The 50,265-nt window shown below is 70.7% G+C and carries 40 protein-coding genes (1 of these 40 cut by a window edge); 25 read left to right on the top strand and 15 right to left on the bottom strand.

What is annotated here, in order from left to right; translation table 11 throughout:
* The 3 genes from KF823_07085 to KF823_07075 form a co-directional block, all read right to left on the bottom strand.
* Window positions 1–1,022 (bottom strand): rRNA pseudouridine synthase (locus KF823_07085; protein MBX3725668.1); only part of this gene is annotated, 1,022 nt, incomplete at its 3' end.
* A 12-nt stretch (window positions 1,023–1,034) separates the two neighbouring features.
* Window positions 1,035–1,916, bottom strand: coding sequence for an SMC-Scp complex subunit ScpB (gene scpB / locus KF823_07080; protein MBX3725667.1), 882 nt, complete (start codon window positions 1,914–1,916; stop codon window positions 1,035–1,037).
* Window positions 1,898–2,809 carry a segregation/condensation protein A gene (locus KF823_07075; GenBank protein ID MBX3725666.1) on the bottom strand — a complete coding sequence of 304 codons (912 nt, stop codon included), beginning with the start codon at window positions 2,807–2,809 and terminating at the stop codon, window positions 1,898–1,900. Before KF823_07075 ends, scpB begins: the two co-directional genes overlap by 19 nt.
* 348 nt (window positions 2,810–3,157) lie before the next feature.
* Here KF823_07075 and KF823_07070 point away from each other — a divergent pair, with 348 nt between their 5' ends.
* From KF823_07070 to KF823_07045, 6 genes are all read left to right on the top strand, one after another.
* Window positions 3,158–3,457 (top strand): YciI family protein, encoded by a 300-nt coding sequence (locus KF823_07070; GenBank protein MBX3725665.1) that lies wholly within the window; start codon window positions 3,158–3,160, stop codon window positions 3,455–3,457.
* On the top strand, window positions 3,454–3,744 hold the full coding sequence (locus KF823_07065) for a BolA family transcriptional regulator (protein ID MBX3725664.1): 291 nt from the start codon (window positions 3,454–3,456) through the stop codon (window positions 3,742–3,744). Before KF823_07070 ends, KF823_07065 begins: the two co-directional genes overlap by 4 nt.
* Window positions 3,745–3,779: 35 nt before the next feature.
* Window positions 3,780–4,622, top strand: coding sequence for a peptidyl-prolyl cis-trans isomerase (locus tag KF823_07060; GenBank protein MBX3725663.1), 843 nt, complete (start codon window positions 3,780–3,782; stop codon window positions 4,620–4,622).
* A 301-nt stretch (window positions 4,623–4,923) separates the two neighbouring features.
* Window positions 4,924–8,424, top strand: coding sequence for a chromosome segregation protein SMC (smc, locus tag KF823_07055; GenBank protein MBX3725662.1), 3,501 nt, complete (start codon window positions 4,924–4,926; stop codon window positions 8,422–8,424).
* Between the two features lie 60 nt (window positions 8,425–8,484).
* Complete coding sequence (zipA, locus tag KF823_07050) at window positions 8,485–9,318, top strand: cell division protein ZipA (protein ID MBX3725661.1); 834 nt, start codon at window positions 8,485–8,487, stop codon at window positions 9,316–9,318.
* Between the two features lie 98 nt (window positions 9,319–9,416).
* Window positions 9,417–9,974, top strand: a complete 558-nt coding sequence (locus tag KF823_07045; protein MBX3725660.1) for a cytochrome b — start codon at window positions 9,417–9,419, stop codon at window positions 9,972–9,974.
* A 22-nt stretch (window positions 9,975–9,996) separates the two neighbouring features.
* Here the strand turns inward: KF823_07045 and ppk1 are convergent, their stop codons facing one another.
* The 4 genes from ppk1 to KF823_07025 all read right to left on the bottom strand — a co-directional run bounded on the left by ppk1 (window position 9,997) and on the right by KF823_07025 (window position 15,967).
* A complete protein-coding gene (ppk1, locus tag KF823_07040; GenBank protein ID MBX3725659.1) occupies window positions 9,997–12,084 on the bottom strand; it encodes a polyphosphate kinase 1 in 2,088 nt (695 codons plus the stop codon).
* Window positions 12,085–12,208: 124 nt separating this feature from the next.
* Window positions 12,209–13,546 carry a phosphate regulon sensor histidine kinase PhoR gene (gene phoR / locus KF823_07035; protein ID MBX3725658.1) on the bottom strand — a complete coding sequence of 446 codons (1,338 nt, stop codon included), beginning with the start codon at window positions 13,544–13,546 and terminating at the stop codon, window positions 12,209–12,211.
* Window positions 13,547–13,655: 109 nt separating this feature from the next.
* Window positions 13,656–14,345, bottom strand: a complete 690-nt coding sequence (phoB, locus tag KF823_07030) for a phosphate regulon transcriptional regulator PhoB (protein ID MBX3725657.1) — start codon at window positions 14,343–14,345, stop codon at window positions 13,656–13,658.
* A 104-nt stretch (window positions 14,346–14,449) separates the two neighbouring features.
* Entirely contained in the window at window positions 14,450–15,967 is a 1,518-nt protein-coding gene (locus KF823_07025) for a M48 family metallopeptidase (protein MBX3725656.1), read from the bottom strand.
* Window positions 15,968–16,073: 106 nt separating this feature from the next.
* Between KF823_07025 and KF823_07020 the strand changes: the two genes are divergently transcribed.
* The 4 genes from KF823_07020 (at window position 16,074) to KF823_07005 (ending at window position 18,262) form a co-directional block, all read left to right on the top strand.
* Window positions 16,074–16,394, top strand: coding sequence for a TusE/DsrC/DsvC family sulfur relay protein (locus KF823_07020; GenBank protein MBX3725655.1), 321 nt, complete (start codon window positions 16,074–16,076; stop codon window positions 16,392–16,394).
* Between the two features lie 91 nt (window positions 16,395–16,485).
* Window positions 16,486–16,746 carry a glutaredoxin 3 gene (grxC, locus tag KF823_07015; protein MBX3725654.1) on the top strand — a complete coding sequence of 87 codons (261 nt, stop codon included), beginning with the start codon at window positions 16,486–16,488 and terminating at the stop codon, window positions 16,744–16,746.
* The gene (locus KF823_07010) at window positions 16,743–17,120 is read left to right on the top strand and encodes a carboxymuconolactone decarboxylase family protein (GenBank protein ID MBX3725653.1); all 378 of its coding nucleotides are present in this window, start codon (window positions 16,743–16,745) and stop codon (window positions 17,118–17,120) included. The genes grxC and KF823_07010 overlap by 4 nt, the downstream gene beginning before the upstream one ends.
* 134 nt (window positions 17,121–17,254) lie before the next feature.
* A complete protein-coding gene (locus KF823_07005; protein MBX3725652.1) occupies window positions 17,255–18,262 on the top strand; it encodes an isocitrate dehydrogenase in 1,008 nt (335 codons plus the stop codon).
* Between the two features lie 111 nt (window positions 18,263–18,373).
* Here the strand turns inward: KF823_07005 and KF823_07000 are convergent, their stop codons facing one another.
* Complete coding sequence (locus KF823_07000; GenBank protein MBX3725651.1) at window positions 18,374–20,704, bottom strand: hypothetical protein; 2,331 nt, start codon at window positions 20,702–20,704, stop codon at window positions 18,374–18,376.
* Window positions 20,701–21,033 carry a hypothetical protein gene (locus KF823_06995; GenBank protein MBX3725650.1) on the bottom strand — a complete coding sequence of 111 codons (333 nt, stop codon included), beginning with the start codon at window positions 21,031–21,033 and terminating at the stop codon, window positions 20,701–20,703. The genes KF823_07000 and KF823_06995 overlap by 4 nt, the downstream gene beginning before the upstream one ends.
* Window positions 21,034–21,161: 128 nt before the next feature.
* Here KF823_06995 and dapB point away from each other — a divergent pair, with 128 nt between their 5' ends.
* The 10 genes from dapB to KF823_06945 all read left to right on the top strand — a co-directional run bounded on the left by dapB (window position 21,162) and on the right by KF823_06945 (window position 34,484).
* The gene (gene dapB / locus KF823_06990) at window positions 21,162–21,962 is read left to right on the top strand and encodes a 4-hydroxy-tetrahydrodipicolinate reductase (GenBank protein ID MBX3725649.1); all 801 of its coding nucleotides are present in this window, start codon (window positions 21,162–21,164) and stop codon (window positions 21,960–21,962) included.
* A 126-nt stretch (window positions 21,963–22,088) separates the two neighbouring features.
* A complete protein-coding gene (carA, locus tag KF823_06985) occupies window positions 22,089–23,249 on the top strand; it encodes a glutamine-hydrolyzing carbamoyl-phosphate synthase small subunit (protein MBX3725648.1) in 1,161 nt (386 codons plus the stop codon).
* Window positions 23,246–23,671, top strand: a complete 426-nt coding sequence (locus KF823_06980) for a four helix bundle protein (protein ID MBX3725647.1) — start codon at window positions 23,246–23,248, stop codon at window positions 23,669–23,671. Before carA ends, KF823_06980 begins: the two co-directional genes overlap by 4 nt.
* Window positions 23,672–23,673: 2 nt before the next feature.
* Window positions 23,674–26,898: a carbamoyl-phosphate synthase large subunit gene (gene carB, locus KF823_06975; protein ID MBX3725646.1), complete on the top strand. Its 3,225-nt coding sequence runs from the start codon at window positions 23,674–23,676 to the stop codon at window positions 26,896–26,898.
* Window positions 26,895–27,371 (top strand): transcription elongation factor GreA, encoded by a 477-nt coding sequence (greA, locus tag KF823_06970; protein ID MBX3725645.1) that lies wholly within the window; start codon window positions 26,895–26,897, stop codon window positions 27,369–27,371. The genes carB and greA overlap by 4 nt, the downstream gene beginning before the upstream one ends.
* 16 nt (window positions 27,372–27,387) lie before the next feature.
* Window positions 27,388–28,284, top strand: coding sequence for a phosphoglycerate mutase (locus KF823_06965; GenBank protein MBX3725644.1), 897 nt, complete (start codon window positions 27,388–27,390; stop codon window positions 28,282–28,284).
* A gap of 170 nt (window positions 28,285–28,454) precedes the next feature.
* A protein-coding gene (gene prfB, locus KF823_06960) for a peptide chain release factor 2 (GenBank protein ID MBX3725643.1) occupies window positions 28,455–29,571 on the top strand; the annotation gives its coding sequence in 2 pieces (ribosomal slippage) (window positions 28,455–28,526 and window positions 28,528–29,571; 1,116 coding nt in all).
* Window positions 29,572–29,582: 11 nt separating this feature from the next.
* Complete coding sequence (gene lysS / locus KF823_06955) at window positions 29,583–31,124, top strand: lysine--tRNA ligase (GenBank protein ID MBX3725642.1); 1,542 nt, start codon at window positions 29,583–29,585, stop codon at window positions 31,122–31,124.
* A 70-nt stretch (window positions 31,125–31,194) separates the two neighbouring features.
* Entirely contained in the window at window positions 31,195–32,292 is a 1,098-nt protein-coding gene (locus KF823_06950) for a two-component system response regulator (GenBank protein ID MBX3725641.1), read from the top strand.
* Window positions 32,293–32,336: 44 nt separating this feature from the next.
* A complete protein-coding gene (locus KF823_06945) occupies window positions 32,337–34,484 on the top strand; it encodes a response regulator (GenBank protein MBX3725640.1) in 2,148 nt (715 codons plus the stop codon).
* Between the two features lie 51 nt (window positions 34,485–34,535).
* Here KF823_06945 and KF823_06940 read toward each other — a convergent pair whose 3' ends face one another.
* Complete coding sequence (locus KF823_06940) at window positions 34,536–35,474, bottom strand: crotonase/enoyl-CoA hydratase family protein (protein ID MBX3725639.1); 939 nt, start codon at window positions 35,472–35,474, stop codon at window positions 34,536–34,538.
* A 267-nt stretch (window positions 35,475–35,741) separates the two neighbouring features.
* On the opposite strand from KF823_06940, the gene KF823_06935 reads away from it, so the two are divergent.
* Window positions 35,742–36,389 carry a response regulator transcription factor gene (locus KF823_06935; protein ID MBX3725638.1) on the top strand — a complete coding sequence of 216 codons (648 nt, stop codon included), beginning with the start codon at window positions 35,742–35,744 and terminating at the stop codon, window positions 36,387–36,389.
* A 340-nt stretch (window positions 36,390–36,729) separates the two neighbouring features.
* Here KF823_06935 and KF823_06930 read toward each other — a convergent pair whose 3' ends face one another.
* A complete protein-coding gene (locus KF823_06930; GenBank protein MBX3725637.1) occupies window positions 36,730–39,627 on the bottom strand; it encodes an Rne/Rng family ribonuclease in 2,898 nt (965 codons plus the stop codon).
* 329 nt (window positions 39,628–39,956) lie between these two features.
* On the opposite strand from KF823_06930, the gene KF823_06925 reads away from it, so the two are divergent.
* The 4 genes from KF823_06925 to KF823_06910 all read left to right on the top strand — a co-directional run bounded on the left by KF823_06925 (window position 39,957) and on the right by KF823_06910 (window position 46,760).
* Window positions 39,957–41,003, top strand: a complete 1,047-nt coding sequence (locus KF823_06925) for an RluA family pseudouridine synthase (GenBank protein ID MBX3725636.1) — start codon at window positions 39,957–39,959, stop codon at window positions 41,001–41,003.
* Window positions 41,004–41,386: 383 nt separating this feature from the next.
* On the top strand, window positions 41,387–42,037 hold the full coding sequence (locus tag KF823_06920) for a hypothetical protein (GenBank protein MBX3725635.1): 651 nt from the start codon (window positions 41,387–41,389) through the stop codon (window positions 42,035–42,037).
* 148 nt (window positions 42,038–42,185) lie between these two features.
* Entirely contained in the window at window positions 42,186–42,914 is a 729-nt protein-coding gene (locus KF823_06915) for a sigma-70 family RNA polymerase sigma factor (protein MBX3725634.1), read from the top strand.
* A gap of 837 nt (window positions 42,915–43,751) precedes the next feature.
* Entirely contained in the window at window positions 43,752–46,760 is a 3,009-nt protein-coding gene (locus KF823_06910; GenBank protein ID MBX3725633.1) for a hypothetical protein, read from the top strand.
* Between the two features lie 363 nt (window positions 46,761–47,123).
* Here KF823_06910 and KF823_06905 read toward each other — a convergent pair whose 3' ends face one another.
* The 4 genes from KF823_06905 to rsxB all read right to left on the bottom strand — a co-directional run.
* Window positions 47,124–48,488 carry a helix-turn-helix domain-containing protein gene (locus KF823_06905; GenBank protein ID MBX3725632.1) on the bottom strand — a complete coding sequence of 455 codons (1,365 nt, stop codon included), beginning with the start codon at window positions 48,486–48,488 and terminating at the stop codon, window positions 47,124–47,126.
* 86 nt (window positions 48,489–48,574) lie between these two features.
* Window positions 48,575–49,549, bottom strand: a complete 975-nt coding sequence (locus tag KF823_06900) for a CPBP family intramembrane metalloprotease (GenBank protein ID MBX3725631.1) — start codon at window positions 49,547–49,549, stop codon at window positions 48,575–48,577.
* Entirely contained in the window at window positions 49,524–49,871 is a 348-nt protein-coding gene (locus KF823_06895; GenBank protein MBX3725630.1) for a 4a-hydroxytetrahydrobiopterin dehydratase, read from the bottom strand. Before KF823_06895 ends, KF823_06900 begins: the two co-directional genes overlap by 26 nt.
* A gap of 68 nt (window positions 49,872–49,939) precedes the next feature.
* On the bottom strand, window positions 49,940–50,265 hold the 3' portion of the coding sequence (gene rsxB, locus KF823_06890) for an electron transport complex subunit RsxB (protein ID MBX3725629.1). The gene runs 220 nt beyond the window's last position; 326 of the gene's 546 nt are visible here — the last part of the coding sequence; the start codon falls outside the window, past its right edge — the gene reads right to left on this strand; the stop codon is at window positions 49,940–49,942.

Raw genomic sequence — 50,265 nt, 5'->3', positions numbered from 1 at the left:
GCGCGCTTGCGGGCCGGGCCAGCCTTCGCGCCAGGCTTGCCGCGGCGGCCCCGGCGGCCGAGGGTGTCGTCCATCAAGGGGCGGTCGAAGGCACGCAGTTCGCGGGCCTCCTCGTGGTTGGTACCGGTCCAGGCGCGCTGCTGCCGTGGCTCGGGACGGAACTCGTTGCCGCGCACCGGGGCCCGGCGCTGCCCCACCACCGGCTCCAGAGTCAGCGACTGCGGTGCATCGCCCAGGCCGACGCTGTGGCGCAGGGCCTGGACCTGCTCGGCGTCCAGGGCGCGGTGATGGCCGCGGCGCAGCTCCCTCGGCAGCTCGACCAGCCCGTAACGGATGCGCTTGAGGCGGCTGACGGTGAGGCCGAGCGCCTCGAACAGCCTGCGCACCTCCCGGTTGCGTCCCTCGCGCAGGGTCACCCGCAGCCAGGCGTGCTTCTCGTCGCGGTGGATCTCGACCACCTCGTCGAACGCCGCCGGCCCGTCCTCGAGCTCGACACCGGCGCGCAGCTGGCGCAGGTGGTCGTCGGTCAGGGCCCCGAAGATCCGGCACACATATTCGCGCTCGACCTCGCGGCTCGGATGCATCAGGGCGTTGGCGAGCTCGCCGTCGGTGGTCAGCAGCAGCAGCCCTGTGGTGTTGATGTCCAACCGGCCGACGCTGACCCAGCGCGCGCCCTTCAGGCGGGGCAGCTTCTCGAACACCGTCGGACGCCCTTCGGGATCGTCGTTGCTGGTGACCAGGCCTTCGGGCTTGTTGAACATCAGCACCCGGGTCTCGTCGGGGGTGCAGGGCGTGGCCACGAAGCGCCGGGCGTCCAGTTCGACGCGATCGCCGTTCTGGATCTGGGCGCCGACCTGTGCGACCTCGCCATTGACCCTGACCTCGCCGGCGGCGATCCGCTCCTCGAGGCTGCGGCGCGAGCCGAGTCCGGCGTTGGCGAGCACCTTGTGCAGGCGCTCCTGGATCTGGGGTTCGCCTTCGGTCTTGCGGCGCAGGGACAGTACTTTGCGTTCAGTGGTCATCGTGTCTGGGCGTCAGGCGCTGCCGGCCGGGCCGGCGTCTCGGGTTTCGGCATGGGTGCTGCGGGCGGGTCCTGCCGGCGGGGCGGGATCGGCGTCATCGCCGTCGGCATCGGCGCCATCGTCGGTTTCGGGCAAAGGCTCGGCATCGGCGCCGTCCTCGGCTTCCGGATCAGCTTCGGCGTTCGCATCCGCATCCGCGTCGGTGTCGGTGTCGGTGTCCGGGCGGGCGTCAGCGCCGGCGGCGGACGCGTCGTTCGTGGTGTCGTCCCGGAAGCCGTCGTCCGGGCCTTGGTCGGCGCCGGAACCTGCGCCGCTTTCTGGCGATGGCGACACCGGAAGATCGAAACCCAGCTCGGGCTCGATCGTGTCGAGATCGCGCAGCGCCGACAAAGGCGGCAGTTCGTCCAGACTGCGCAGCTGGAAGTAGTCAAGGAAGGCCCGGCTGGTGCCGTACAGGGCCGGTCTGCCGGGCACGTCGCGGTGGCCGACGACACGCACCCATTCGCGCTCCTCGAGCGTGCGCAGGATGCTGGTCGCCACCGCGACGCCGCGGATCTGCTCGATCTCGCCGCGGGTGATCGGCTGCCGGTAGGCGATCAGGGCCAGGGTCTCCAGCAGGGCGCGCGAGTAACGCGTCTGCCGCTCGGTCCAGAGCGCCGCGATCTGCGGGAACACCTCGGCCTTGACCTGGAAGCGGAAGCCCGATCCGACCTCGGCCAGTTCGATGCCGCGGCCCGCACAGTCGTCGGCGAGGGCGAGCAGGGCCTTGCCGACCTGGTCCAGGGTCGGGCGCACGGACTCGTCGAACAGTTCGGCGAGCTGCACCGGCGTCATCGGCGCCGGAGCGGCAAGCAGCGCGGCTTCCAGGAGGGGTTTCAGGCGCTCTGCGTCCATTGCGTGTCGTCGGATGTGGGGGCTTCGGCGCGGGCGCCGGGCGGGTAGGCGGCATCGGATTCGCCGCCGGCGCGCAACCAGATCGGCGCGAGCGGCTGTTCCTGGACGATCTCGATCAGCTGTTCCTTGGCCAGTTCCAGCAGCGCCATGAAGGTCACCACCACGCCGCGCCGGCCTTCGGCGGCGTTGAACAGATTTTCGAAACGGACGAATGCGCCGCCCGCCAGCCGTTGCAGCATGTCGGTCATGCGCTGGCGCACCGACAGGGCATCACGCTGGATCTCGTGGCGGGTCAGCAGTTCGGCGCGCTTGAGCACGTCCTTGAGCGCCAGCAGCAGTTCGCGCAGTTCGACGGGCGGTGGCAGCCGCACCACGGTGCGCTCGCCCGGATCGATGCGAACCGGCATGAAATCGCGTTCCTGGCGGGGCAGGGCATCGAGATCCTGCGCGGCCTTGCGGAAGCGCTCGTACTCCTGCAGCCGGCGGACCAGCTCGGCGCGCGGGTCGTCCTCCTCGGCGGCCTCCACAGGCGGTCTGGGCAGCAGCAGGCGCGATTTGATCTCGGCCAGGATCGCGGCCATCACCAGATACTCGGCCGCCAGCTCGAGCTTCAGCTCATGCATCAGGCCGATGTAGTCCATGTACTGCCGGGTGATCTCGGCAACCGGGATGTCCAGGATGTCGAGGTTCTGCCGTCGGATCAGGTACAGCAGCAGGTCCAGGGGACCTTCGAAGGCCTCGAGGATCACCTCCAGCGCGTCCGGCGGGATGTACAGGTCCTCGGGCATCTTCAGGAAGGGCTGCCCCTGGACGACGGCCAACGGCATCTCCCGTTGCTGCGGCGGTGCGGCCGCGCTCGGCGCCTGGTCGGTCTGGGGCAGCTCGGAGCTCATCGGGGGCAGGGGCCTTCCGGATACGCTGTGGCCGTCCGCGCCGGGCCGCGAGGGCACGGTGCGCGACAGGGCCTGGACTGGGGGGCGCCAACACGCTGGCGCCGGTCGCTGGAGGCGACGCCGTCCGGTGGACGGGACGGAAGACGGGGACCCCGGGAGGTCGAGGTCGACGTTTCGCGGCCAAGACTAGGGCGCACACGGAGGCTTGTCAAAGGCTGGCCCGGCCGGGATGGCTGCCTCTGAGCAGGCCCACCCGCGTCGGACACGGTCGTTCCAGGCCCGCCTGGATGACGCCCGCCTCGCCGCTGTGGAATCATCCCGGCATCGCACGGCGGACGAACCTCACGCATGTGGTACCTGATCCTTGGCCGCGACCGCCCCGGCTCGTTGGCGGCGCGACTGGCGGCGCGACCCGCGCACCTGGCCCGACTGGAGGCGCTGCGCGAGGCCGGCCGCCTGCTGCTCGCCGGGCCGCTTCCTGCGATCGACGCCGAGGATCCCGGCGTGGCCGGCTTCACGGGCAGCCTGATCGTCGCCGAGTTCGAGGATCTCGCGGCGGCGCGCGTCTTCGCGCAGGCCGATCCCTATGTTTCCGCTGGGGTGTATGCGGATGTCGAGGTCTCGCCGTTCCGGCGGGCGCTGCCGTGAGCCGGGCCGAATCGATCGAGGCCTGCCTCAGGGCGGCGTCCCCGGTGCAGGAGCTGGCCATCGAGGACCAGTCGCACCGCCACCGCGGACATGCCGGCGCCGCCGACGGGCGGGGCCATTTCCGGGTCCGGCTGGTATCGTCGGCGTTCGCCGGCCAGCCTGCCCTGGCACGTCACCGCGCCGTCCATGCGGCGCTGGCCGACCTGTTGCGGACCGACATCCACGCCCTGGCCCTGGACCTGCGCGCGCCCGACGAGGCGGCTGCGGGGAACCGAGGCCGGCCCTGATGGTCCGATCCAGCCGCTCCTGCAAGGCTCACCGAATGTTCCCGTACCTGCCCGTCCTGCTTGCCCTCCTGGTTGCCTCGTCCCTGGCCGGTTGCCGGGCGGGGCCCGTCGAACCGCCGGCTGCGGCTGCCGGGCCGGCGGCGCCCCTGGCCATCGCCGCGAGCGGTGAGGTGGTCGCCCGGGTCGACGGCGTGGCGATCGACCGGCGCTGGGTGGAAGCCCTGGCGCGGGGCCGGCGCCTTGATCCCGCCGATCCGGCCCAGCAGGCGCAGCTGCTCGACGAGCTGGTCGAATACGTGGTCCTGGTGGAGGCCGGCCGGCGCGATCCGGCGCTGGAGGATGCCCAGGCGCGCATCGAGGTCGAGCTCAATGCCCTGTCCGCACGCGCCAGCGCGGTGATGGCGCGCATTGCCGCGATCGAGGACCCGGCCGAATCGGCGTTGCGGGAGGAGTACGACAACCAGCGCCGCATCAACGGCAGCCAGGAGTATCAGGTCAGCCATCTGCTGTTCGCGGACGAGGCGGTGGCGCGCGAGGCGGCGACGGCGCTGGCGGCCGGCCAGTCCTTCCAGGCGCTCGGTGCGGGCTTCGCCGACCGGATCCGGCCACCGGTCGAGATCGGCTGGCTGAAGCTGGGCCAGCTGCCCGAGGGTCTGGCCGACGTGCTGCGCGACCTGCAGCCGGGCAGCACCTCGGCTGAGCCGGTGCAGACCCCGTACGGCTGGCACCTGGTTCATCTGCAGGATGTCCGGCCGTTCGAGCCGCCGCCGTTCGAACAGGTGCGCGAGGGCATCCGGCGGATGCTGATCGCCCAGGCCAGCCGTGCCCGCGTCGATGCCTTGAAGGCCGCGGCCCGGATCGAGCTGCCCGGGCACTGACCACCGGCCTCCGGCCCCCGGCGCCGCAGGGTCGGCGCCGGCCCGGCACCCGGACGCGCCGAACCTGCCCTCGGACCGGGGCGTGTCAGAGCATTGAAAATCAATGGCCTGAGCGGTCCGCCCGGCCTGGTCCAGGCGGTACCTGCGATTTGCCGGCGCTGCGCCGGTTGCGTCCTGCGGCCGGGCGCATCCGGGGCGCCCCTGCTATCCTCGCGCGCCCGGCCGACGCCCGCCGAGCGCCGCCGGCGCCGGCCCGCCCGGCGCAGCCGATGGCGTCCCCTTTCCAGTCGATCCCCAGCCCATGCGCCTGTCCACCATCAAGTTGGCCGGATTCAAGTCCTTCGTCGATCCGACCACCTTGCACCTGCCCACCAACCTGACCGGCATCGTCGGTCCCAACGGTTGCGGCAAGTCCAACATCATCGACGCGATCCGCTGGGTGATGGGTGAGAGCGCCGCCAGCAGGCTGCGCGGCGATCAGCTCACCGATGTCATTTTCTCCGGCTCCAGCGCACGCAAGCCGGTCGGCACGGCCACCGTCGAACTGGTGTTCGACAACGCCGATGGCGTGCTGGTGGGGGAGTACGCCGGCTTTGCGGAGATCTCGGTGAAGCGCAGCGTCTCGCGCGACGGCACCTCGGCCTACTTCCTGAACGGCACCCGCTGTCGCCGACGCGACATCACCGACCTGTTCCTGGGCACCGGACTCGGCCCGCGCAGCTACGCGATCATCGAGCAGGGCATGATCTCCGAGATCGTCGAGGCTGCGCCCGAGCAGCTCCGAGTCCACCTCGAAGAGGCGGCCGGCATCTCCAAGTACAAGGAGCGCAGGCGCGAGACCGAGAACCGCATCCGGCACACGCGCGAGAACCTCGAGCGCCTGGACGACCTGCGCGAGGAAATCGGCAAGCAGATCGAGCACCTGCGACGGCAGGCCCGGGCCGCCGAACGCTGGACCGAGCTGAAGGGCGAGCTGGCCCGGCGCCAGGCAGAACTGCACGCGCTGGAGCTGGGCCGCCTGGAGGCCGAGCTGGCGCGCGATGCCGCGGCGCTCTCGGAGCGGGAAACGGCGCTGGAGCGGACCGTGGCCGGACAGCGCGCCTGCGAAGCGGCGCTCGAGGCCCTGCACGAGCGCCAGGTCCAGGCCGGCGGCCGCTTCAACCAGGTGCAGGCGGAGAGCTACCGGATCGCCGGCGAGATCACCCGGATCGAGCAGACGCTTGCGCACCAGAAGGACCTGGCGGAGCGGCTTGCCCGACAGCATGTCGAGACCGAGCAGGCGCTCGCCGAGGTCGAGGGCCACATCGGCGCTGACCGCGGCCAGATCGAGGAACTGGGCGCCGCCATCGCCGACGCCGAGCCTCGCCTGGTGCAGGCACGCGGCCGCGCCGAGTCGGGCAGCCAGGCGCTGCAGGCTGCCGAGTCCGCGCTCGCCGACTGGCAGGCGCGCCAGGACCGCCATGCCCGCGAGAGCCACGAGACCTCACGGGCCGCGGAAGTGGAGCGGGCCCGCATCGAACTCCTGGACCGCCAGTGCCTGGACGCGGACCGTCGGCTCGCCGTCCTCGCGCAGGAACGGCAGGGCAACGACGCCGAGGCCCTGGCCAGCGCCCTGACCGAGATGGAGGAGCGCGAGACGTCGTTGCGCAAGGCGGTTGAGGAAGCAACGGCTCTGCTCGAGGCGCGCCGCCAGGCGCTGGCCGCCGCGGAGCGCGAGGAGCAGGCGCTGCAGCAGCAACTGGCCGACCTGCGCAAGCAGGAGCAGGCCGAGCGCGGCCGGCTTGCCTCGCTGGAGGCCCTGCAGGGCGCCGCCCTGGGCGACGACCAGCCGGCCAGGCGCAGCGTGTTGGAGCGCCTCGGACTGGCCGGGGCGCCTCGGCTGGGCGAAACCCTGCGGGTGGACCCGGGCTGGGAGGCCTCGGTGGAGACCGTGCTGGCCGGCTGGCTGGATGCCGCGGTCCAGGACGACCCCGGCGCGTTGCTGGAGGCGATCGCCGCGGAGCCCGGGCAGGGTCTGACCGTGGTCGATGCCCGACCGGCCGCCGCCCGGCGGCCCGGCACCCTCGCCGGCCATGCCGGTGGCCCTGCGGCGGCGATGGCCCTGCTCGGCAAGGTCCATGTCGCTGCCGACCGCGCCCAGGCCGCCCGCCTGTTGCCGACGCTTGCGGCCGACGAATCGGTGATCACCGCCGACGGCGTCTGGCAGGGCCATGGCTTCGTGCGCACCGTGCGTGGCGACGGCGCCCAGGCCGGCGTGCTGGCCCGGGAAAACGAACTGGCCGGCGTGCGCGCCGCCCTGGAGGCCACCGCCACGGCACTGGCCGACCTGCACGGCAGGTCGCTGCAGGCCCGCGACGACAAGCGCGCCGCAGAAATCGAGCGCGACGACGCCCAGCGCGGCCTGTACCAGGCGCATCGGGCACTCAGCGAGATCGGCGGTGCGCTGAGCGGCCAGCGTGGCCGGCTCGAGGGCGCACGCAAGCGCATCGCCGAGCTTTCCGAGGAGCACGCAATCCTCACCGCCCGCCTCGCGCAGGACCAGGAGGATGTCCGGGCCGGTCGGGCGCGGCTCGAGCAGGCGCTTGCACGGATGGCCGATCACGAGTCCGCCCGCGTCCTCCTCGAGGGGGAGAAGCGTGGTCTGCTCGAGGCCCGCGAGCAGGCGCGCCAGGCCGCGGATGCCGCCCGTTCCGAGCTGCATGCGGTCGATCGCGAACTGGAGGCGCGACGGTCGGCGCTCACCTCCCTGGAGCAGGCGCTGGCCCGGCTGCAGGGACAGCGCGGCCAGCTGGTCGAGCGCGTGCAGTCCCTGGGCACGCAGATCGAGCAGGCGCGCTCGCCCCACGAGGAGCTGGCGGCCGCCCGCCAGGCGGCCCTGGAGCAGCGCATCCTGGTCGACCGCGATCTGGTCGCCGCGCGCGAGGCGGTGGAGGCCTGCGAGGCCGAGTTCCGACGCCAGGAACACGCCCGGCACAGCCTCGAGCGGGAGGCCACCGAACTGCGCGACCGCATCGCCACCGCCCGGATGCAGGCCCAGGCGCTGCAACTGCGCGCCCAGCGGCTGGTCGAGGAGGTCGAGCAAGCCGGCTTCGACCGCGCTGCGCTGCTGGCCGGCCTGGAGCCGGATGCCGATCCGGCCGGCTGGATCCAGGCCATCGACGACCTGGAGCAGAAGATCCGGCGCCTGGAGCCGGTCAACCTTGCGGCGATCACCGAGTACGAGGAGCAGAGCAAGCGCAAGGAGTACCTCGATGCCCAGAACGCCGACCTGACCAGCGCGCTGGAGACCCTCGAGAACGCCATCCGCCGCATCGACCGCGAAACCCGCAGCCGCTTCAAGGACACCTTCGACCGCGTCAATGCCGGCATCCAGGTGCTGTTCCCCCGCCTGTTCGGTGGCGGTCACGCCTACCTGGAGCTGACCGGCGACGACCTGCTGACCACCGGCGTCGCGATCATGGCCAGGCCGCCCGGCAAGCGGGTCTCCAGCATCTCCTTGCTGTCCGGTGGCGAAAAGGCGCTCACCGCGGCGGCCCTGGTGTTCGCGATCTTCCGCCTCAATCCGGCGCCGTTCTGCCTGCTCGACGAGGTCGATGCGCCGCTCGACGAGGCCAATGTCGGCCGGTTCTGCGAGCTGGTCAGGGAGATGAGCGAGGGCGTGCAGTTCCTTGCCGTCACCCACAACAAGGTGACCATGGAGTCGATGCGGCAGCTGTGCGGCGTGACCATGCGCGAGCCCGGCGTGTCGCGGCTGGTCAGCGTCGACCTGGCCGAGGCCGCAGAGCTCGCCGGTGCGGCCTGACCGGCTCGTGCGGCGCCCGCGCGGACCTGCGATCATGCGGCGGTCGATACAGGTGGGGCCATGAACGACAAGCTGATGCTTAGCCTGATCATCCTGGCAGTGGGCTTTCTGGTCGTGCTGCCGTTGATCTACTGGTTCGGAACCCGGTCGCCGAAGGCGCGTCCCAAGGGCGCCGAGCCGTCGCGGTCCGGCCGCAATGGCCGGGTCGAACCGTTGCTGGGCGCGGCAGCGGCTGGCGAGTCGCAGTCCGACCCCCTGCAGGGCATGGATCCGGACCTGCGCGACCAGCTCGCCGAACTCGGTCAGCTGTTGTCCGGCGAACGTGCCGATCCGGAACAGGGCGAACTGCTCGATGCGTCCGCGACCGGGGTCGAGCCGCACGTGGACGGTGCCGACGAAGCGCCTGTACAGGCCTCCGGGCCGCGTCCGGGCAGCCGGCCGAACCGGCCGTTCGATCGGATCGTCAGCCTGTTCGTGCATGCCCGCGACGGCGGCGTCCTGCGCGGCGACGACCTGGTGGTGGTCGCCGACAAGGTCGGCCTGGTGTACGGCGACATGGGCATCTTCCACCGCCTTGTCGACGGTCGCGAGCAGGACGGACCGTTGTTCAGCATGGCCAACATCGCCAAGCCGGGCAGCTTCGACCTGCGCGACCTGGCCCGGCTGACCAGCCCGGGGCTGACCTTCTTCATGACGCTGCCGGGGCCGATGCCGGCGCTGGACGCCTGGAACTCGATGCTGCCGGTGGCGCAGCGGGTCGCCCAATTGCTCGACGCCGAGCTGCTCGACGAGTCCCGCAACCCGCTGGTCGAACAGACCGTGGCCTACATCCGCAGCGAGATGCGCCAGTACGACCGGGACGCCGAGCGCAACCAGATCCGCACGCGCTGGTAGCGGGACGGCGGCGAAGCGCCCTGAGCCTGATTCGCGTTCCGGCACCGGCGCCGGAAGCGGGCGGAAAATCCGCGCTGTCGCCGCTCCCGGACCCCCCCGTGACCGCCAGCCCCGGCCGGAACCGCTACCAACCGCTGCGCATCGCCCTGCACTGGCTGACCCTGCTGCTGGTGGTCGCGGCGTTCGTCTGCATCGAGCTGCGCGAGCTGTATCCGCGCGGCAGCGACCCCCGCGAGGCGCTCAAGGCCTGGCATTTCACCCTGGGCCTGAGTGTGCTGGCGATCACCGGGGTCCGGCTGGCGGCGCGCTGGGCAAGCCCCGCGCCGCCGATCGTGCCGGCGCCGCCACGCTGGCAGCACCTGGCGGCAGGCGCCGTGCACCTGCTGCTGTACGGGTGGCTGCTGATCATGCCGGTGCTGGGCTGGCTGCTGCTGAGCGCTTCCGGCAAACCGGTGCTGTTCTGGGGCCTGGAGCTGCCCGGCCTTGTGGCGCCCGACGAGGCGCTGAAGAATCGCGTCAAGGACCTCCACGAGAGCCTGGCGAACGTCGGCTACCTGCTGGTGGGCATCCACGCAGCCGCGGCGCTGGCGCACCACTTCTGGTTTCGGGACGACACCCTCCGGAGGATGCTGCCGGGCGGTCGCCGCCGCAGCTGAGCGGCCGCCGACGGCAGCGTACCTACAGCACCTGGGCCAGCAGGTGGGACTGGGCCGAGTGCGGCATCGACTCCCCCGGCGCGAGGCGGAGATAGCCTCCGTCGGCCTGAAGCAGCCAAGCCTGGCTGTTGTCGGACAGGTAGTTGTCCAGGCACTCGGCGACCACCCGCGCCGCCAGCGCCGGATCGAGGATCGGAAAACAGGCCTCGATGCGGCGCAGCAGGTTGCGCTCCATCCAGTCGGCGCTGGACCCGAACACCTCCGGGTCGCCCGCGTTGGCGAACCAGTAGACCCGCGAGTGCTCCAGGAAACGGCCGACCAGAGAGCGCACGCTGATGTTCTCGGAGATGCCGGGCAGGCCGGGGCGCAGCGCGCAGGCGCCCCGCACGATCAGCTCGATCGGCACGCCGGCCTGCGAGGCCGCGTACAGCGCCTCGATGATGGCCGGTTCGGTCAGCGCGTTCATCTTGGCTCGGATGCCGGCGGGTCGGCCAGCACGGGCATTGGCGGCCTCGCGGGTGATCTTCGCCAGCATCGCCTTGTGCAGGGTGAACGGCGACTGCAGCAGCCGCTTCATGCGGATCACCGAGCCCAGGCCGGAGAGCTGCTGGAACAGCTTGCTGGCGTCCTCCGCGAGGTCCGGGTCGCAGGTCAGCAGGCCGATGTCGGTGTAGGCCTTGGCGGTACCGGGATGGTAGTTGCCGGTGCCCAGGTGCAGGTAGCGGCGCAGCCCCTCGGCCTCGCGGCGGACGATCAGCATCACCTTGGCATGGGTCTTGAAGCCGACCACGCCGTAGACCACCTGCACGCCGGCTTCCTGCAGGCGGTTGGCCAGGGCGATGTTGGCCTCCTCGTCGAAGCGCGCGCGCAGCTCGATCACCACGGTGACCTCCTTGCCGTTGCGCGCCGCTTCGACCAGGTTCTGGACGATCGGCGAATCGACACCGGCCCGGTACAGGGTCTGCTTGATGGCCAGCACGTGCGGATCGTGGGCGGCCTCGCGGAGCAGCTCGACGACGGTCGCGAAGCTGTCGAACGGATGGTGAAGCAGGGTGTCGGCGCGGGCGATGTCGTCGAACAGACTGCCGTCGTCGCCGGGATCGACCGCGATCCGGGGCTGGAACTTGGGGTACTTGAGCTCGGGCCGGCTGACCATGTCGTAGACGGCGGCCATGCGGTTGAGGTTGACCGGGCCGTCGCAGCGGTACACGGCCTGCTCGTCCAGTTCGAAATGCCCGGTCAGGAAACTGGCGATCTCGCGCGGGCAGGACTGGGCGATCTCCAGGCGCACCGCGCGCGCGTAGCCGCGCTCGCGCAGTTCGTCCTTGAGCGCGTGGGCGAGGTTCTCGGCATCGTCCTCGTCGACGAACAGCTCGCCGTTCCGGGTCACCCGGAACTGGTAGGAGCCCCTGACCTGCAGGCCGGGGAACAGCTCGTCCATGAACTCGGCAAGCACCGCGGCCAGGGTGACGAAGATGTTCTCGCCGCCGGCGATGGCGGCCGGCAGCCGGAACACGCGCGGCAGCGAGCGGGGTGCGCGGACCAGGGCCATGCCGGCGGGACGCCCGAAGGCGTCCTTGCCCTTCAGGGACACCGCAAAATTGAGGCTCTTGTTGAGGATCCGGGGAAAGGGGTGGGCCGGGTCCAGGCCCAGCGGCGAGAGCACCGGCAGGATCTCGGCCCGGAAGTAGTCGTTCAGCCAGCGACGCTGGCGGGCGTTCCAGACGTCGCGCCCCAGCACCTTGATTTCGTGGGCGGCCAGTTCCGGCAGCAGCACCTCGTTCCAGAGCCGGTACTGGGCCTCGACGAGTTCCAGCGCGCGTTCGCGGATCCTGCCCAGCAATTCGTCCGGCGCCAGCCCGTCGGGACCGACCGCGGGGACGCCGAGCGCCTTCTGCTCCAGAACGGTGGCGGCCCGGATCTCGAAGAACTCGTCGAGATTGGTGCAGGTGATGCAAAGGAAACGCAACCGCTCCAGCAGGGGCACCGACGGGTCCTGGGCCTGCGCCAGCACGCGGCGATGGAATTCCAGCAGGGAAAGCTCCCGGTTGATGTAGAGCGCAGGGTCGCGAAGGTCGATGGCGACTTCCTGGGCGCGGTGCTGGTTCATGGCGTCAGGCGCTTCCGTACGTCGGCTGGGCGGGTTCCCGGGCCGGCCATTGTTCCACGGCTGCCGCGGGCTGGGCGGTCGTTGCCGGTGCCCGGTACCGGCGCCGGGAGGCGACGTTCAGCGTTCATGCGGCCGCGCCGGCGCCATCGGCGCCTTCCGCCGCCGGCAGCGACCGGATCCGCTCCGTCCCGAACACGCAGGCGAAGCGGCTGCCCTTGCCGGGCTCGCTGCTGATCTCGAGCCGCGCCTGGTGCAGGGCGAGCACGTGCTTGACGATGGCCAGCCCCAGGCCGGTGCCCCCGGAATCGCGGGAGCGGCTGTTGGAGACGCGGTAGAAGCGTTCGGTGAGGCGGGGGATGTGCTGCGCGGCGATACCCTGACCGGTGTCGACGACCTCCAGCGCGGCGCCACCGTCGGGGTGGCGGCGCCAGGCGATCCCGATACGGCCGTCCGCCGGCGTGTAGCGGACTGCGTTGCTGACCAGGTTCGAGAACGCGCTGTGCAGTTCCTTGGTCGAGCCGATCAGGTCGGCGGCAAGGGCGTTGTCCACGACGATCCGGTGTCGTCCCTGGCTGAGCGCTTCGGCCTCGCGGCGCAGGGTCCGGAGCATGCCGTCCATGGCCACGTGGTCGTCCTCGATGGCGCTGCCCGCCTCCAGCCTTGACAGCGTCAGCAGGTCCTCGACGATCTGCGCCATGCGCAGCGACTGCGTGCGCATCTCCACCAGCATCGGCGCCAGCGCCGGCGCATCCTCCGGGTCCAGCAGGTCGAGGTAGCCGTGCAGCACGGTGAGCGGCGTGCGCAACTCGTGGGAGACATTGGCCACGAAATCGCGCCTGACCTGCTCGAGGCGCATCAGCTGGCTGATGTCGCGGATGATCAGCAGTTGCCGGCCGGCGTGGCCGTAGCGGATCAGCCGGAAGCTCAGGCGGCGCGAGGCGTCGTCGGGTGCGGGGACGTCGAACAGCGGTTCCGCGGCGCCTCCGGCCAGCCAGTCGGCGACCTTCGGCGAGCGCAGCAGGTGGGTGACGCCGACGCCGATGTCGCGCGGATGACTGAGCCCGGCGAGCCGGGTGGCGGCCGGATTAAACCAGAGGATCCGAAGGTCCTCGTTGAGGTAGATAAGGGCATCCGGCAAGGCCTCGGCGCCCTCCCTGAAGGTCGCCAGCAGGGCCAGCAGGCGACGCTGGCGCCTGCGCTGGTCGCGCTGGCGTCGTCGCAGCAGGGCGTGCAGCTCGTACCAGAGCCCGTACTGTTCCGACCTTGGCTGCTGGCGCCTGGAAAGCAGCCACGCGTGCAGCCGGTGCAGCTTCGCCAGGGTGTAGCCCAGCACCAGGGCCAGGGCGACCGCCAGGGCGGCCAGCGGCTGGCCGAGCAGGGCGCCGGCAAGGGTCGCCAGTCCGAGCAGCGCCCCGATCCGCCAGAGCAGCCGGGTCCAGACGCGATCGATGCGTTCGTGCATGGCAGGCAGGTTAGCCCGGATTGCGCGGTGGGTGTCTGAGCCGGCGCGGCCGGGGGGGGGCGTGGACCGGGCGCCCTGGCCCGGCCGGACCCGTTCCCCGGGGCGGTGCTCAGAAGGCGGTGGAGAACCGGTAGCCGGCGCCGCGCACGGTCTGCACCATGCCGTCGAGACGGTGCGGCTCCAGGGTCTTGCGCAGACGCCGGATGTGCACGTCGACGGTGCGTTCCTCGACGTAGACGTTGCCGCCCCAGACGTGGTCGAGCAACTGGCCGCGCGAGTAGACGCGCTCGGGATGGGTCATGAAGAAGTGCAGGAGCCGATACTCGGTGGGACCGATCTGCACCGGCTTGTCGGCGGCGAACACCCGGTGCGCGGCACCGTCGATGCGCAGGTCGCCGAGCTCCACCGAGCCCTGCTCGTCCTCGGCGTGGCTGCGACGCATCACCGCCTTGATCCGGGCAACCAGCTCGCGGGCCGAGAACGGCTTGACCACGTAGTCGTCGACGCCGGATTCCAGGCCGCTGACCCGGTCATTCTCCTCGCCGCGGGCGGTCAGCATGATGATCGGCACGTCGCGGGTCAGGTCCTCCCTGCGCAGCCGCCGGGCGAGGTCCAGCCCGCTCTGGCCGGGCAGCATCCAGTCGAGCAGGATCAGGTCGGGCACCTTTTCCATGATCGCCTCCTGGGCCGCCCGGGCATCGCCGGCATGGACGGCCTCCAGGCCGGCCTTGCGCAGCGCGAACGCCACCATGTCGCGGATGGCTGGTTCGTCTTCGACGATCAGGATGCGCTTCTGCATGGATTCATGCCGTGACGTGCGGGGAACGCGGCGGCATTATTGCGTCGGTTGTATGACAGCCCGGTGACATGCCCGGCTGCGGCGCCGGGTGCGCCGCGCCGTCCTCATCCGGTACCGCGGATCCCCCGCCGGCGCACCTCCAGCACGATCGGCGTCAGCTCGGTGATCCGCGCCTCGATCCTGGCGCGCTGGTAGTAGTCCAGGTCGTCGCGGCGTTGCAGGCGTTCGAACTGCACCATGGAATCCTCGAAGCGTCCGTTGTAGGCGGCCGACAGGGCATGGGCCTCGGCCGCCCTGATCTGCTCGCCGGCGAGCTCGTAGGCCCGCCCGATCAAAGCGTAGAGCTGGGCGTGGTCGGTGTCGCGGTCGATCAGCGGCCGGAGCAGGCGGGCAGCGATCCTGGCCTGGTCGGCGTCGCCGTTGCGCAGCAGCAGCTCAGCGTAAGGCGCCAGCACGGCGGCGCGGCCGGGGTGGCGCTCGTCCAGGGACCGGTAGCGCGCCAGTGCCGCCGGCTCGCGCCCGGTGCGGCCCTCGATGTCGGCCGCAAGCAGCGAGAAGGCCAGCGTGTCGGGGTGGTCGTCGAGCAGCGCCTGGGCGAGCTCCTCGGCTTCGCGCCAGGACTCCAGCCGGGCCAGCACCAGGGCCAGTCCGTAGCGCTGGAAGGGGTCTTCGGGCGCCCGCGCCACCCGCTCGCGGTAGCGTAGCAGCTGGTTCTCGCCACGGGGCGCCAGCAGCACGCGCATGCGTTCGCGGAACAGCTCGAACCGGTTGTCCAGCGAGCGCTGCCCGGCAGGATCCGGGGGCAGGATCCGCTCGTTGCGCCGCGCCGCCTCATCGGCCCGGGCCTTCGCCTCCGCGATCCGGCTCGATTCGAACGGATGGGTGCGCAGGATCTCCGGCGGCGACAGACCGTAGTTGCGTGCCTGGCGACCCATCCGGCCGAACACGTCGGCCATGCCCAGCGGATCGAAACCCGCCTGGGCAAGCGTCTGGATGCCGATCCTGTCGGCCTCGTATTCGTTGCTGCGCGTGTAGTTGATCTGCAACTGCTGCATCAGGCCCATGCCGCTGACGATCGCGGCCTGTGCTGCTTCGCCGGCCTGTGCGCCGCCGGCCTGGCTGGCGGCGACCAGTGCCGCCAGCATGCCGATCATGATCGGGATCGATGCCTTGCTGGCCGATTCGTAGCCGCGCAGCGCGTGGTTCTGCGTGATGTGGGCGATTTCGTGCGCGATCACCGCGGCGAGTTCGTCTTCCGACTCGGTCATCATGACCAGGCCGGCGTAGGTGCCGATGTAGCCACCGGGCGCTGCGAACGCATTGACCGTGCCGTCCCGGATCAGAAAGAACCGGAAGTGGTGGTCGGGGCGATTGGCGTGGGCGACCAGCCGGAAGCCCAGGGCCTCGATGTACTCGTCCAGCAGGGGGTCGTCGAACAGCAGGCCGGCCTGGCGGAACGAGCCGAGCATCTGCCGGCCGAACCGGCGCATCTCCTGCGGAGAGGCGATCGCCTCGGCGGAAGAGCCCAGGTCGGGGAGGTTGACGCTGGCCTGGCCGCGGACGGCGCCGGCGCCGCCGACGGCGGCGAGCAGGCCTACAATGAGCACGATGACGATTCGCACGACAGGATCATAACCGGTGGCCGGGCCTGCACCGACCAGGGCGAGGGAGCCGGGTTCCGCGCGGTTCGCAGCGGTTCATGCGGGCGCCGGCGCCGGGGTGCTCGAGATGGCGGGGCGCCGGGTGGCCGTCGATGCCGCGGGACACCTGCTCGACCCGGCGGGGTGGGACGCCGGTCTGGCCCGCGCCATGGCGGCCGCCGACGGCATCGAGTTGTCGCCCGCCCACTGGCAGGTCATCGATTTCCTGCGCGACTGGCACGGCCGGCACGGCAAGAGCCCGCCGATGCGGGTGCTGGTCCGGGAGCTGGCCCTGTCGCTGGGTGCCGAACGCGCCGAGAGCCGGGTCCTGTACCGGTTGTTTCCGCAGGGGCCGGCCAAGCAGGCGGCCCGCTACGCCGGACTGCCGAGGCCGACCAGCTGCATCTGATCGGGCCGGCCGGCCGGCGGCCGCGGACCGGCAGGAACCCCGGTGCTGCCGGTATGCTGTGCGGCCCTGGTACGACCGCCGATCGTCCGCCATGCCGACCGCCCTGCTCTACACCTCCGCCATCTGCCCGTACTGCGTGGCCGCCAAGAACCTCCTGCGCAGCAAGGGGATCGGCTACGAGGAGGTGCGCGTGGACCTCGACGCCGAGCGCCGCCGCGAAATGGTGGAGCGGAGCCAGCGCACCAGCGTGCCGCAGATCTTTTTCGGCGACATCCACATCGGAGGTTTCGACGACCTGGTCGCCGCCGACCGCAGCGGCGCGCTCGCGCGGATCCTCGAGGGCCAGCCGTGAGCGGCCGTCCCGAGGCTTTCGCGGCGTTCCGTAAGCGCCTGAACGAGCGGATCCTGGAGCACGACAACCAGGTCGTGCGCCGGTTTTTCGCGCTCGACACACAGACCTACCGCGAAGGTGCGCTGGACGTCCGCACCAAGGAGATGCTGGGCCTGGTGGCCTCGCTGGTGCTGCGCTGCGACGACTGCATCGCCTACCACATCGGCAAGTGCCGGGAGGCCGGGGTCGACCGCGACGCCTTCTTCGAGGTCTTCTCGGTCGGCCTGGTGGTGGGTGGCAGCATCGTCATCCCTCACCTGCGCCGTGCCGTCGACTACCTGGACACCCTGGAACAGGCCGACGTCGCCACGGCAGCCGGCGCGCCGGACGGTTGACTCCACGCGTCGGGCGCGCTGGGCCGGGCCAGCGGCTTGCGCCATAATGCGCGGCTTGGCCCCGGGCCGGTGGCCGGCCCGCCCCGGGCCCGCCCCTGGCCGACCGTGGTCGCCGCCCCTTCCCGGAGAATCCCATGTCGCACACCATCGCCGTCATCAAGGGTGACGGAATCGGCCCCGAGATCATGGACGCCACCCTGCACGTGCTCGACGCGCTGGGGTGCGGCCTCGAGTACGAGTTCGTCGAGGCGGGCATGTCGGCCCTGGAATCCCAGGGCAGCCTGCTGCCCGCCGCGACGCTGGAGGCGATCGGCCGGCACCGGGTGGCGCTGAAGGGACCGTTGACCACGCCGGTCGGCGAGGGCTTCAGCTCGATCAACGTCGAGCTGCGCAAGCGTTTCGATCTGTATGCCAACGTCCGTCCCGCCATCACCTTCCCGGGCACGCGGGCGCGCTACGAAGGCATCGACATCATCACCGTCCGGGAGAACACCGAAGGGGCCTACGGCGCCGAAGGACAGGTGCTGTCGCCGGACGGCCAGTCGGCGCAGTCGCTGATCAGGGTGACCCGTCGAGGTTCCGAGCGCATCGTGCGCTACGCGTTCGAGCTGGCCCGATCGACCGGCCGGCGCAAGGTGACCGTGGTCCACAAGGCCAACATCATGAAGACCACGTCCGGGCTGTTCCTGAACGTGGCGCGCGAGATCGCCCGGGAGTATCCGCAGATCGAGTGCCGCGAGATGATCGTCGACAACACCTGCATGCAGCTGGTGATGGATCCGGAGCAGTTCGACGTGATCGTCACCACCAACCTGTTCGGGGACATCATCTCCGACCTGTGCGCTGGCCTGGTCGGCGGACTCGGCCTGGCGCCGGGCGCGAACATCGGCGCCGAGGCGGCGATCTTCGAGGCCGTGCATGGTTCGGCGCCGGACATCGCCGGCAAGGGCGTCGCCAATCCCTGCGCCCTGCTGCTGGCCGCGGCGATGATGCTGGACCATCTGGGGCAACCTGGACAGGGCGCGCGCCTGCGCACGGCGATCCGCGAGGTGCTCGCGGCCGGGGAGGGCGTCACCCCCGATCTTGGTGGCCAGGGCAGCACCGGCAGTTTCGCCACGGCGCTCGCGGCGCGTCTGGCCTGAACACCTTTCCGCGCCCTGGGCAGCCGGCATCCGGCCTGCTGCCCCACCGACCGCACCTGCCGGTTCGGGCAGGGCGGCGATGGGTGCTGTCGGTCGGGGCCGGCCTGGCCCTCAGTCGCCCGCGGGGGCCGAGCCGCCCAGGCGGGTCAGGGGCAGGCTGCCCCGGATGAACTCGCTGTTGCCGGCGCCCTGGAACCGGGCCGTGAACTGGGCGCTGCCGCTGCCGTCGCTGCCAGCATCGATGCGCAGTTCGCCGATCTGCACGGGCGTTGTGCCACCGGCTGGCATCGGACACGTCCGGCAATAGCCCTGTATCTGGAACAGCGGCTGCGTCTGTCCAGGCTGGAAGTCGTTGGTCTGCGCCGCCGCCCAGCGCGGACGCCCTTCGCTGTCCGGGAAATAGAGGATGGTGAACAGACCGTGGCCGGCCGGACTCAGGAAGTTCAGGGTGGTCAACCCCCATCCACGATCCTGGAGGGCGGCTGCCGCCCAGTGCCCGGTGCGGTCGCCGACGGGACGGTCGGCCTCGGCCACGATCTGGGTGAGGCACCAGCGCAGGGGGGGCGTGGTTCCGATCTGGAAGGTCATCAGGGCGAGCGGACCGTTGCGGCCGGTGCCGTCGTTGCAGGCGGGCGCCCGCTCCGCCTGGTCGGCATTGAAGTCGATCCGCATCTGCCCTCGGACCGAGCTATCGGCGACCTGGGACGGCGGCGGCCCGAACAGATACCGGGTCCGCCACAGGCTGTTGCCGTTCGCGTCGTTGCCGGGGCGGAACACGCCGTCGACGATCCGGCCGATGGTCAGATACCACTCGGGGAGTCCGTTGGCGTCGAAGGTGTACAGCGTGAGCAGGTAGGTGTCCGGATTGCCCTCGACCCGGTAGATGTCGAGGCCATGCCCGTTGCGGGCGGGATCGAACCACTGGCCACCGAACGGCATCGGATGCACGCGGGCCGGCCGTGGCGTGTCGCTCCACCCCACCGCGCCGAGCACCTCGCCTGCCAGCCCGAGATCCCGGATCCCGTTGCGGATGTTCGGCCCCATCAGGCTGGGGGTCATGTCCGGATCGAGGTGGGAGACCGATGAGCCCGGCTGCAGGTCCGTCGGGGTATACACCGGCGGGAGGTTGAGCGGATAGGGCTGCAGACGCAGGTTGTTCTGCGGCGAGGTCACCGCCTGCGCCTCGAACCAGCGCAGGTTGAAGCGGGAGATCATGGCCTGGATGCGTTGCGCCAGTGTCAGGCGGTTGAACTCGGTGACGGTGTTGCCGTCGACCCAGGCGAGCTGATCGCTGAACGCGTCGTTGTGTCCCGGCTCGTCGAGCGTACCGTCCGGGAAGCGGACCCGCAGCTTTTCGCCGATCGGGCCCTGTGCCGGATCGAAATTGATGAGCGCGAGGAAGCCCAGGCCATGCGTCACCTCGTGCATCGCGGTACCGATGAAGTCCAGGTTTCCGCCCGGCCCGGGGGCGGCGTCGAGGCCATAGTGGAATCTTCTGCTGCCCAGCACTGTGTTGCCGTCGACAGCGGTGTTGAACTGGACATAGATGTCGAAGTCGTCGCAACCCCTGAAAGTGGTGCGACAGGCATCGGTGCCGCTGAGCTGCGCGGTGGCCGCCGACGTGTACCAGGTGTAGCTGCTGGGTAGCGACGGCTGCTGCCAGCGCCAGCGGTTCTGTTGTCCCGTGGCGGCGAACAGGCCCTCGTCGCGGAACACCCACTCCGGCCCGGCGGATGCCAGTACCGCATCCGACGCGGTGCCGCCGAGATCCTTCCAGCAGGCCAGGATCCGTACGGGCGCCGTGCCGCGCAGCTGCTCGCCCAACAGGGTGGCCGCCCGGTTGAAGGCGATCAGGCGCTGCTGCCCCAGCGTGGTACCCAAGTTGCCGGCCACCGGCGTTGCCGGCGTCGGATCGGTCCAGGGGGCGGCGGTGGCGCCGTTGGCGGCGCAGGCGTCCTCGTCGTTGAAGACGGTCTGGAACTGCACGGGACCAGGCTCGGTGTCGAGCAGGGACACGCGCAGCGTCAGCGCGACCTGCTGGTTCGACACATTCAGGGCCGAGACGTACCAGCGTCCCGCACGCAGAGGGATCGGCTGCGCGCGCGTCACGGTGATCCTGTGGTCTCCCCCTCTGCTGAACGACCGATAGTGGGCGTGCTCCATCAGCCAGTCGAGCCCGCCGAAGGTCCCGGCATTACCCTCGAAAGGGAAGGGTGAGCCGTAGCGTGTCATCAGGTCGACATTGCCGCTGCCGATCGGGCGGAGCTCGATGATCAGCTGGCGGGACTGTTCCGGGACTTCCACCCAGGTGTTGGTCAGCAGGCTGTTGGGCGACATCTCCAGGGAGTAGGTGGCGCCGGGCTGGAGCACGATCTGCGCCGATGCGGACAGGGCGAACAGCAGGCCGACCGCGGCGAACAAGGACCTCGCGAGGTGATTCATCGCTGCTGCTCCTCGCCATGCTCGCGTTGCCGCGGCGCCCTGAAGTCGTGGCCGCCGCTCTGCCGGCAGCCGTAGACCGGGGTGCCGTCGGCGGCGATCGAGACGGTCCGCTCGAAGCGGATGCCTGGCCGGGCGAGGGGCTGGTCCGCTTCCGAGACGGAGCGCGCGGGCGCCGCAATCTCGGCGGGCAGCGGAAGGATGCCCTGCTGCAGGGAAACCGCGTGCGGGTCGGCAGCGCCGGCTGCGGATATGCCTGCGCCGAGCAGTGCGAGCGACCACAGCGGGACAGCCCTGTGGCGCGAGCTCGGGTGGAGCCTGTTGATTGCCATGTGGAAGTATGCCCCCTTGGCTACGTTGCCAGTAAGTGTAGCGTCGGACGGGACCAGAGTGAGGATTTGCCTTGTGCCGTTCCTGCCGGGCCGTGACAATGATCCGGTTCGACGCAGGAGCGACCGATATGCCAGTCGATGCGCATGAGGCCGGAGTGGCTGTCGGCCTGCATGGTGCGGGGGGGCGCATGGGCCTTGCCCTGCTGGCGCAGGCTGCGGCCAGCGGCGATCCGGTGGTCGCCGCCTGGACGGGAGGCCGCACCGGTCGCCTGGGTCAGCCGGCCGGACCGGATTGGCCGGCATTGGCCCTGACCCGGCTCGGGGAGGGTGGCCGGCCCTCGGTGGTGATCGATTTCAGCCATGCGCAGGCTTTCGATCCGATGCTGGCCTGGTGCGTCGATCGCGCCGTGGCGCTGGTGTCCGGGACGACCGGCCTTGACGAACGCCAGGTGGCGGCGATGGATCGCGCAGCGCAGTCCATCCCCGTGCTCTGGGCGGCCAATTTTTCGCTGGGAATCGTGGTGCTGGAACGACTGGTACGGGAGGCTGCTGCTCGCCTGCCGGCGTGGTCCGCCAGCATTTCCGAGGCCCACCATGCCGGCAAGCGGGATGCGCCCTCGGGTACGGCCCTGATCCTGGCCAGGGCGATCGCGCGGGCGCGCGGACGGGTGCTCGACGAGGCCGCGGTGAGGGCCGACCCGGGCCGCGGCGATGCCGGGATCGGCTTCGCGGTGATCCGCGCCGGCGACATCGTCGGCGACCATCAGGTGGTGCTCGCAGGGCCAGGGGAGCGGATCGAGCTCGGTCACCGCGCGGGCGACCGGGCGGTGTTCGCCCGCGGCGCTCTGCACGCCGCACGCTGGCTGGTCGGCCAGCCGCCCGGCCGCTACGAGCTGGCCGACGCCCTGCCGCCCCGGCCGGAATCCTGAATGCCAGTGCGGCAACGGGTGACAGCCCCCGGCAGCCGCCCTACAATCCCTCCACCCTTGACCAACGCCCACGGACCTCCCGACGGAGGGCCGCGTACCGACTCGCACCCGAAACAAGGCGAAGCCGTGACCCACCCAGCCCTCCTGGTTCTCGCCGACGGCTCCGTGTTCCGGGGGCGCGCCATCGGTGCCGCCGGACCGGCGGTCGGCGAGGTCGTCTTCAACACGGCGATGAGCGGCTACCAGGAGATCCTCACCGATCCCTCCTACGCCCGGCAGATCGTCACCCTGACCTTCCCGCAGATCGGCAATGTCGGCTGCAACCCGGACGATGCCGAGTCGACGTCGGCCCACGCTGCAGGCCTGGTGATCCGCGACGCCGCCCGCGTCGCGAGCAATTGGCGATCCCGGGAAAGCCTCCAGGCGTGGCTGACGAGGCAGGGCGTCGTGGCGATCGCCGATATCGACACCCGGCGCCTGACCCGGATCCTGCGCACGACGGGCGCGCAGTCCGGCTGCATCGTGACCGGCGCCGAAGTCGAGGACGTCGAGTCCGCCCTGGCGCAGGCGCGCGCATTTCCCGGTCTGGCCGGGATGGATCTGGCGCGCGAGGTCAGCACTGGCGCTGCCTACCCCTGGCTCGAAGGCAGCTTCGATCTGGACCGCGGCGCTGCACGCCGGGGAGAAGGCCGCTACAACGTGGTCGCCTACGATTTCGGCGTCAAGCACAACATCCTGAGGTTGCTGGTGGATCGGGGCTGCCGGGTCACCGTGGTGCCGGCGACGACCGCGGCGGCGGACGTGCTCGCCCTGGCGCCGGATGGCGTGTTCCTCTCCAACGGTCCCGGCGATCCGGCGCCCTGCGACTACGCGATCGCCGCCATCCGGCGGTTCCTGGACGCGCGCGTGCCGCTGTTCGGGATCTGCCTGGGTCACCAGCTCCTGGGGCTGGCCGCCGGTGCCGGCACGCTCAAGATGAAGTTCGGCCACCACGGCGCCAACCACCCGGTCCAGGATCTCGACACCGGCAAGGTGATGATTTCCAGCCAGAACCACGGCTTCGCGATCGACGAGTCCAGCCTGCCGGCAAACGTCCGGGTCACCCACCGCTCCCTTTTCGACGGCTCAAACCAGGGCATCGCCCTTACCGACGCCCCGGCGTTCTCCTTCCAGGGCCATCCCGAGGCCAGCCCGGGGCCGCGCGATGTTGAGGGGTTGTTTGATCGGTTCGTTTCGATGATGCGGGACCGGGGACCGGGGACCGGGGACCGGGGGGGGCGGACTTGAGCGCCTCGCATTTCCGGGAGCTCGAGGTCTGGAAGGCCGCAATGGAGCTCGCCAAGTCGACCTACGAGATTTCCGCCCGATTTCCCGCCGAGGAGCGGTACGGGCTGACCCGGCAGCTTCTGCGTGCCGCTGTTTCGATCCCGTCGAACATAGCCGAGGGCAACGCACGACAATCTCGGGCCGACTACGCGCGATTCGTTTCCATCGCGTCCGGGTCCACCGCCGAACTGCTCACTCAACTGCAGCTCGCCGTGGAGTTGGGATTGGCTGAGGACGGCCAGGTCGAGCCGGTGCGCGACCTCGCGGAATCCGTGGGCAGGATGCTCTACCGGCTGCATAAAGCCCTGCTCAGGCAGGTGCCGCCCCGGTCCCCGGTCCCCGGTCCCCGGTCCCCCGATCCAGAATTCCTCGAGGGCGTTTGACCATGCCACGCCGTACCGACATCCGCACCATCCTGGTCATCGGCGCCGGGCCGATCGTGATCGGCCAGGCCTGCGAGTTCGACTACTCCGGCGCCCAGGCCTGCAAGGCGCTGCGCGCGGAAGGCTTCCGGGTGATCCTGGTCAACTCGAATCCGGCGACCATCATGACCGACCCGGACACGGCGGATGCCGTGTACATCGAACCGATCAACACCCGGATCGTCGAGCGGATCATCGAGAAGGAACGGCCGGACGCGCTGCTGCCGACCATGGGCGGCCAGACCGCACTGAACTGCGCCCTGGCGCTGGCCGACGCCGGCGTGCTGGACAAGTACGGTGTTGAAATGATCGGCGCCTCGCGCGAGGCGATCCGCATGGCCGAGGACCGCGAGCTGTTCCGCCAGGCGATGGCGCAGATCGGCCTGGAGTGCCCGAAGGCGCGCGTCGCGCGCAGCTTCGACGAGGCCGTGGCGATCCAGGCCGAGGTCGGCTATCCCACCATCATCCGGCCCAGTTTCACCCTGGGCGGTACCGGCGGCGGCATCGCCTACAACCGCGAGGAATTCGAGGAGATCGTCAGGCGCGGCCTGGACCTGTCACCGGTCGGTGAGGTGCTGGTCGAGGAGTCGGTGCTGGGCTGGAAGGAGTTCGAGATGGAGGTGGTCCGCGACCGTGCGGACAACTGCATCATCGTCTGTTCGATCGAGAACCTCGACCCGATGGGCGTGCACACCGGCGACTCGATCACCGTGGCGCCGGCGCTGACCCTGACCGACAAGGAGTACCAGCGCCTGCGCGACGCCTCGATCGCCGTGCTTCGCAAGATCGGCGTCGACACCGGCGGCTCGAACGTGCAGTTCGGCGTCAATGCCCAGACCGGCCGCGTGGTCGTCATCGAGATGAATCCGCGGGTCTCGCGGTCGTCCGCGCTGGCCTCCAAGGCGACCGGATTCCCGATCGCCAAGGTCGCCGCCAAGCTGGCGGTCGGCTACACCCTGGACGAGCTGCGCAACGAGATCACCGGGGGCGCCACGCCGGCCTCGTTCGAGCCCAGCATCGACTACGTGGTGACCAAGATCCCGCGTTTCGCATTCGAGAAGTTCCCCGCGGCCGATGCCCGTCTGACCACCCAGATGAAGTCGGTCGGCGAGGTCATGGCGATCGGCCGCTGCTTCCAGGAATCGCTGCAGAAGGCGCTGCGCGGGCTGGAGATCGGCGTCGATGGGCTGACGCCGCGCGGCGGGCCCTTCGACGAGGCCGGCCTGGTCGAGCTGCGCAGGCAAATGCGCGAGCCGGGCGCCGACCGGCTGTTCCATGTCGCCGACGCCTTCCGTGCCGGCCTGCCGTCCGACGAGATCCACGACCTGACCCGGATCGACCCCTGGTTCCTCGCCGAGATCGAGGACCTGGTGCGCACCGAGAAGGACATCGCCCTGGGTGGCGTGGCCGCCCTCGACGCCGGCCGCCTGCGCGCGCTCAAGCGCCAGGGCTTCTCCGACAGCCGTCTGGCCCGCCTGACCGGCACCGACGAGGCGGCGATCCGCCAGCTGCGTCGCGCCTACGGCGTGCGTCCCGTCTACAAGCGCGTCGACACCTGCGCGGCGGAGTTCGCCACCACCACTGCCTACCTGTACTCCTGCTACGACGAGGAGTGCGAGGCGGAGCCTTCCGATCGCCGCAAGATCATGGTCCTTGGCGGCGGCCCGAACCGGATCGGCCAGGGCATCGAGTTCGACTACTGCTGCGTCCACGCCGCCCTCGCGCTCCGCGAGGACGGCTACGAGACGATCATGGTCAACTGCAACCCGGAGACCGTGTCGACCGACTACGACACCTCCGACCGCCTGTACTTCGAGCCGCTGACCCTCGAAGACGTGCTCGAGGTCGTCGAGACCGAGAAGCCGGAGGGGGTCATCGTCCAGTACGGCGGCCAGACGCCGCTCAAGCTCGCCCGCGCCCTGGAGGCGGCAGGCGTGCCGATCATCGGCACCTCGCCCGACTCCATCGACCTGGCTGAGGACCGCGAGCGCTTCCAGCAGCTGATCGAACGGCTTGGCCTCCGGCAGCCACCGAACCGTACCGCACGCAACGCCGACGAGGCGCTGGCGCTGGCCCGGGAGGTCGGTTATCCGTTGGTGGTGCGGCCCAGCTACGTGCTGGGCGGGCGCGCCATGGAGGTTGTGCATACCGACGCCGACCTGGCCCGCTACGTGCGCGACGCGGTGAAGGTCTCCAACGACTCCCCGGTCCTGCTCGACCGCTTCCTGGATCACGCCATCGAGGTCGACGTCGACCTGGTCGCGGACTCGTCCGGGGCCAGCATGGTCGGCGGGCTGATGGAGCACATCGAGGAGGCCGGCGTGCATTCCGGCGACAGCTCCTGCTCGCTGCCGGTGCATTCGCTGTCGCCGGCGATCCAGGACGAGTTGCGCCGCCAGTCCCGCGAGATGGCGCGGGCGCTGAACGTGGTGGGCCTGATGAACACCCAGTTCGCCGTGCAGGGCGAGGACATCTTCGTGCTCGAGGTGAATCCGCGAGCGTCACGGACCGTGCCCTTCGTCTCCAAGGCGACCGGCCGGCCGCTGGCTAAGATCGCCGCGCGCTGCATGGCCGGCGCGACGCTCGCCGCCCAGGATGCCGGTGCCGAAGTGGTGCCGCCCTATTTCTCCATCAAGGAGGCGATCTTCCCGTTCGCCAAGTTCCAGGGCGTCGACCCGATCCTCGGGCCGGAAATGCGCTCGACGGGGGAGATCATGGGCGTCGGCGAGAGCTTCGCCGAGGCCTTCGCACGCTCGCTCGAGGCCGCCGGTATCCGCATGCCGGACCCGGGACAGGTGTTCGTCAGCGTCCGCGACAGCGACAAGCCGCGCCTGCTGCCGCTGGCCCGGGAGCTGATCCGGCGCGGCTTCACTCTGGTCGCAACCCGCGGCACCTGCGACTACCTGCGCGGCCAGGGCGTCGAATGCGCGTTCGTGAACAAGGTCATCGAAGGGCGTCCGCACGTCGTCGACCTGATCAAGAACGGCGACATCACCTACATCGTCAACACCACCGAGGGCAAGCAGGCGATCGCCGACTCGTTCTCGATCCGCCGCGAGGCCCTGCAGCACCGGATCACCTACTCGACCACCCTGGCCGGCGCCCGCGCGCTGGTCGGTGCGCTGGACCACGCCGGTTCGGGTACCGTGCATTCGCTGCAGGAACTGCACGGGAGACTGACCGCATGAAGCGCATCCCGCTGACCGCCGAGGGCGCCACCCGCCTGCGCGCCGAGCTCGAGAACCTCAAGAGCGTGCGCCGGCCCCAGGTGATCGCCGCGATCGCCGAGGCGCGCGCCCACGGCGACCTCAAGGAGAATGCCGAATACCACGCTGCCCGCGAGCAGCAGGGCTTCATCGAAGGTCGGATCCAGGAGCTGGAGTCCGCGCTGTCGCTGGCCGAGATCATCGACGTCGCCAAGCTGAACGCCGGCAGCCGCATCGTGTTCGGCGCCAGCGTCGAGCTGGTCGAACTGCACAGCAACGACGAGCTCCGCTACCGGATCGTCGGAGAGCTCGAGGCCGACATCAAGCGCGGCCTCATCTCCGTGGCCTCTCCCGTGGCGCGGGCACTGATCGGCAAGCACGAGGGCGACACGGTGGAAATCCAGACGCCGGGTGGCACCCGCCGCTACGAGATCGCCGCGGTCAGCTACGGCTGAGCGCGACCGCCCGGCAATGGCTCCGGCATCGCCAAAGCGCGACCTGGTGATGCTGGCGCCCGCGCGCCCGGGCGATGGCGTGCTGGCGCGCGACCTCGCGGCCGTGTTGCGGCGTGCCGACCGATTGCCTGCGCTGGCCGGCCCGATCGAAGCGCAGGTCGGCGATCTGTTCGGCGCCACCGGTTCACCCTGGCCGCTTGCGGCCCTGAGTCGACAGCACGATGCCGGCGATGCCGCGGGCCACGACTGGCTGCGAGCCGACCCCGCACACTTCCGTCTGGAGCCGGGCAGTGTGCGGCTGCTGGCCGTCGGCGAACTGGGCCTGGACGCCGACGATGCCGCCGCCCTGGTGCGGGCACTTGCGCCGCTGTTCGGGGACGCCGGCTTCGAGCTCAGCGCGCCGCTGCCGCAGCGCTGGTACCTGCGGCCGTTCCGCGCCGGGGGACGTGCCGAGTTCCCGTCCCTGCCGCCGCCCGAGGCCGCGCTGGGCGGAGACCTGTTCGGCCTGTGGCCCGAGGACGACGCCGGCCGCCACTGGCGCGCGCTGCTGGGCCAGGCCCAGATCGAGCTGGCCGCCCATCCGGCCAACGCCCGCCGCCTGTCCCGGGGCCAACCGGCCGTCAACGGGCTGTGGTTCTTCGGACCCGGCGCCTTGCCGGCCGCGCCGCCGAGTGTGCCGGCGATGCTGGTCAGTGAGGATCCGGTGTTGCTGGCACTGGCCGGTCTCGGTGGCGATGGCGCCGCGGCCGCAGCCGAACTCCACGACCTGCGCGGACGCGCCGATGCCGATGCGCGGCTGTCGGCGCTTCTGGCGGCCGTTTCGGCGGGCGAGGTCGGCCGCATGGACTGGCGGGCGCCCGACGCGCGGTGGCTCTGGAAGCCGGGCCACCGCTGGCGCTTCTGGCGCCGCTGAGCGCGATCGCGCGCCGGCGAACGGGTCGCAGTTGCCGCATCTGCATTAGAATCGGCGGTCGCGGAAAGGCCCAACGCCCCGTTTCCGCCCTGCCTTTCGACGGTGTCGCGCCGTTCCCCGGGAACCGGCGGTGCGCCCTTCATTACCGAACAGCCAAGTACGCCGCCTTCATGGAACTCAATCCCATCTACGCCAGTCTCGACGACCTGAAGGCGCGCACGCTCGCGCTCAGGGGGTTTCTTTGACTACGACCGCCGCAGGGAACGCCTCGAGGAAGTAAGTCGGGAGCTGGAGCACCCGGACGTCTGGAACGACCCCGATCGCGCGCAGGAACTCGGGCGCGAACGCGCCCGCCTGGAAGCGGTGGTCACCGAACTCGACCAGTTGGCGTCCAACCTGGACGACAGCCGCGAACTGCTCGATCTGGTCGCCGCGGAGTCGGACCAGGACGGCGTCGCATCGGTCGCCGCCGATGTCGAGACGCTGGCCGGACGGGTAGGCAAGCTGGAGTTCCAGCGCATGTTCTCGGGCGAGGCCGATCCCTTGCCGGCGTTCGTCGACATCCAGGCCGGCGCCGGCGGGACCGAGGCGCAGGACTGGGCGAACATGCTGCTGCGCATGTACCTGCGCTGGGCGGAATCGCGCGGCTGGAAGACCGAGCTGCTCGAAGTCTCCGACGGCGAGGTCGCCGGCATCAAGAGCGCGAGCCTGCGCATCGAGGGCGACTACGCCTACGGCTGGCTGAAGACCGAAACCGGCGTGCACCGGCTGGTGCGCAAGAGCCCGTTCGATTCCGATAACCGGCGGCACACGTCGTTCTGCTCGGTCTTCGTGTCGCCGGAGATCGACGACAACATCGAGATCGAGATCAATCCGGCCGACCTGAAGACCGATGTATACCGTTCGAGCGGCGCCGGCGGCCAGCACGTCAACAAGACCGAGTCGGCGGTGCGCATCACCCACGTGCCGTCCGGCATCGTCGCCGCCTGCCAGACCGAACGCAGCCAGCACGCCAACCGCGACCGCGCAATGAAGATGCTGCGCGCCCGCCTGTACGAGCAGGAGATCCAGAAGCGCAGCGCCGAGAAGCAGCGGCTGGAGGACAGCAAGGCCGACATCGGCTGGGGCAGCCAGATCCGCAACTACGTGCTCGACCAGTCGCGGATCAAGGACCTGCGTACCGGCATCGAGCGCAGCGACACCCAGAAGGTGCTGGACGGCGACCTCGACGAATTCGTCGAGGCCAGCCTGAAGATGGGCCTGGAGGCCGGTGCTGGCCGCACCTGAGGACGAACGACATGCACGCAGGACACAGTGACCCGTCGCCCGCCGGCGGCGACGACAATCACGTCGTCGCGGAGCGCCGCGCCAAGCTGCGCGAGCTTCGCCAGGGCGGCGTCGCCTTCGCAAACGATTTCCGGCCCGATGCATTCGCAGGCGACCTGCAGACCGCGTTCGCCGATGCCGGGCATTGGGACGCCACCGCACTCGATGCCCTGGGTCGCCGGGTGCGGATCGCCGGACGCATGCTCGCCAAGCGGATCATGGGCAAGGCCAGCTTCGCCTCGCTGCGCGACATGACCGGCGAGGTCCAGGTGTTCCTGCAGCGCGACACCCTTGCCGAGGCCTATGAGGCTTTCAAGGGCTGGGACATCGGCGACCTGGTCGCGGTCGAGGGCGTGCTCATGCGTACCCGGACCGGCGAGCTTTCGGTGCGGGCGACATCGGCCAGGCTGCTCACCAAGTCGCTGCGGCCCCTGCCCGACAAGTGGCACGGCCTGGTCGACACCGAGACCCGGTTCCGGCAGCGCTACGTCGACCTGATCGTCACCGAGCGCTCGCGCGAGATCTTCCGGCTGCGTTCGCGCATCGTCCGCTACATCCGCGATTTCCTGGAAGCGCCGGAGCGGCGCTTCATGGAGGTCGAGACGCCGATGATGCACCACATCCCCGGCGGCGCGACCGCGCGTCCGTTCCGGACCCACCACAACGCGCTCGACCTCGACATGTACCTGCGCGTGGCGCCCGAGCTGTACCTCAAGCGCCTGGTGGTGGGCGGCTTCGAGCGCGTCTACGAGATCAATCGCAACTTCCGCAACGAGGGCGTGTCGACCCGGCACAACCCCGAATTCACGATGCTCGAGCTGTACCAGGCCTACGCCGTGCACAGCGACCTCATGGACCTGACCGAGGACCTGCTGCGATCGATGGCGCAGGTGCTGTTCGCCGACCGCGAAGAGCCGACCGTGCTGCCCTGGGAGGACATGCGGATCGACCTGGGCAGCCCGTTCAGGCGCCTGCCGCTGGCGCAGGCCGTGCTCGATGCCAACCCCGGGATCGCGTCCGGCGACATCCGCGACCGTGAAGTCATGGCCGGACACTGCCGGCGGCTGGGCATCCCGGTGCGCGGCGGCGAGGGCTGGGGCAAGCTGCTGCTCGAGGTGTTCGAGAAGACCGTCGAGCATGCGCTGGTGGCGCCGACCTTCATCACCGACTACCCGGCCGAGGTCTCGCCCCTGGCGCGCCGCAATGACGCCGACCCGGAGATCACCGACCGCTTCGAGCTGTTCGTCGGCGGCCGCGAGCTGGCCAACGGCTTCTCGGAGCTGAACGATCCCGAGGACCAGGCCGAGCGCTTCCTCGCCCAGGTGCGCGCCAAGGACGCCGGCGACGACGAGGCCATGCACTTCGATTCCGACTACATCCGCGCCCTGGAGTACGGCATGCCGCCGACCGCCGGGCTGGGCATCGGCATCGATCGCCTGGTGATGCTGTTCACGGACTCCGCCTCGATTCGCGACGTGCTGCTGTTTCCCTATCTGCGGCCGGAGGCCCGGTGACCGTCGCGGGAGACACGCCAATGGTGCCCGCCTTTGCCGGGGGTGGCCCAGGGTGTAGAGTCGTGGGCATATGGACTCCGGGACACCCGCCCCGGACCGCTCCCAGGCACCGCCGCGCGTGAACGTCCTGATCGTCGATGACCAGTTGTCCGCACGCACCATGCTGCGGCACATCATCGAGGGCATCAGCCCCGACATCCGGATCGCCGATTTCGGCGACCCGGAAGAGGCCATGGCGTGGTCGCAGCAGTCCAGTCCCGACCTGGTCCTGCTCGACTACCGGATGCCGCGCCTGGACGGGCTGGAGTTCGCCCGCCAGTTCCGGCGCGACCTCTCCCACCGGGACGTGCCGATCATCCTGATCACCGTGGTCGGCGACGAGCCGGTGCGCCAGGCGGCGCTGGACGCCGGCGTCATGGACTTCATGGTCAAGCCGATCCGCCCGCGGGAGCTTCGATCGCGCTGCCGCAACCTGCTGCTGCTCCGGCAACAGGCCGAATCGGTGAAGCGTCGGGCGCGCTCCCTGGAACAGCAGGTCATCTCCAGCCAGCACGAGACCGAGCAGCGCGAGAGGGACATCCTGTTCCGGCTGGCCAAGGCCACCGAGTCGCGGGACCAGCATGCCGGCGCCCATCTGGAGCGCATCGCCCGCTACACCGCCCTGGTCGCCGAGGCGATCGGTCTTCCCGAGGAGGAGATCCGGCAGATCGAGGCGGCCGCGCCGCTTCACGATATCGGCAAGATCAGCCTGTCCGACAGCCTGCTCAACAAGCCGGGTCCCCTGGATCCGGCCGAAACGGCGCTGATGCGCCAGCACCCGAGGCTGGGCTGCGAGATCCTCGGGGAGAGCTCCAGCCGTTTCGTGCAGCTCGCGGCCGAGATCGCCCTCCGCCACCATGAGCGGTGGGACGGCAGCGGCTATCCCGATGGCCTGATCGGCGAACAGACGCCGATCAGTGCGCGCATTGTCGGACTGGCCGATGTCCTGGATGCCCTGACCACGCGCCGGCCCTACAAGGCCGCCTGGCCGATGGCGCAGGCGCTGGAGTGGCTGCGCCAGCAGCGTGGCGTGCTGTTCGACCCCCGTCTGGTGGATGCCCTGCTCGACAACGCCGAGCGCGCCGAGGAGATCCGGCGGTTCTTCGCCCCGCTCGAGGGCGAGGGCTGAAAGGGCCCGCGGCGGTGTCCGGCTGGCGCGCCCGGGTCGCTGAGCTGCGCCGCCGGCTGTCCGATCGCCCGGACAGCGAACATGGCCAGGCCATCGTCCGGCTGCTGATCACCGGCGTATTCGTCGCCTATCTGCTGGTGGTCGACCGGCTGCAGGGGCAGGGCAGCATTCCGCTGGCCGCCGCCCTCGGCGTGGTCGGCATCGAGGCGGTGGTCGGCGTGATGATCATCGTCGCGATCCTTGCCCGACCGGGCGCTTCGCCGCCGCGGCGGGCGGTCGGCATGTTCGCCGACTACGGCTGCACCGGGGCGTTGATGGTGCTGCTCGGGGAGGCCGGGTCGCCGCTGTACGTGGTGCTCATGTGGGTGACCATCGGCAACGGCCTGCGCTACGGTCGGCGCGCGCTGGCTCAGGCGATCCTGTTCGCCGGGGTGGCCTTCGCCACGGTGATCTGGGCCACGCCCTACTGGCACGAGAACGCCGCCCTGGCGGGCGGCCTGCTGGTCGGCCTGGTGGCCGTTCCCCTGTACCTGTCGTCCCTGCTGGCCACCCTGACCCGGGCGACCCGCGACGCGCGCCTGGCCAGTGAGGCGAAGAGCCGGTTCCTGGCCAACATGAGCCACGAGTTCCGGACGCCGCTGAACGGCATCGTCGGCATGTCCGCGCTGCTCGCCGGAACCCGGCTCAGCAGCGAGCAGCGCGAGTGTGCCGACGTCATCGAGTCATCCGCCAAGAGCCTGCTGGCCCTGGTCGACGACGTGCTGGACATCTCCGCGATCGAGGCGGGCAAGCTGCGCATCGAACGTGTCCGCTTCGACGTCGCCTCCCTGGTCTCGTCGGCGGTCGGAATGCTCCGCCCAGGGGCCCTTGCCAAGGGTCTGGACCTGTCGTTCGAGGTCGACGGCCAGGTGCCGGCGCAGGTTCATGGCGATGCCGACCACCTGAGACAGGTCCTGCTCAACCTCCTGAGCAATGCGGTCAAGTTCACCGACATCGGCTGCGTCGTGCTGTCCGTCGGCAGGCTCGAGGATCCGGCCGACCACCGCCTGTGGGTCCGCTTCAGCGTGAGCGATACCGGCGTCGGCATTCCGGTCGCCGCACAGCAGCGCCTTTTCGAGGCCTTCGAGCAGGGCGACGCCGGCCGTGCCCGGCGATTCGGGGGTACCGGCCTGGGCACCACCATCGCCAAGAGCCTGACCGAAGCGATGGGTGGCCGGATCGCCTACCGCAGTGTCGAGGGCGAGGGGTCCACCTTCTGGGTCGACCTTCCGTTCGATCAGGTGGAGCAGACGGCGCGGGTACCCGGGCCGGCCAGTGGCGCCGAGGCAGCGATCGCTGCCGGAAGCAGCGCGCAGGTCATCGCATTCGACGATCCCTTCGTGCGTCATCGGGCCCGCGTCCGATCCTTGCGCGTGCTGATCGCCGACGACTACGAGGCGAACCGCGTCGTCCTTCGACGCATCCTGGAGCGGGCCGGGCACCAGGTCAGCGTGGTCGGGTCCGGCGAAGCGGCCCTGGAGGGACTGCTCGCGGACGACTTCGACCTTGTGGTGATCGACCTGCACATGCCGGAGGTCAGTGGTCTCGACGTGCTGCAGCAGGCGCGGGTCATGCAGGCCGGCCGCCGCAGGCGCACCAGCTTCATCGTGCTGAGTGCCGATGTGACGCCCGCCGCGCGCGACGCCTGCGAGCGGGCCGGGGCCGCGGCGTTCCTGGGCAAGCCGGTCCTGGCCGCGCGCCTTCTCGACGCCGTCGCCTCGCTGGCGCCCGCCGAACCGCGATTGCAGCGGAACGAGATCGGAGCGGCGGTCCGGGACGAGGAGGCGATCGACCCCATGGTGCTCCAGGAGCTTCGCGCGCTCGATGATGGGGCAGGGTTTCTCGAGGGCTACATCCGGGCCTGCAGGAACGACATCGACGGCTGCCTGGAGCGCATGGACGCCGCGGTCCAGGGACGGCACTGGGACGAGTTCCGCGATCAGGCCCACGCGTTGAAGGGCGTCGCAGGCAATCTGGGGCTGGGCGCCGTGGCGGTGGCCGCGGGCGAATGCATGGGTCTTGCGGCCGGGGTCTCCGAGCGCGAGGCGCGCGATCGCCTGGAGTCGCTGCGCAGTCGCGTCCGTCGCCTGGCACCCGTGCTGTCGGGGCTGGCCGACGCGGTCGCCGCGACGTCGGATGGCGGACGCGCCTGACCGGCAGGCGGGCGGACGTCGGCAGCCGGGCCGGCGGCGTGCCGCGCAGCCTCAGTGGCAGGCGGCCGCCGACAGGTCGTCTGCCGCTGGTTGGCGAGCGCGCGGCGCTTCCGGCTCCGGCTGCGATCGGCGCTGCTGCGCCCGGACCAGCCGTTCCATGGTCCTCAGCGCGCGTTCGTCGAGTGCGAGCGCGGTGTCCACCCAGATCTCGGTGATCCGCATCAGCTCGTCGAGACCGATCGGGCTCACGATTTCGCGAACCTGCTGGATCGCCCCACGGGCGCGCGCGGTGCGCTGGTTCCTGCGGACCATGGCCTCGACGGCGGCTCGGCCCTCGCCCCGTGGCACCAGCACGTCGACCACCCCCATCGCATGCAGTTCTTGCGCCGAGTGGATGTCGCCGGAAAGCAGCATCCGCTCCGCCCGTGCCGGGCCGATCCTGCGCGAAAGGAACGAATAGGCGCCCATGCCGGGGAACAGGTCGAACAGGATCTCCGGCAGGCCCATGCCGACGCCATCCTCCGCGACGATGGTGTGGCAGCTCAGGGCCGCCTCGAAGCCGCCACCGAGTGCATCGCCCTGTACCAGGGCGATGGTGTCCGCGCCTGCGGACAGCCCGGCGTGGAAGCTGTACACGCCCAGCACGCATTGCCGCGCGTAGTCCAGCAGCCGGGCGCGGTCGCCGGTCCGGATGCAGAGCGAAAACAGGGCGAGGTCGCCGCCCAGGTTGAAGACGTCGCTGTCGGAGGCGAGCACCACATGGGGCAGTCGCCCGGACTGGCTGTGTCTTCTCAGGTCCGGTGCGAGCCCCTGCTGCCAGTGGCCGATCGCGGCCACCAGCTGTGGTGTGAAACAGTCGCGTCCCCCGGATGCGGCGCGAAGCGCCGGATCGCCGTGCATGTGGCACCACCAGGTCAGGCTGGCCTCGTCGGTGACGCAGCGGATGGGGGAACTGGCGATTCTGAGGGTGTTTGCGGCAACAGCGGACATGTCGGGGCTCCCGTTCTAAGGATGGGGCCGCCTTCCGTGGCAGCCCAGGTCTGGGCAGGGCGAGCGTGTCGCTTCGCGGGCTGCTGGGCCCGACCTTACTCTGCTGCCGTGGGCGGCGCCAGTGAGCCTCGGCGGCCCACTTGACCCTGAAAAATGGACAGGGTCTACTGAGCGACAACGGGTTTATTGGAAGCTGTGTGCCGCACTCGAGGGGGTGCGGCGGGCGGTTCGGAAACGGGGTCTGCATCACATTGTCCGGGAGGGGCCATGATCAAGGTGCTGCTCATCGATGACCACGCGATGATCCGGGAGGGCTGTCGCCGGGTGCTGGAAAGCGCCGGCGGGGTCGATGTCGTGGGCCAGGCAGGCAGTGCCGAGGAAGGCCTGGTCCTGGCCCGGAAACTGCGGCCGGACGTCATCGTGCTCGACCTGCGCCTGCCGGGCATGAGTGGCCTTGAGGCCACCGAGCGCCTGCTTGCCGCTTGCGAGGGTCTGCGCATCCTGGTGCTGACGATGATCGACCAGTTGCCCATGCCGACCCGTCTCATCCAGGCCGGTGCCAGCGGCTACCTCACCAAGGATGCGCCTGCCGAGGAGCTGGTGCGCGCGGTCCGTGAAGTGTCGGAGGGGCGCAAGTACCTGTGCCAGCGCGTGGCCAACGACATGGCGCTGGGCAGCCTGCGCGCCGGGGGGCGCGGTTCGGTGGTGGAACTGCTCACCAGCAGGGAGCTCGAGGTCGCCTTGCGGCTGGCGGGTGGCTCCTGCAACCGGGACATTGCGGAGCAACTGCACATAAGCGAAAAGACCGTCAGCACCCACAAGACCCGGGTGCTGGAAAAGCTGGGCGTCGCCAGCACCGTCGCACTGGCGAGCATGCTGGTGAACCATGGCCTGGTGGTGCCCGACGGCCTCTGAGCAGATTCCGCCGGGGACTTCCCGGCATTCACGCGGCCGATAGGCAGCCGGCGAGGGCACGGGCCAGCGCTCTCCATTCGGAAGCCGGCGAGCCCGACCCATGCGGCCCACCTGCCTGATGCCCGGGGAAGGGCCTGATCGTCCGCCGACCCTGTGGTGCTTTTCGTCGCGGCGCAGCGCGGCAGGCGCGAACGGCTACCGCGAAGCGTGGCGGGTTCGGCGCAGCGCCGGTCCGGATGGTCCCGGACTCGACCGGCGACGCGGCGACCCGCGCCACGCAGCGCGGGTCACCGTCCGGCCAGACGCCATGACGCCGGACGTCAGTCGATCGCCCTCCGGATCAATCGTCGTCGCGGTCCCGGATCGGGGACGGTGCGGACGAGGGATCGCGGAACAACGGTGCCTGCGCTGGCGCAGCAACTGGACTGGAAGCCGAGCCCGGGGTCGAAGCGGGAGCCGGAGCCGGAGCCGAAGCTGGAGTCGAAGCCGGGGCCGAAGTCGGAGCTGGAGCCGGAGTCGGAGTCGGAGTCGGAGTCGGAGCCGGAGCCGGAGTCGGAGTCGGAGCCGGAGCCGGAGCCGGAGTCGGAGTCGGAGCCGGAGCCGGAGCCGGAGCCGGAGCCGGAGTCGGAGCCGGAGTCGGAGCTGGAGCCGGAGCTGGAGCCGGAGTCGGAGCTGGAGCCGGAGTCGGAATCGGAGTCGGAGTCGGAGTCGGAGCCGGAGCCGGAGTCGGAGTCGGGGCCGAAGTCGGGGCCGAAGTCGGGGCCGAAGTCGGAGTCGGAGCGGGGGTGGGGGCGGTAGCCGGGGTCGAATCCGAAGTCGGGGTCGAGGCCGGCGCCGGGACCGCCGGTGTCGGGACGGGACCCGGGAGCGGGGTCAGGACAGCCGCCGCAGCCGGCGCCTGTGCCGCCAGGATTGCGGTGCTGTCCGGTTCGGCGCCGCGCGATCGGCGCCCAGCCGATGATTCCGCGTCGCGGCGATCCGCCCGACCAGCGGGGTCGGCCAGGTCCGGGCTCCCGCCCTCGTCGGCCAGGTGCGTCAGGGCCTCGGTTTCGCCGCCGGCCTCGCCCTTGCGACGGCGGCGGCCGCCACGGCGACCCCGTCGCTTGCGGTTGGCACCCTCGCCATTCGCCGAGGGGAATTCGCCGTCACGCGCGACCGTCGCCGCCGGAATGGCGGTGGCCGCCAGGCGGGGAGCGTCCGTGTCGCCGGCATCGGCTGGCTTCGTGGGCGCGGGAGAGGCACCGCGTGCCGACGGCGTCTGGGCCTGCGCAACGGGGGCGCGGGGAGGCTGCTGTGCCTGGCGTTGCTGCCCGCCGCGGCCGCCGGCGGCCTGCTGGCCACCACCTGCGGCGCCGGTGCCGCCCGAGCGCTTCCCGCTGCCGGACCGCTTGGGCCGGGCTGCGGGCTTGTGCGGGTGGTGGCTCGCGTGGCCGTGGCCCTGGCGCGTGCCCTGGCCAGCGCCGCGGTTGCGCGCGGCCTGTCCCTGCTTGCCGGACTTTTCGGCGGGTTCCCCACCACCGAACAGGAATCGGGCGATCCGGGCGAACAGGCCCGGTCGCGGCTCGACGGCGTTGCGGGCCGATGCCGGAGCAGGCGTCGCCGGCGTGGGTTCGTCCTCCTCGAACTTGACCGGCGGCGGGCTCGAAGGCCTGACGCCGCTGACCATGGGCTGCTCCGCCTCGCTCTGCGGCGCCTGCGAGCCGGGCGTGACCGGTGCCGGCGCCACGCTGACACGCTGGTAGCTGGGACGGGCGCTGGATTCGCCCAGCTCGGTGCTGCGCAGCCGCTGGATGTCGAAATGCGGCGTCTCCAGGCGATCGTCGGCGACGATGATCACCGGCGCGTTGTGTCGCTGTTCGATCTCGGTGAGCTGGAGGCGCTTCTCGTTGAGCAGGAAGTTGGCGATCTCGGACGGCGCCTGGACAAGGACCTGGCCGGTGTTGTCCTTCATCGCATGCTCTTCGACCAGGCGCAGGATCGACAGGGACAGCGATTCGACGCTGCGGATCCGGCCATGGCCGTCGCAGCGCGGGCAGACGATCTGCGTGGATTCGCCCAGCGAGGGGCGCAGGCGCTGGCGCGAGAGCTCGAGCAGGCCGAACTTGGAAATCCGTCCCAACTGGACCCGGGCGCGGTCGTGGCGGAGCGCGTCGCGGAGCTTCTCCTCGACGTCTCTCTGGTGGCGGCCGGACTCCATGTCGATGAAGTCGATCACCACCAGGCCACCCAGGTCGCGCAGCCGCAACTGGCGTGCGACCTCGACGGCCGCCTCCATGTTGGTGTTGAACGCGGTCTCCTCGATGTCGGCGCCCTTGGTGGCGCGTGCCGAGTTGATGTCGATCGCGGTGAGCGCCTCGGTATGGTCGATCACCATCGAGCCGCCGGACGGCAACCGGACCTGCCGCTCATAGCAGTTCTCGATCTGCGTCTCGATCTGGAAACGGGAGAACAGCGGCACCGTTTCCTGGTACAGCTTCAACTTGCGCAGGCTGCCGGGCATCACCTGCTGCATGAAGTCCCGGGCCTCGTTGTAGACCTCTTCGCTGTCGATGAGGATCTCGCCGATCTCCGGGCGCAGATAGTCGCGCAGCGCGCGCATGATCAGGCGCGACTCCTGGTAGATCAGGAATTGCCCTGGACGGCTCTGCGCAGCCTCGGTGATCGCCTTCCACAGGTGCAGCAGGTAGTCGAGGTCCCACTGCAGTTCTTCGGCGTCGCGGCCCATTCCGGCGGTGCGCACGATCAGGCCCATGCCGTCGGGCACTTCCAGGTGGTCCATCGCCTCGCGCAGGGCGGCACGGTCGTCGCCCTCGATGCGCCGCGACACCCCGCCGGCACGCGGGTTGTTCGGCATCAGGACCATGTAGCGGCCGGCCAGCGAGATGAAGGTGGTCAGCGCCGCACCCTTGGTGCCGCGCTCCTCCTTGTCGACCTGCACGATGACCTCCTGGCCCTCGCGGACCAGTTCGCGCATGGTCGCCTTGTTGGGGTCGACGCCCTGGACGAAATACTCCCGGGCGATCTCCTTCAGCGGCAGGAAGCCGTGGCGGTCGCCGCCGTAGTCGACGAACGCGGCCTCGAGGCTGGGTTCGACCCGGGCGATGCGACCCTTGTAGATGTTGGACTTCTTCTGTTCCCGGGACGGCAGTTCAAGGTCGAGGTCGTAGAGGAGCTGGCCGTCGACGATCGCCACGCGCAGCTCTTCGCGCTGCGTGGCATTGATCAGCATGCGTTTCATTGATAGGGGTCCTTGCCGGCGCGGCGAGGCCGGGATCCACGAGCGGGACCAACCGCAGGACCTGCGCTGGCGCCTGCGCCGGCCAGCGCGCGCCGGCCGCGACGAGGTCGCGGGCGAGCAGGCGGAGGATCGTCAGCAGGAGGGCCATCGTGTCGTCGCGGTTGCGTCCGTCGGGCCCGGTGCCGGACCGTTGGAATGGGTGGAGCGTGGGCAGGCAGTCCCGCCTGCGTGGGCGGCGGCGCGCGGGGCGCGACGCCGGCAAACCTGTACCGGGGATTCCGGGCCGGGCCGTACGAACGTGGGCAGGAATTTCCTACCGGGATCGCGGCATGGCCGGCATACTATACCAATCAGACACTTGGCGCGGCAACGTGAAATCACCCCCGAACCGGCGCGCGGCCGGCAGCGAGCACGGCCGGCATGAAGCGGCCGGCGGCGCCGGCGAACGCACCGGCGTCGTCATCCACGAGGTCGATGCCGGCCAGGACGGCCAGCGCCTTGACAATTTCCTGCTCGGTCGCCTGAAGGGCGCGCCGCGCAGCCTGGTCTACCGACTCCTGCGCACCGGGCAGGTGCGGGTCAACGGTGGCCGGGCCCGCCCGGACACCCGACTGGCGATCGGCGACCGCGTCCGCCTGCCGCCGGTCCGCATCGCCCCGGCCGGCGAGGCGGCACCGGTGCCGGCGGCGATGCGGGACCGTCTGCTGGCCGCCGTCATCCACGAGGACCGCGACCTGCTGGTGCTGGACAAGCCGGCGGGCATCGCCTGTCATGGCGGCAGCGGCGTCAGTCTGGGCGTGATCGAGGCCCTGCGCGCGCAGCGCGGCGACGCCTACCTGGAACTGGTGCACCGGCTCGATCGCGACACCAGCGGCATCCTGGTGCTGGCCCGGAGCCGGAAAGCCCTGCTTGCACTTCAGGCGCAGCTGCGCAGCGGCGGTGCGCAGAAGCGCTACCTGGCCCTGCTCGCCGGCCGCTTGCAGCCCTCGCCGTTCCGCATCGAGGCACCGTTGCGCAAGCACGTGCTGCAGGGCGGCGAGCGCATGGTGCAGGTTGCCGCCGACGGCAAACCGTCGGTCAGCACGTTCACGGTGGCGCAGCGGCTGCCCGGCGCCACCCTCGCGGAGGTCCTGATCGAGACGGGACGTACCCACCAGATCCGCGTCCATGCCCGGCATATCGGCCACCCGGTGGCCGGCGACGAGAAGTACGGCGACGCCGAATTCAATGCCCGGATGCGCGCGATCGGTCTGCGCCGCCTGTTCCTGCACGCGGCCAGCCTGCGCATCCGGGGTCCCGCCGGCGAGGATCTGCTTTTCCATGCCGAGCTTCCGGTCGATCTGCGGCAGGCACTGGACGCGCTCGAACGGCACTGAACGCAGCCGGCCGAGGCGGCTCCCACCCTGCCTGGCCCGGGTGCTTCAGGAGGGCGCCATGGCGGCCCGCTGCAGCAGCCGGGCCGGGTCCGAACGCCTGGCAGGCTGTTGACAAACAGCCTGCCGGCTGCGGCCATGGGTGGCCGCTCGTCGAAGCATCTGCGCAATCAGTTGATTCGACGGAAGCGCGTCCGGACCTGCGCCGGACGGGCGACTTGGAGAACGACCACGAGGGTTGTTTTTCAACAAGCTGCTGGACACCGGGTTGGCGTCGAGCCCCGGCCAGGCTGTGGCGGTGTCTGGGAGACGACGCCAATCGGGCGGTCGGTAATGGTCCGGCGCATCTGCGGTACGGGGAGGGTAGCCTGCCAGCGGACCGCCCGATGATTCCCAGCCCGCCCGATGACGATCCGGCGTTCCTCCCGGACTTCCTGGACTTCCTGACCCGCGGCGCGGAGCCCGGCTGCCGCGTCGCCGGCCACGAACTGCGGGAGGACGGACTGGCCTGTTTCAACGCCGCGCTGCATTCGATCAGTCCGCGCTCGCCCGGACTGGTCCTGGACCAGCTGGCGATGGCCGCTCAGCGGGCGCTGGACAACCATCCCGACGGCAGCCGCCCCGCCTTCGTGAGTTCGCGACTGGCCAGCCTGTCGCGCCTGCAGGTCATGCGGGAAGACAGCGGCTGGCTGGCATCGGCGGCGCTGGCCGCGCAACTGGATGCGATCGCCGCCTACGCGGCCGATCCGCGTGTCCTGCTGCCGGCCTCGATGCCGGTGGTCGGTCGCCTGGACGAGGCCATCCTGGCCGATGTCATGCTGCAGCGGGTGGGCGACGAGTTGGCCGAATACGAGGACTACTGCCGGCTCAGGCAGGACACCTCTTTCGCCGGGGGACAGGCGGCGTTGCGCCCCCGGCGGGTTGGCGCGGAATGGCTGGAGGGACTGGTACCGACACGCCTGTCCAGGGAATCGCCTGGCAGCATCCGGCGCAGGCCCGCGCCCGACCCGCGGGCTTCCCTTTTCCAGGTACTGTAGTCGCGGCCTGGCCCGGGACGGTGCTTGCTTGCCGGCTCATCCCCGCGCGCCCAAGGTGGATCGGCCGGGCGCCGTGCGGCAAGCGACGTCGCCTGGTGCCGTTCCGCTCGCGTCCGCCGGGCCGTTCCAGTTCCGGGAGTGCTGGCCGATGCTGCAGTTCGCGACCACCCGCTGGAGCCTGATCATGCAGGCGCGCGGCGGCCCCGAGCAGGCGCGGCAGGCACTCGAATCGATCTGTCGCAACTACCGGCGACCGGTGGTGGCCTTCATCCGTCACCGCGGCCACGATGCCAGCGAAGCCGAAGATCTCGCGCAGGACTTCTTCACGCGCCTGCTGGAACGGCGCTGGGACACCCAGGCCGATCCCGAGCGGGGCCGCTTCCGCGCGTTCCTGCTGACCAGCCTGCGGAACTTCCTCGCCAATTCCCGGGTGGCCGCGGCTGCGGTAAAGCGCGGTGGTGGACTGGCGTCCGTGCCGATCGACGATGCCTTGGCCGTGCTGGCCGATACCGGGGGATGTACTCCGGAGCAGGCCTTCGAGCGGGCCTGGGCGCTGACCGTCATCGAGCGCTCCTTCGAGCGTCTGCGCGAGGAGGCCGAGCGGGCCGGGAAGCTCGCGCTGTTCGAGCGCCTGGAACCCCACCTCGGCGAGGGCGCAGGTCCGGCCGACTATCGCCGGTTGGGCGAACAGCTCTCTCTGCGGCCCAACACCGTGGCGGTGACCGTGCACCGCCTGCGCGCCCGACTGCGCGACCTGGTGCGTGCGGAGCTGGCCGACCAGACCGGCGATGGCGCGGACATCGACCAGGAGTTGCGCGCCATGCGCGCGGCCCTGCTCGCACACGCGGCGCCGGAAAGCGGCAGCGGCGGCAACTGAGGGCAAGTGTCGGGAGGGCACGCCCCTGGACCGGCGACGATCCAGATCCTGGCGAGCCCCGACCCTCTCCCCCGCCCCTCCCCCGCAGGGCGGGGGAGGGGAGAAGTGCGGTGCCGTCGCCCGGCGGCACGCGCTTGGCAGAAGGGGTACGGGCCTGACTGGGGCGGTGTCTTGGAGACGACGCCAATCAGGTCTCTCAGAGGGAGAGCAGGTCGCGCTCCACTCCGGCAACCCCGAATCCCGAATCCCGAACGCAAACCCCGACCCCGAACCCGACCCCGAACCCGACCCCGAACCCGACCCCGAACCCGACCCCGAACCCGACCCCGAACCCGAACCCGACCCCGAACCCGACCCCGAACCCGAACCCCGAACCCGAACCCCGAACCCGAACCCCGAACCCGAACCCCGAACCCGAACCCGAACCCCGAACCCGAACCCGAACCCCGAACCCGAACCCGAACCCCGAACCCCGAACCCCGGTCCTCAAACCCCGGTCCTCGAACCCCGGTCCCTGGTCCCCGGTCCCTGGTCCCCGGTCCCTGGTCCCCGGTCCTCGAACCCCGGTCCCCGGTCCCTGGTCCCTGGTCCCCGGTCCTCGAACCCCGGTCCCCGGTCCCCGGTCCCTGGTCCCTGGTCCCCGGTCCTCGAACCCCGGTCCCCGCTCCCTGGTCCCCGGTCCCCAGTCCCCAGTCCCCAGTCCCCGGTCCCCCGCCCGACCGCTCGAACGAGTCGAAGAATCGCGGCATGACGCGATCGTCCCAGCGGTTCGTCGCATCCATCCATGGCAGGGCGCTCCTGGGTCAGGGCACAGTCCGGCGCCGGAGGACCACCACCATGCGCACCCTGATCATCATTCTCGCGTCAGCGATCCAGGTCGGTTCGGCCTGGGCCGATGTCGTCAACCCGCTGCCGTTCGACCTGCTCTATGTGCGGGCGCCGCGCCCCAGCAATGGCCCGATGCCCGGCCACCCCGAGAACGGCGCCAGCGTCTGGCCGGATACGGTCCGTCCGCTCACCCCCGATGCCGGCGCGGTGCTGGTCCGGCTGCGCCCCGACGGTACCCGGCAGGTGATCTTTCCGTTGGAATCGCACCGTCCGCTGCTCGACACGCCCGGCGGCTCGCCCCTGTCGGTGGGATCGGTATCCGACCCGAATGTCTCGTTCGACGGTCAGCGGGTACTGCTGACCTGGTATCACGACCTCACCACCGGCAACCCCCAGCGCGGCGGCCTCTCGGCGGCGGGGGCGGATCTCTACGTCCTGGACCTGGGCACCCTCCAGGCCCAGCGGCTCACCACCCAGCGCCATACCCCCAACCTGGGCAATGGCGCCAACTTCGGGCCAGGCCCGAACAGCAACCTGCCGCGGATCGGGGTGTTCAACACCGGCGGCACCTGGGCGCCCGGCGGCACCATCGTGTTCACGTCCACCCGCAACAACGTGCTGCCACCGAAGGTGATGGACGTCGGCCAGCGCACCCTGCAGCTGTTCCGGATGGACGCCGACGGCGCCAACCCCGAGCTGGTCGGCCACCTCAACCTGGCAATGGCGCTGCACCCCCAGGTGCTGGCCGACGGCCGGATCATGTTCTCCAGCTGGGAGGAGCAAGGGCTCAGGGACGAGCGCAACTTCCCGCTCTGGATCATCGAACCCGACGGCCGCGCCTGGAACAGCCTCAGCGGATTCGCGGAGTTCGGCATCACGCACCACTTCGCGACCCAGATGCCCGGCGGCGACATCGTCGTCACCCGCTACTACAACCTCAACAACAACGGCTTCGGCGACCTCATCCGCTATCCGCTCGACCCGCCCGGTCCCGACTTCCTGACCGGTGATCCGCCACCCTTCGGCCCGATTCCGTTCGCCCGTCGCGACCCGGGCCAGCCTGGCGAGCTGCGCCGGGTGCTGACCCCCTGGACCACGCCCGACGACTTCCCGGCACCCTGCCCCGGCAGGGAGCACGATCCCTACGGCTCGGCCGAGCCCGGCCAGTGCGCAGGCACTGCACGCCGGGGCAAGGTGACGCAGCCTGTCGCGGTACCCCCGCTTCCGGGTGTGGGGGGTCCGGCCGCGGAAATCCTGGTCGCCTACTCACCGGGACCCGCCAACCACAACGGCATCTATCAGGGCACCGGCACGGCGTTTCCCTGGTACCACGGCGAGATCCGCCTGATTCCCGACGGCAGCGTGGTCCCGACGCCGCCGGCCAACGTACCCGGGCCGCCGTCCGGCATGCCGCTGGTGGTGCGCGAGCTGGGCTTCAACCTCCAGTGGCCGCGCCCCGTGGTGCCCTGGTCGGCCCTGCACGGCGCCAGCGAGCCGCCGCTGCGTCCTGGCCCGAACGACAGCCAGATCATCGCCACCGGACTGGTTCCGGGTGAGCCCTTCGGCCTGGTCGGATCGTCATCCCTGATCTGGCGCGAGACCGAGCCCGCGCTGGGTCCCTGGTGGGGCGACCGCGATCCCTGGAACCCGGGCAACCTGGAGACGGTGTACTCGTGGGTCCGACAGGGCGCCGACGCCGGCGTCTACGGCGACGACGACATCTGGGGTTTGCGCGTGCTCGCCATGGAGCCGCAGACCGACCGCTCCTACCCCTGGAACAGCATCGAATACCTGGCGGTGGGCGGCGAGCGTCTGAGGATCCTGGGCGAAGTGCCGACCCGCGGCGCGGCCTCGGGCAAACCGCCGGGAGCGACCAGCATGCTGCCGGACGGAAGCATCGCGCCGGACACCTCGTTTCTGGTCAAGCTGCCCGCCGATGTGCCCTTCACGTTCCAGACCATCGACCGCAATGGCCTGACGCTGAACATGGCGCAGACCTGGCACCAGTTGCGGCCGGGCGAGGCGCGCTGGGACTGTGGCGGGTGCCATGCCCACTCAAAGCAGCCCATGCCGTTCCCTGGCACCGCGGCCTCCAGCCCGACCTATCCGGTACGCGACCTTGCCCGTACCACGCCCTTGTTCGTGCCGGCGGCCGGCGGCGGCGAGCCGACCGTCCAGGCCGTGGCCAGTCCGCAGGTCACGGTCGAGTACTTCGCCGATGTGCTGCCGGTGTTCGAGTCCCGTTGCGCGAGCTGCCACGGTGCGAGTTCGCCCGCGGCAGGACTTCCGCTCACCGCCGCCGCGGGCACGATCGCCGGCTGGCCCGCCACTATCCACCGCCTGCTGTTCAACGGCGCGGGTGCGGCGCCGCCGGTCCAGCCGACCCGCCTGGTCCGGTCCTACCAGGCGCGCCAGAGCCTTCTCGTCTGGGCGCTCTGGGGCGCCCGGCTGGACGGTCGCAGCAATGCCGACCGACCCGACGACCTGGACTTCGCCGGACATCCTCCGATTCCGGGGCTCTCCTCAGCGGAACGCCTCACGGTCGCCCGATGGATCGATCTGGGCACGCCTGTGGAGCTGGTCGCATGGAACCAGCCCGGCCAGCCACCCGGCCAGCAAGCCTTCTGGGGCTTCCACGAGGACGACCTGCGGCCCACCCTGGTGGTCCGGCCCGCCGCGGATGCGGCCAGCGAGCCGGTTTCCGTCATCCAGATCTCCGCCTTCGACACCGCGTCCGGTGTCAACCCGGCGACGCTGCGCGTCACCGCGAGTCATGCGCTGGGCGGCGTGCCGGCCGGCACCAACCTCGCTGCCGGCCTGGCCCTGGACCCGTCCGGCTCGGTCGCGAGCCTGTCGCTGCCGTCGGCGATACCGCCCGGCAGCCCGATCGTGGTCACTGTGCGGGTGCGCGACCATGCGGGCAACGAGACCGTGGTCGAGCGGCGCTGGCGGATGCCGGGCGATCTCCTGTTCGCCAATGGCTTCGAGGCCGGCGGCGGGGCGGGAACGGCCCCCTGACGGGTGGTTACCGCACCCCTTGGTCCGCACCCGATGAACCGGCCGGGACGAATGCGTCGTTCCGGCCCTGGGCCATCCCGGCGCCGCGCCCGGCCTGGCGTGGCCATCCGGGTCATTCGCCCGGTCCGCGGTTCGGTTCCACGCCCTCGCTGCGCGAACGCGCAGGACCGGTGCAGCGTCGCGCGGCCAGGCAGCCGGCGCGGTCGATCAGGCCAGGACGGGGATGGGCGGTGTGCGGACCCGCCGGTCAGCTCGGCATGACGGCCGTTCTCGCCCGCTCAGCGGGACAGGCGGTCGCCCGGGTCCCGGCGATCGCCGGCGTCGGTCTCGGTTCCAGACAGCGGGCCGCAGCGATTCCTGGCATCAGTCTCCGTTTCTGAGCGACGACGGTGGCAGCCCCCAGTGCGCCCGAAAACGCCGGGAAAAATGCCCGGGGTCGCCGAAGCCGACCCGCTCGGCGATCTCGCGCACGGTCAGCTCGCCCTCCTCGAGCATCTTTCTGGCATGCCGCATCTTCACCGAATCGATGAGCTCGCTGGGCGTGCATGCGGGTGCTTCGGCGAGTCGCCGCTGCAGCGTACGAAGCGAGACATGCAGCGCGGCCGCCAGTTCGGCGGGGGTGATCGAGCGCGCCAGGCGGGCTTCCACTGCCGCGGCCGCACGCTGCGCGAACACGGCCGCCGGATCATCGTCGATCATGCCGGCTGCCGGGACCGGTTCGTCCAGGGCCGGCGCACCCTGCCGAAATCCGTCGTTGCCGGCGGGCCGGCCGACCCGTTCGAGCATCGCCGCGCGCCGCCGCCGTGCAAGGGCAACCGTCGCGAGCACAGCGACGCCCAGCATCGATGCTGCCAGCGCGAACCAGACCGCGCCCCGCGGGCCTGAGGAGGCTGCTCCCGCCTCCATCAGCACCACCCTGCGCCACTGGTCCGGATAGCCGTAGTCGCGGCCCTCGGTCCAGCTCCAGGGCCAGTAGCCCGAGCCGCGCAGGCTGGGTTCCGGGCCGCCGGCATCCGTTGAACCGGAGGCGGCGATTCCGGCCAGGCTGGCGAGGTCGGGTTCGCGCATGGCGAACGGGGCGTGATCGAAGAGCCAGTCGTTGGTGGCCAGACCGAGGCCAAGCTCCATGCCGGGCGCGGCGCGCTCCATGCCCAGCAGCGGCCACGGAATCTCCAGCTCGGCAAGCCAGCCGCCTTCGACCTCCCTGGTCGCGGCGCGAAAGCCGGCTCCGGACCTGAACCGCTTGGGTACCCGCACCCCCGGCGCCTGGGCGATCAGCTCGTCGCCTTCGAGCATGGCCTTGGCGCCGCCCAGCGCAACCAGCAATTGCACGTCGTCGGCGCGCATCCTCGGCCCGCCGTCGGCACGGGCGTCCAGATAGACCTCGACCGAGTCGAACTGGAACACCTGGCTGGATTCGAGGCCTTCCGGCGCCGCCACAAGGTCGCTGTCCCGCACCTCGAACGCGACCCAGAGCGCACGTTCGTCCCAGACCACCCGCGCGATCGTGTGGTTTCCCAGGGGCGGCTTCAGCTCGGGCTCGGTGTACTCGATGCGCAGCGCCGCCTCGTCCCGCCAGTCATCGAGTCGCCCGTCGACCGCGAGCATGCCGGCCCGATGGGGAATCTCGAGCGCCAGCACCTGCGCGGACGACACAGGGGGTCCGGCCAGGCCACCCGGCGCCAGGCCCAGGCAGCTCAGCGCGAAGGTCCACCGGACGGCGGTCATGGTCCCATTGGGCAACGTCGCCCGCGCGCCCGCCCCGCGCCGGAACACGGACGTGGCGGCCGGGCAGGCTGTCCTGGCACGGCCTGCTAGAGGGCGGGCATGAAGAAGCGCGCCCCGATTTCCGCGTTGCGCATCACCCAGGGCGGCGTCATCGCCATCAGGCAGACGCTCAGCACGACATGCGACACCGCCAGCGGCAGCACGTAGGGACGCCGGAAGTAAAGCTGCGTCCAGACGAAGGCGCCCAGGCAGGTCGCGCACATCAATGCGAAGTTGGGCGCGTGCAGCAGGCCGAAGAGGGCGGCGACGATGGCAGCGGCCAGCGGCTCGCGGCCCCGGGTCAGACGCAGCGCCTCGCGTGCCAGCACGCGGTTGATCAGCCATTGCTGGAAGACCGCCCAGGCCGCGTAGCGCGCCAGCTTGTCCGGACCCGGCCAGCGCACGACATGGTCCGGCGCAGCCAGCCAGCGGTAGGCCAACAGCAGCCCGATCACCACGGCGGTGAACGCCAGCGCATTGCGCCAGGCGGCCAGGTCGCCCGGTGAAAGACGCAGCCGCGACACGTCGCGCTGCCCGACGATGGCGCCGTAGGTCAGCCCGAGGATGAACACCAGGGCGGCGCTGGCGCGGGTGTTGTCCTGCACGCCGCCGAGGATCACCACCACCAGCGGACCGGCCAGGGTCAGCGCCAGGTTCCACGAGGGCGGCGCCTCGCCCTTGAAGAAACTGCGCCGGAGCACGTAGGCGACCGGGATCAGGTAGAGCGCCAGGGTCAGGAACCAGACGACATCGGGGATCACCAGGGCGCCGGCGGCATAGCGCTGGTACAGCACGTTGGCCGGCAGGCCCGTCGCGGCGGCGCGCTGTTCCTCCATCCACAGGGCGCGTTCGGGGATGTAGGCGGCCAGCAGGTCCGGCGCGGGGCGCAGCACCGGCGCGGCATGCCAGTGCGACAGCACGAAGTAGACGGTCAGGGCGACCGTCACCAACCACAATGCCGGCAGCCAGCGCGAGACGGGGCCGCCGTTGCCGGCCTCAGGCGGCGCCGTCAGCGAGTGCATCGACCTTGGCGGCACAGATGAAGTCGTTGCGCGACAGACCACCCACGTCGTGGGTGGAGAAGCGCACCTTGACGTAGCCCCAGCCCAGTTCGAGGTCGGGGTGGTGGTTCTCCTGCTCGGCCATCCAGCCGATCGCGCTGGCGAAGGACAACGCCGGGAGGAAGCCGTCGAAGCGGAAATTGCGGCCGATCGCCTTGCCATCCTCGCGCAGCGACCAGCCCGGCAGGGCGGCCAGCAGTTCGCCGAGGGCGGTGTCGTCGAGACGGTGTTCGGGGCCCTTGAGCGGCCGGCAGTGCTCGGCGCGCAACGTCGAAACGGACATGGCGGATTCCTGGTCGGGTCGGTCGCAGTATAGCCGCGGCGCGGTGCGCACCCGGCCCGGCGGCGGCGTCAGTGCGGCAGCGGCACCCTCGGCGCCGGCCGGCGAAAGCCGCGCAGCGGGGTCGGCAGGGGCACCAGATCGATACAGTCGACCGGGCAGGGCGGCAGGCACAGTTCGCAGCCTGTGCAGTCCGCGGCCAGCACGGTGTGCATGCGCTTGGGTGCGCCGACGATGGCGTCCACCGGGCAGGCCTGGATGCACAGGGTGCAGCCGATACAGCGTTCCTCGTCGATCAGCGCCACCTGCGGCGGCTTCTCCACGCCGCGAGCAGCGTCCAGGGGGCGCGGCTCGCGGCCGAGCAGGTCGGCCAGGGCACGCACCGTGGCGGCGCCGC

It is taken from the genome of Lysobacterales bacterium (assembly GCA_019634735.1).
Taxonomy (GTDB): Bacteria; Pseudomonadota; Gammaproteobacteria; order Xanthomonadales; family UBA2363; genus Pseudofulvimonas.
This window is presented reverse-complemented; position numbering and strand designations above follow the sequence as displayed.

Bases quoted from the DNA above. Each gene is read 5' to 3' on its own strand.
- phoR (MBX3725658.1), bottom strand. From the start codon at position 13,546: ATGCACGAACGCATCGATCGCGTCTGGACCCGGCTGCTCTGGCGGATC.
- KF823_06940 (MBX3725639.1), bottom strand. From the start codon at position 35,474: ATGTCCGCTGTTGCCGCAAACACCCTCAGAATCGCCAGTTCCCCCATC.
- KF823_06910 (MBX3725633.1), top strand. From the start codon at position 43,752: ATGCGCACCCTGATCATCATTCTCGCGTCAGCGATCCAGGTCGGTTCG.
- KF823_07020 (MBX3725655.1), top strand. From the start codon at position 16,074: ATGGCGGGGCGCCGGGTGGCCGTCGATGCCGCGGGACACCTGCTCGAC.
- KF823_07075 (MBX3725666.1), bottom strand. From the start codon at position 2,809: ATGAGCTCCGAGCTGCCCCAGACCGACCAGGCGCCGAGCGCGGCCGCA.
- phoB (MBX3725657.1), bottom strand. From the start codon at position 14,345: ATGCAGAAGCGCATCCTGATCGTCGAAGACGAACCAGCCATCCGCGAC.
- smc (MBX3725662.1), top strand. From the start codon at position 4,924: ATGCGCCTGTCCACCATCAAGTTGGCCGGATTCAAGTCCTTCGTCGAT.
- grxC (MBX3725654.1), top strand. From the start codon at position 16,486: ATGCCGACCGCCCTGCTCTACACCTCCGCCATCTGCCCGTACTGCGTG.
- ppk1 (MBX3725659.1), bottom strand. From the start codon at position 12,084: ATGAACCAGCACCGCGCCCAGGAAGTCGCCATCGACCTTCGCGACCCT.
- greA (MBX3725645.1), top strand. From the start codon at position 26,895: ATGAAGCGCATCCCGCTGACCGCCGAGGGCGCCACCCGCCTGCGCGCC.
- KF823_06930 (MBX3725637.1), bottom strand. From the start codon at position 39,627: ATGAAACGCATGCTGATCAATGCCACGCAGCGCGAAGAGCTGCGCGTG.
- carB (MBX3725646.1), top strand. From the start codon at position 23,674: ATGCCACGCCGTACCGACATCCGCACCATCCTGGTCATCGGCGCCGGG.
- KF823_06925 (MBX3725636.1), top strand. From the start codon at position 39,957: ATGGCCGGCATACTATACCAATCAGACACTTGGCGCGGCAACGTGAAA.
- KF823_06935 (MBX3725638.1), top strand. From the start codon at position 35,742: ATGATCAAGGTGCTGCTCATCGATGACCACGCGATGATCCGGGAGGGC.
- KF823_06950 (MBX3725641.1), top strand. From the start codon at position 31,195: ATGGACTCCGGGACACCCGCCCCGGACCGCTCCCAGGCACCGCCGCGC.
- KF823_06995 (MBX3725650.1), bottom strand. From the start codon at position 21,033: ATGGCAATCAACAGGCTCCACCCGAGCTCGCGCCACAGGGCTGTCCCG.
- KF823_06895 (MBX3725630.1), bottom strand. From the start codon at position 49,871: ATGTCCGTTTCGACGTTGCGCGCCGAGCACTGCCGGCCGCTCAAGGGC.
- KF823_06920 (MBX3725635.1), top strand. From the start codon at position 41,387: ATGATTCCCAGCCCGCCCGATGACGATCCGGCGTTCCTCCCGGACTTC.
- lysS (MBX3725642.1), top strand. From the start codon at position 29,583: ATGCACGCAGGACACAGTGACCCGTCGCCCGCCGGCGGCGACGACAAT.
- KF823_06900 (MBX3725631.1), bottom strand. From the start codon at position 49,549: ATGCACTCGCTGACGGCGCCGCCTGAGGCCGGCAACGGCGGCCCCGTC.
- dapB (MBX3725649.1), top strand. From the start codon at position 21,162: ATGCCAGTCGATGCGCATGAGGCCGGAGTGGCTGTCGGCCTGCATGGT.
- KF823_07060 (MBX3725663.1), top strand. From the start codon at position 3,780: ATGTTCCCGTACCTGCCCGTCCTGCTTGCCCTCCTGGTTGCCTCGTCC.
- KF823_07005 (MBX3725652.1), top strand. From the start codon at position 17,255: ATGTCGCACACCATCGCCGTCATCAAGGGTGACGGAATCGGCCCCGAG.
- zipA (MBX3725661.1), top strand. From the start codon at position 8,485: ATGAACGACAAGCTGATGCTTAGCCTGATCATCCTGGCAGTGGGCTTT.
- KF823_07000 (MBX3725651.1), bottom strand. From the start codon at position 20,704: ATGAATCACCTCGCGAGGTCCTTGTTCGCCGCGGTCGGCCTGCTGTTC.
- KF823_07070 (MBX3725665.1), top strand. From the start codon at position 3,158: ATGTGGTACCTGATCCTTGGCCGCGACCGCCCCGGCTCGTTGGCGGCG.
- KF823_06915 (MBX3725634.1), top strand. From the start codon at position 42,186: ATGCTGCAGTTCGCGACCACCCGCTGGAGCCTGATCATGCAGGCGCGC.
- KF823_06965 (MBX3725644.1), top strand. From the start codon at position 27,388: ATGGCTCCGGCATCGCCAAAGCGCGACCTGGTGATGCTGGCGCCCGCG.
- KF823_06905 (MBX3725632.1), bottom strand. From the start codon at position 48,488: ATGACCGCCGTCCGGTGGACCTTCGCGCTGAGCTGCCTGGGCCTGGCG.
- scpB (MBX3725667.1), bottom strand. From the start codon at position 1,916: ATGGACGCAGAGCGCCTGAAACCCCTCCTGGAAGCCGCGCTGCTTGCC.